Below are 57671 nucleotides of genomic sequence, written 5' to 3'. Positions count from 1 at the left end.
TAGATGAAGATGTATGAATATAGCGTGAGCATATACCGATTACAGCACTCGGAATACCTTCATTAGATGTATGCACTCGCCCTGCATCCGTTCCACCTTGAGAGATGAAGTATTGGTATGGAATATTATGTGTTTCCGCTGTATCTAATACGAATTCTCTCATGCCACGATGAGTTACCATTGTGCGATCGAAAATGCGTAATAATGTTCCTTTTCCAAGTTGACCGAATTCATTTTTATTGCCAGATGCATCATTTGCAGGGCTTGCATCTAGTGCGAAAAATAAATCAGGTTTAATCATATTTGCCGAAGCCTGTGCGCCGCGCAAGCCAACTTCTTCCATTACATTTGCACCTGAGTAGAGCATGTTTGGTAATTGTTCGTTTTGTACTTCTTTTAACAGTTCGATTGAAAGTCCACAGCCATAGCGGTTATCCCAAGCTTTTGCCATAATCTTTTTATCGTTTGCCATTGGTGTGAATGGACAAACAGGAACGATTTGATCTCCTGGTTTTATCCCCATGCGTGCGACATCTTCTTTATCATCTGCTCCGACATCGATCAGCATATTTTTAATATCCATTGGTTTATTGCGCATCTCATCACTAAGTAGATGAGGAGGAATGGAACCAATTACACCTGGAATTGTTTTTTCTTTCGTTACAACATCTACACGTTGTGCAAGTAGAACTTGATTCCACCAGCCTCCTAGAGGTTGAAAACGAATCATTCCATTGTCTGTAATACCGGATACCATGAAACCAACTTCATCCATATGACCAGCAACTAATATTTTTGGTCCATTAGCATCCCCTTTTTTCAAACCGAAAATGCCACCTAAATTATCTTGCACAATTTCATCCGAATATTTTGATAGTTCACTACGCATAAATGCACGAACTGCATGTTCATTGCCAGGTGCTCCTGGTAACTCTGTTAATGTTTTAAATAGTGAGCGCGTTTCTTCATTCATGTAAAAAAGCCTCCTAAAGCTATGTAAAAACTTATTTTTAAAAAGATCTCACTTTCATTGTAATAAAAGATGCATTACTTTACTACAATTAACTTCGTATATCGAAAAATTTAAACAAAACGAGATGTATGATACACTGAAAAAAAGAACTGAGGAGGAATACGATGAAATTAAAAGATTATATGATGGGTCTAGGAACTGGAATTGCTATTGGAATTATCGCAAGTCAAGCCGCCAACAAAGTAAACTTAAATCGATCTGCTGAGCTCGTTCTAAAAGATATTAAAACAGCTTTTAAAGAAGAAGGGCCAATTGATGGATCATGGATTTTAATGAATCCTGAGCCTTTTAACAAAGAAGCCATTCATACAAATGTATATAAAGGTGGCATTTCCCGGATGAAAGATGGGGAGCTTGAGCAATTTGAATTCGCAGCAGATGCCAAAACTGGCACGGTTGTCGATTTGGTGAGAATGTAATACTAACGAAGAGTAAATAGGATGGAAAGCCAAGTTTGAAGTAACACACCTACTTCTTTCTTGGCTTTTTAAAGATGGAATTCATATTTTTCCTTACAATACAGTCAAAACATTTTACGCGTTAAGTTAATAAATTCCTCTAAAGGTGGTGTCATCCTTTTATCCTTATGCCACGCAATTTGCGTATAGAGTGGTGATGAGGAAGCATTCCACGGTAATACCTCCATTCGCCCTTCTTCTATATCTTTTTTTACAACCATTTCAGGCAGTAATGCTACACCCAATCCTGCAATTACACATTGTTTGATAGCCTCAATACTAGCAAATTCTATTTTATCTAATGGATATACCCCCAGAGAGTTTAGAGATTCTTCCAACATATTTCTGTACGAACAACCGACTTCTGTAAGTAATAAAGTTTCCTGCTTCAAGTTATCTATGGAAAACGCCGAGGTAAGCTTGGTGGATGTAGTAACTAGTTTTAACTCTTCTTTGATGAGTTGCTCTACTATTAACGCTCCTTCTGGCTTTCTTTTATCCATAATAAAAGCAACATCTAACACTCCATCCATTAGTTGCTTACGTGCCATTTCGTCAGAATGTGCAGGTTTAAATACTAGTTTAACTTTTGGAAATGCCTCCTTGAACTCTTTCAGAATGGGTGGTAATCGATACGTGCACTGACTTTCCTGAGCCCCTATTGTAAGAGTCCCTGATAGCTCCTCTTCTCCATTTGCAGCTGTAATTGCTTCTTCACTTAAATTAATCATTTTTTCAGCATATGTTTTAAATTGATTTCCGGCATCTGTTAAAATTATTCTTTTTCCTAAACGCTCAAATAATGGCTTGCCAATTTCCTCCTCAAGCGCCTTAATTTGAGCAGTTACACTTGATTGTGCAAAATTCAAGATTTTCGCTGTTTGGGTAAAGTTAAGATTTTCTGCAGCTATTTTAAAAGTAATGAGTTGTTTGATTTCCACTTTACTCTCCTATTGATCGGAATTTCCGATTGATTCAATCAAAATAATCCGTTTTATTGTTTTTGAGTTTCATTATAAAATAACAATGATTAAATAACAAATTAATTAAAAAATGGAGGTATTATGGATGAGCATTGCAGTGATTTACGGTGGAAACCGCCCAGACGGGAATACGGAGATGTTAACAAAGTTAGCTACTCAAGGGGTAGTGGTGGAAGAAATATATCTGAAGGATTATTTAATAGAACCTATAATAGATAAACGGCATGCAGAAGAAGGATTTCCCGAAGTGAATGATGACTACAACTCCATCATCGATCAAATTCTTCCGCATGATTTGCTTATTTTCTCTACACCGATTTATTGGTATAGCATGACGGGAATAATGAAGAACTTTATTGATCGTTGGTCCCAGACTTTAAAAGACAAAAAGTATCCCGATTTTAAAAAACAAATGGCTCAAAAAAGAGCATATGTCATAGCTGTCGGCGGAGATGATCCATACATGAAAGGATTACCAATGATTCAGCAGTTTCAACATATTTTTGGCTTTATGGGAACGACTTTTGAAGGATATATTATTGGAGAAGGCAACAGACCAGGGGATATTAAGCAAGATTTACAAGCACTATCCGCAGCAGAACAGCTTAGAGAAAAGTTGAATAATGATTTAAGTTAAGGCGGATAATTTGTCTTAACAAAGTTACCGCCATATGATATTCCTAAATTATGTAATCCTAGAATAATGATATCCAAATAATGGATACCATGTAATGACATTTGAATAACTATTGAAAACAACCAAGTCCTAATAAAACAAGTTTACTTGGATTGAGACCGTGCTGATTTCGACACATTATAGGGATAAAGCGTCGTAAAGCCCTATTAGGTGGCCGCTAAGATTTTCGTTGCAATCCTACGCTTTCCGCCGGGTAAGCGATGAGCCATCCCCGCCGCTTATGGCGTACGCCTGAGATGGCTCATTTTGCTCAGGCAAAGGAACAAAGGCTAAGAACGCCACATCGTGTGGCAACGCCTTCGTAACAAACATCCTGTTGGCCTCGGCTGGAGTCGACGCTTGCTTCGAAAATCAATGAAAATCACTTGCTTATTCCATATTTGTGTATTAATAATAAAGCTTACTACATTTTATGGGCCTATTTTATCCAGTAAATGGCTTAGAGCAACCAACCATTCATGGAAAGCAACCAATTCCAGTCTGAAAGCAATCAAATCATCACGAGAGCAATCAAATAGCCGATGAAAGCAACTAAATTCTTAAATCAGCTCTTTACTTAGGGTGAGACGACTATAATTTCTATATATTATTGGAACAATACGTTATAAAGCCATCTGAGCACGCAAGCTAGTATCGGATAGACTGGGGTTGTCGTGTTCAGCTGCCATGTTTTCTCTTTCGAGGTGTACATTGTAATGTTCGGAGTTGTGATTGTCACGCACACTGTGAAAAAGGACTCGTTCAACCATTTATTGTTAATACGAGACCAAGATAAGTAAGTTTTTACCATTGATTTTCGCTGCAGGTCGGCGACTCCGAAGGGATCAAGTGAGTAAGATGAGACTTCACAACGTACGCGCGTAGGCGCGGCGGTGAAGGCTCATCACTCACCCCACGGAAAGCGTCCGTCCTGCTGCGAAAATCACAGCGGTCGCTACGACGCAGTACCTCTATGTCACGTACAATCCCCAAAATGTATAACTTATGTTATTTGAAAAGTGATATCCAAACTAAATTTAGTTATCTATGCAACAAAAAACAGCTTATGATTAGGCAATCCATAAGCTGTTTTCCATATTTCATTTATATGACATTCGTTCTCTCTACTTTATCTAATATTTCTTTTCCATCTTCTGACCATTTCACTAATCGGTAAAAGGCATCATGGTAGAAACTAAACCAATAATTCGATTGCAATGCTTCGTTTACCCACTTCTCTTTCGCAAAAATAGAAGTCATAGGATAGTCATCATAAGCCAATACCCATAGTGGATTTTGATGTGCATGTGTTGGCATTAGATCAGCCATATGAATAATCGTCTCATCGTTTTGCTTAAACAAAACAATACTATGTCCATCACTATGTCCACCAGTATGAATCATTTCAATTCCTTCAACTACTTCAATCGAATCCGCAAAGGTAACCACTTGCTCTACAATTGGCTCCCAATTTTCTTTCCAATATGTATTTTGTGAACGGATATTTGGGTTTTTCATTTCATTCCATTCGACATCTGATACATAAATTTTAGCCTTTGGAAAACTAGAGACAAGCTTGCCATCTACCCATTTCGTTAAACCACAAGCATGATCAAAATGTAAATGTGTCATGATTACGATATCAATTTCTTCCGGTAGTATACCAAGTTGTGCTAAATTGTCTTCTACTTGAGATTGGTCGGAAATTCCGTAGTTTCGTAGTTGCTTGTCCGTAAACTTTCCGTATCCGATTCCAGCCTCTAGTAAAATATTTTGCCCTTTGTGCTGGATGAACAATGGATCGGATGATAATTCGATTTGATTTTTTTCGTTGACCGGATATTTCTTTTCCCATAAGGGTTTTGGTACGACTCCAAACATGGCACCCCCGTCCATATGTGTTGTCCCACCTTTTAGCCAAGTTAATGACATATCGTGAAATCGAAACGTATCCATTCTCCTAGTCCCCTTTTATACGAATTTTGCTTCTACTCGATAAATCGGCTGTCCTTTTGCAGAAAATTTTTCTTCATACTCCGTCATAATATTATCTTCAGGCATATTTACATGCAAATCGAGCGAAACATCTTTTATTAACATACCATAAGCAGACATGCTAATTAAAGAATATTCAAATAAACCTCGGTTATCTGTTTTGAAATGGATTTCCGCATTGTCTATTAAAATAGATTCATATAGTTTCAAAAATCCTTCATGCGTTAAACGTCTTTTAGCATGTCTAATTTTTGGCCATGGATCAGAGAAATTCAAATAAACGCGGTCTACGTCGTTTTTCTCAAAGTATTTGTCCAGATCAGCACCATTTACTTTTAATAGGCGCAAATTTGGCGGAGAGCCTGCAGCAATTGCATTTTCAACTGCGGAAACAATTACGCTATCATAAAGCTCTATTCCAATATAGTTAATATCCGGGTTTTGTTTAGCCATTCCTGTTATAAATTGACCTTTCCCTGTACCTACTTCTATATGAAGGGGATAATCATTTTTAAATTCGGACTCCCAACTCCCTTTTAATGCTTCCGGATTCGGAATGACGATCTCAGGGTGGCTATTTATAAATTCCTCTGCCCACGGTTTATGTCTTAACCTCATTACGTTAAACTCCTTTTTCTATGTGTTTTGCTAAGTTCCAAGCTTTTGGTATGACTGAAAATGAATACATGCGATTTTCAGCTGTTATACAAGAAAACTCCCCATCTACATGGCCATATACTTCATCACGAAAAGTAATTGAATACCTTTTTGCTTGAAATTGTATGACCTCTTTAAACTTTGTATGCTTTCCAAAAAACACGGTACCAAATATAAATAATAATTTCCATCTCGCTAAATTGTATACTACCGTCATTTCAATAAGTTCATCGTCTGGTTTTGAGGAAGGCGAAATTTTCATTCCTCCACCAAAGTATGGTTGATTACATACAACGAAGAACCAAACATCGTCATACGTTACCACTTCTTCATCTTTATGTAAAGTGAAAGAAAATCGCTGAAAAGTAAATAATTCTTTTATGAGGTATAAAATGTATGCTAACTTTCCTAAACCAAATGCATTTAATCGTTGTTTCCATTTAGAATGATTAACAGAATAAGCTACTTTTGCATCAAATCCAAAACCCGCATTATTGACAACCTCATACCGATGTTGACCAGTATCTAACAAAGCTAAATCCATTTTTTCAGATGCATAAGCGCTATGTACATAACAATTTAATTGTTCGATCGTTTGAAAAACAGAAAATGTTCGGCCGAAATCATTTCCGCTGCCTGCAGAAATAACGCCAACACGAACATGATCATATCCTGTAATTCCAGCAATTATTTCGTGGACCGTACCATCACCACCAACAGCGATAATTAACAAGTCTTCGTTACTGGAAGTTGCATAGTTTCTTGCAATTTCAATCGCATGCCCAATTCGTTCTGTTATCATAAACGTATAAGGAAAAGAAATTGCATCTTTCCACTTCTTCCATACCTTTTTTCCTCGTCCATTACCCGCATGCTCATTGACGATAAACACTACGTTATTCATCTTTCTCCTCGCTATCTAAATCCCAAGAAGACCTCGAATAAGAAGTAGTTTGCACTAAATTTAAAATTGCTTGCGCTGCTTTAAATTGCATATGTTTCATAGGAGATGGTGAGCTTTTTAATGATGAAAACCATTCTGAATATGTCCTGCTATCGATAAATTGTACATTATAAGCAGAACCAGGATAATCGATATATCCATTCCTCGAAAGTATTACCTTTCTGATTGGCAAATCTATTTCTTCTTTTTTAAAGACTTGCAATAAGATAGATTCCATACGATTAATATTAATCATTGGACTTAATACTTTTTTCTCTTCTTTTCCACTTTTTCTTATCCAAAAACGGTCTCCACTACCGATAAATGCATCTAAATTTTGCTCTTCTAGCATGACGATACAGACGATTTCCGTTGGCAAAACAAGCATTATATCTAATTCAATCGGTGCTTTTTTTAGCTGCAATATAGGATAATAAAATAAAAAATAATTATCCGGCAAATTTTGCATAAACGTTCGGAGTAAAGTATCCCGCATAAATTTAGGATCTACATACGATTTTTCACGTAAAGTAGAACTAGCCCATTTTAATTGAAAATGGAAAAGTTGATCTAAATACATTCTTTTCAAATCTTCTTTCGTCTGCGGCTCATAGACGATTTTAGGTTCGAAGAAAAGAGGAGTGGGTTCATCCGCTATAGTATTTACTTCATCTATTTCGTTTGGTTCCCACGTTTCTTCATCTGAGTTTTCCTCTTTTTTGCGATGAAACAGTTTAGAAAAAATAGATTTTTTCTCTGGTTCTTCTATTACTTCTTCTTCCGTTTCCTCCCAAGTATTATTTAAAGTCCCTTTTTCAAACGCTTCTTTCGTACGCTCCCATTGTTGTTTTTTCAATCGAATAAATTGAGTTGGGTATCTTTTCAAATCTTTTTCATAGCGTGAAACATAATCTTGTAGCTTCACTAATTGAGCCATACTACCCCCTCCTACTCTGTATATATTCTATCTCCTCATAGTGAGGGGAACGATTGTTATTTATTTGGAAAATGGAAAAATGAGAAACTTCAAAACGCATCTTTCGTAAATGAAAATCTTTTGCATGCAATTCATTCTTTGATGACCATTTTTTAGCAATCGTAATATGAGGAATGAATGATGTTACGTTCGTTATCTCTATTACTTGTGATAGACGCTGTACAATTTCTTGTTGTAAGACAACTAAAGGATTACTATTTTCTACCCCTGTAAAGACTACTCGGGGTGTTTGTTCATTTCCAAAATGGGATAAGCCACTTGTTGTTAGTTCGAACGCTTCCCACTGAATGTCTTGTAACCGTTGCACTATCGATGCTAGAACATTTTGTTCCACATGCCCTAAGTAAAAGAGCGTGATATGCAAGTCGTCAGCAACAGGCAATATTTTATGTGTTTCATGCACATTTGTATTTTCACGCTCGTTTACAATCTCATTTGCAATAGGCTCGGGAATTTTTATACCGATAAAATAATGCTGTTTCATACACCAATAGACGTTGGGATTTTTTGTTCAAATGCTTTTTGTAATTTTTCTGTCCAGTCCCCACGTTTTCCGCTTCCAATTAGTTGACCATCAATCGAAATGATTGGCATTACTTCCGCATTAGTAGAAGACATAATTACTTCGTCCATTGCTAATGCTTGTTCTTTTGTGAACGCCTCTTCGACTACTTTTAATCCAATTTCGTCGCAGCAGTCTAAAATCACTTTTCTTGTAATCCCATTCAATATTAAATTACTTACAGGATGTGTATATAGCACGCCATCTTTAATACCATACACATTAGAGGAAGAACCTTCAGTTATGATTTCTCCGCGGTGTTGAATTGCTTCATAGCATCCTTTACTGATTGCTTCTTGTTTTGCAAGAACGTTACCAAGTAAGTTTAATGACTTAATATCACAACGAAGCCAGCGAATATCTTCTACAAAACAAGCTTTTACTCCGTTTTCCAGTTGGGTTAATGGGCGTGTCGTTTCTTTCGTGTATGCTGTGAGAACAGATTCCACTGCAGGTGCAGGGAAATTATGTTGTCTTGGGCTCATACCACGAGTAACTTGTAGATAAATTTGTCCATTTTCTACTTCATTCGTCTCGATTAAATCGTGAATCATTTTATGCATAACATCTTTTGTATAAGGTATGACTAATTGGATTTTATCTGCGCTTGCATATAAACGATCAATATGTTCTGTTGCTGTAAATACATTGCCATTATAAATTTTAATCACTTCGTAAATGCCATCACCGAATTGATAACCACGATCTTCATATCCAATTTTTACTTCTTCTTCATTTATGATTTCATCATTCCATAATATTTTAGCCATTATTTTTCTCCTACATCTGAAGTTTTACTTGCTAACTCTACAATTGCATCTGCATATATGGCAGTTGCTTTTATTAAATCTTCAATATCAACATACTCATCTACTTGGTGTGCAACATCTTTTCTACCTGGGAAGAGCATACCGAACGCAACCCCTTTGTCGAGTACGCGTGCATATGTTCCTCCACCAATAGATATAAGCTTTGCTTCTTCACCTGTGTTTCTTTCATAAACTTTTTGCAATGTTTGAATTAGTTCATCCTTTTCATCCACATAATGAGGAGCAGAATTTGAACCTAAATCTAATGTAATACTCATTTCCTTAAGCACTTCTCGACATGCAGCAAGCTTTTCTTCAAAAGGATACGTAACAGAATAGCGCATACTTACTTGCGTGCATGACCCTTGTTCTGGCGCATAATGAATAACCCCAGGATTAAGCGTAGTATCACCTGAAACATCATCCGTAAAATTTAAGGCAAGTTTATGTCCCCTACTATCTTCTCCAAACCCTTCTACTAAAAAGTCTACAAAAGCTTTCGAATGAGCAGTTAAATTAATCGTTTGCAAAAATTTCGCAAGGAAAATTGCTGCATTTACTCCGTCGTCTGGTTCCATTGCATGCGCCGATTTACCATGCACTAACACTTTGACCATTGGGCCTTGAGGAGCAACTTCTCCTGTGATCCCATGACTACTAGCAAACGCATCGAATTTTTCTTTAATCGTGATAAGCCCTCCAAAAACGAATGCAAATGCCTCATCTGGCACCATATTTGTACGCTTTCCTGATTGGAAAAACTGGATCGTTTCTGTCTCAGGTGAGCCCGTTTGTGTAAAGATTAAACTGGCGATTCCCTTTTCTGCATTAATGATTGGGAAATCTGCATCTGGTGCAAATCCAATTGTCGGCATTTGTTCTTTTTGAAAATAGCGATCCACACAACGGAATCCGCTTTCTTCGTCCGTTCCAATGATCATACGCACTTTTTTAGAAAGTTCAATGCCGGATGCTTTTACTAATTTCATCGCCATCCAAGCAGCGATTGTTGGTCCTTTATCATCAATTGCCCCACGGCCGTATACTCTATCATCTGCCACAACCCCTTCAAAAGGAGGATATGTCCAGCCCGATCCTTCTGGCACTACATCTACGTGACAAAGGATACCGAGAATTTCTTCTCCATTCCCCATCTCAATATGACCAGCCATATTATCTATATTTTTTGTTGTAAATCCTGCTTTTTCTCCTTCTTCCAGCATATATTGTAATGCTTCTAATGGCTTCGGACCGAAAGGCATTTCTTCTGTTGCCAAATCTTTTTGAAGGACGCTAGGAATTTGGATTAACTTTTGTAATTCCGAAATGATATCTTGTTTCTTTTCTTCTGCAAGTTTTAACCAGTTCATTACACAAATCTCCTCCGCTATTCATATATATAGCTATTTTACACTTATTTTGACTGAACGTCTTTTAAAATAATTTTAAGGTGGAAAATGCCTGTACTTTCAGATTTTTATGTAAAACATTTGTAAATTAATTGATTTTGATAGAAATTTGGTAGAAAATCTACTATAATTAAATTGTCAGATAATACTTTTGACTACCAATATAGTAAAGGGGCTGTAAATTGCAATTATTTAGTTGCTTTTCACCCATGTCGTCCGCTAGTCTAGCCAAGAGATATGAAGATGAAGGAGTGGTTGAATTATGAAACCTACTACTGATCGGATGCTCAATCGAATTAAAGACATGTACATGTTCATCCGAGATAACGGAACTGTTACTACACAAGACTTGGTCGATGAATTTGGCATCACTCCTCGTACAATTCAACGAGATTTGAATGTGCTTGCTTTTAATGACTTAGTTATTAGTCCAACAAGAGGCAAATGGACCACGACGAACAAACGCGTTAAAATGACATCTTAGATACGTACAATATGAAAAGAATGACCATGCTCTAAATTTAAGCGAGGTCATTCTTTTGCTGTAATTGCTCTAATTCTTCTGCAGTTAACTCCCTATATGTACCTTCTGATAGGGAATCATCTAACTTAAGTGTCCCCATGGAAAGTCTCTTTAAGTAAACTACTTTTTTTCCCACCGATTCAAACATTCTTTTCACTTGATGGAATTTCCCTTCCGTAATTGTCAATTCAATTTCAGAAATAGGTCCACTTTTTAAAATATCCAGTATTCCGGGTTTTGTATGATATCCATCATCTAATATGACCCCTTGCTTAAAAGCCTCTATGTCTGACTCATCCACAATCCCTTGCACTTTGGCAAAATATACTTTCGGAACATCCTTGTTTGGCGACAGCAAACGATGCGTTAAAGCACCGTCATTTGTGAGTAACAGTAGTCCTACCGTATCTTTATCCAGCCGCCCTACAGGATAAGGATTGAAATGCTGTACATCATTGTCCAATAAATCAATGACGGTTTTATCCCTTGTATCTTCTGTTGCAGATACCACACCTGCTGGTTTATTTAACATCAAATAGATGAACTGTTTATATGGAATAACATCACCATAAACGGATACTCTGTCTTCATATTCATTCACATGCATCGAGCTATCTTTTACAGTGACATCATTTACTTGGATTGCCTTTGACTTGATTAATACTTTTACTTCTCTTCTTGTCCCAAAGCCCGTATGAGCTAGAAATTTATCTAATCGCATTTCGTTCTCCTAAAAACCAATTTTTTTCGTATACTTCGTCAGTCTTTCACCAAAGAGCTTTTGCGCAAGACCAAGGCGCAATGTGAAATACCCGTAAAAAGCCGCCCCAATAGACGCACAAACGAAAATAACTACTAAGGCTTCTAACTTATGATCTATTGCGAACATTTTCTCGATGCCCCATTTAGACAAGTATACAAGGCTTAACATTACCACATTTACAATGACTATTAATAATGTACGTCTAATAACCATCGGCGATTTATAATGCAATGATTTTCGAATCGCCAACATATTTAATCCGATGGCTACAATATATCCAGCAGCAGTCGCCAATATAGCTCCATCTGTTTCAAATGCTTTTATCAAAGGTGTATTTAATACGAGTTTCGTTAATATACCAAGTAGCAAATTCAAGATAATAAGTTTTTGTCGATCGATTCCTTGTAAAATCGCTGTCGTTACCGGATAAAGCGCGAATAATATCGCAACTGGCGCATAATGTGCAAGCACCATCGACCCTGTTTCACTTTGCTGATAAAATACAAGGTAAAATTCATTCGCTAAAACAGAAATCCCCATTGCAGCTGGTACAGTTAGGAATAATAATATTTGAAAAGTTTGGTCTAGTGATTTTCTAACTTGGCCAAAATCTTGTTTAGCGTAATAACTAGTAATTAAAGGAATTAACGTCATGGAAAATCCTGTAGCTAGCATTACTGGAATCATTACTAATTTATGAGCAGAAAAGTTGAGCATTCCAAGTAATGTATTAGAAATTTCTCCATTAATACCTATTTTCAACATTGCTCGGTTAAATGTAATCATATCGATAAATTGGAATAATGGATTGATAACACCAACTAAAGCAAATGGAACGGTGTAAATCAGCATCTCTTTATAAATATTTGTAAGTGAAACATCAGAAGTCATTTTACCACTCGAACTGAGCAATCCATTAAACTCTGGCTTTAATTTTTTCCAATACCAATATAAAACGATTAAACTTGCAATCGCCCCTAAAAACGCAGCAAACACCGCAAAAGAAATCGCGGTTTTTTCAGAGCCTTTGAAAATATAAACGACCATAAATCCGCCTGCTAGGACAAACAGAATACGTACAATTTGCTCAAATAGCTGTGAAACTGCTGTAGGAGACATATGTTGATACCCCTGGAAAAATCCTCGGATTAAACTCATGACAGGTACAACAATAACCGCAAAACTTACATATTTAATAACGGTTGCTACATCTTCTACAGTAAACAGTGCCTCATCATCTTTAATAATGAGATGAGCAATTGGTTCCGACATTACAAATAAAACGATAAAACCTAAAACTCCAGTACCCATCATCAATAGCATACTAGATTTTACTAATTTTCGACCAGTCGCATAATCCCCTAGCGCATTGTATTTCGATACAAACTTAGAAACGGCAATAGGCACCCCAGAAACAGCTATCGCAAGCATAATGGAATATGGTACATATGCGTATTGATATAGTGCCACATAATCCTCCCCAATGATTTGGTAAAAAGGAATAACATATAACACACCTAAAATTCTTGATAATAAGAGACCAACAGTCAAAATCATTGTCCCTTTTAATAAATTCGAAGCCATAAAACCCGCCCAATCTTCTAAAATGTCTACCTTACAGTTTACATCTGTCGTAACAAAACCACAATCATGTATAATAAAGAAAAAAGTGAAAGTGTGAATTATTTATGTATGACGTTATTGTAATCGGTGGGGGTCCATCTGGATTAATGGCTGCCGCAGCTGCTGGAGCAGAAAAGAAAAAAGTATTACTTATTGAAAAAGGGTCGAAGCTTGGGAAAAAACTTGCTATTTCTGGTGGAGGACGTTGTAATGTAACAAATCGACTTCCTCAAGAAGAAATCGTCAAAAACATACCTGGAAACGGACGCTTTTTGTTCAGTCCATTCTCTGTTTTTAACAATGAGGACATTATTGCATTTTTTGAAAATCTAGGTGTCCCTTTAAAAGAGGAAGACCATGGAAGAATGTTCCCTGTCTCGAATAAGGCGATGGATGTGGTGAATGCCTTACTCGATGAGCTTCAAAGATTAAAAGTCGAGATTAAATTAAATTCCCCAGTTGCTAAACTGTTAATGAATGATGAAAAAATAATTGGCGTTCGTCTAGCTGATGGAAAAGAAATAACTGCAGGTAGCGTTGTCGTTGCAGTAGGCGGAAAAGCAGTACCCCAAACAGGTTCTACAGGAGATGGCTATCCTTGGGCCGAAAAAGCGGGTCACACAGTTACGGATCTCTATCCAACAGAAGTTCCTTTATTATCAAGCGAGCCTTTTATTAAATCTAAGGAACTTCAAGGCCTTGCTCTTCGAGATGTGGCAGTTTCTGTACTGAAGAAAAATGGAAAGCCTATTATTACCCATCAAATGGACATGCTCTTTACCCATTTTGGATTAAGTGGTCCGGCTATATTACGCTGTAGCCAATTCGTGGTGAAAGAACAAAAGAAAAATGGTGGACAGCTTGTACAAGTTCGTATCGATAGTTTACCTGATCAAAACGAAGAGCAAACATTCCAATCCCTCCTTTCTCACGTCAAAGAAGATCCGAAAAAAGCGGTGAAAAATGTTTGGAAAGGAATTGTACCGGAAAGATGGCTATTATTCTTACTTCAGCGTGCTGGTATACAGGAAAGTGAAGATGGTCAAAACTTAGCCCACGATAAAATAAGAGAACTTGCTCATCAATTAAAACAATTCACAGTAAATGTATATGGGACACAACCACTAGACAAAGCATTTGTAACAGGTGGCGGTGTATCCATTAAAGAAATTGAACCAAAAACAATGGCATCTAAGAAAAAGGACGGTCTTTATTTCTGTGGTGAGATTTTGGATATTCACGGGTATACAGGTGGTTATAATATTACGTCTGCCCTTGTAACTGGGAAAATTGCCGGAATGAATGCTGCCAATTTTACTGGATGATTATTATGAGGATTTGAAATCACTTTCTTGTCACTATAAGGTTATATTGGATATTTTATCACAACAAAAAGGACCAAATCGAAGGTCCTTTTTGTTGTATTCTTATTAAACAATTACATCTTCAGCAAAATAGATATTATAGCGGTAATTTCTTTTTTAAAAGCTCTAAATAGGATATAAAGGCATAATTTAAATTGATCTCTGACAAGGATAGCATAACAGGGTCTAACAGTGGATAATCATATAGTCTTCCTTCGTAAAGTAGTTCGAAACGCGGATGTATTAAAAAGTCATTTGGCGTGATAAGCGGAGGAGGAAGATTCCATAAATCTAGTCCACTTTGTTCAAAAACCTCTGCAATAAATTGAGAGCAAAAGTATTTATTCCTTTGGTTAATTGGACGTCGGACAGCAACACCAACGAGCCCCAGGAAATTATACGAATATATATCTTTGTTATTATTAAAGCTTTGGATAACATCTCTGATACGATTATACTCTTTTGGTGAAACCTCAATTTTTGATAACACACATCTCGTGTTATCAAAATATCGGTAAGTACCAAAATAAATATCTTCTTTTATAAAACCAGCAATCAACGGATTTCTCGGATATTTTCGCCCAAAACTATAGATTTCATCAAGTTTTTCGTCAAAAACGATAGAAGCATGATTGTAAGGTGCATTTGTAAAGTTTTTGATCGTTCTATTTAATAATGTACCTGTATCGGTCAATAAAACATAAACCGTCTTTTGTTCCTTATCCATCATTGTTACTCCTGTCCTTTTCCCCTTACTAGCAGTTAATCTAGTACCACTCTATTTTAGTTCATCTCCTGTGTCATCTTTATATTCTAGAATATCACCCGGTTGGCAATCTAATGACTTACATATCGCTTCTAATGTGGATAGCCTAATAGCTTTTGCCTTTCCATTTTTCAGTATCGAAAGATTTGCCATCGTGATTCCAACTCTCTCTGAAAGTTCTGTAACACTCATTTTTCTTCTAGCCAACATTACATCAATATTGATTATTATTGCCATCGTTTTCACCTCAGACTATTAAGTCATTTTCCGATTTTATATCAATCGCATCTTTTAAAAGTTTTTGAAGTACTGCAGCAAACACTGCTATTACCAGTGAAGCAAAAACAGGAACCATTCCTACTATAACAAGACCTGGTGCATCATCTAACTCTGCTACGAGAAACACAAATGGCAGAATTACCACATACACCCCACTAATGGTCAGCGCACAGAATTTGATTTTCTTGAGAGCTTTAACAGATAACTCAGAGAATGCTTGGTTTTTGTCTATATAACTTAAGAGTTTAAAAGTCTGATACAATGCAACAAAAAACGGTATCACTGTTACATACAAACCAATTAATATAGGATATAGTATATAAGCATAATCTGGATTTACAGGATTACTAGGTAACCAATACACCCCGTATATGCCCAATGCAAGAATGGGCATTCCAATAAGAATCACAACTACCTTTAGAAAGAGTGTTGATCCTCGTTTCATAAAAAGCACCTCACTTATTTATTGTCCATTTGAATTTAACACACAATTTATCGATTTACAATATATTTTTATTGATTTTTATTTTTTGTTTATTGCTGTACAAATACTAATTTCAGACCCATATCCTGCGTAGCCGAAATCACCAAAATAAAAATTGAATTTTGAATTTTTTTATATTACAATGGTCATTAACAAGCAATGAGGAAGAATAGTAGCTTTGTGGAATGCTTTAGAGAGCTGACGGTTGGTGCGAGTCAGTAGCGGACATAGAGTGAATGGGCTTCTGAGCTCCAAGACTGAAAGAAATAGTAGGTTTTGGCGTATGTCTACGTTATAAGACGCGCAAATGTTTGTTTGCGAATAAGTGGATTACAAAAGTAATCAATAAAGGTGGCACCACGGCTCTCCGTCCTTTTTAGATGGAGGGCCTTTTTGCGTTCAGTTGAGCAGAGAATAGGAGAGATAAGCAATGACAGTTGAGACGAGAAGTTATGAGATGAAAGAAATCCAAGGGGACATGATGACCCCTATTTCCATTTATCATTCGTTAAATGGAACAAAGAAAATGCTATTTGAATCATCCGCTAAGCATGAAGAAAGCGGACGCTATTCATTTATCGCACTAAATCCAATTGCAGAATTGACCGGTGACCAGTTGGGGTATACATTTTCGTATACAAAGGGAGACACCGAAAAAGGTTCAACGTCTGTAATTGAAAAGCTGAAAAATTTGTTGCCAATCCATCCAGAGAATTATCAATTTACATTTTTCGGTGGAGCAATTGGTTATTTTGGTTATGAAACGGCATTTTATCACGAGAAAATTGGTGAACTGTTGTCTGATGAATTAGAAATGCCCGATATCCATCTCATGTTCTATGATACATTTATTATTTTTGATCATTTAAAGCAAATCGTAACAATTGCTGCAATTGATTTATTCCAAAATGGACGTACCCAGCAAGAAATGTCGGATGCAATTGATAAAATATATACCGATTTAATGCAAAATTCCAAGCTTCAAGAAGATACGGACATAAAGCTTGCTTTTCAATCAAAGATAGAAGAATCTGCCTTTATAGAGATGGTTGAAAAAGCAAAAGAACATATTGTAAAAGGTGATATTTTTCAAGTTGTGCTATCACAACGTTTTTCTTCCCCTTTCGAAGGAAACCCTTTTGCACTATACCGCCAGCTTCGAACGTCCAATCCTTCTCCGTATATGTTTTATATGGATTTTGAAAAATATACGATTCTTGGCACTTCACCAGAAAGTTTAGTAAAAGTAAATAATGGTTTGGTAACTACAAATCCGATTGCCGGGACAAAACCACGAGGAAAAACTAAAGAAGAGGATATCCAAATCGCAAAAGATTTACTAAATGACGAAAAAGAAATTGCCGAGCATCGTATGCTTGTGGATCTTGGACGGAATGATATCGGAAGAATTTCGGAAATTGGCTCTGTGCAAATCGAAAAGTATATGACAATTGAATACTATAAATACGTCATGCATATTGTCTCGGAAGTAACTGGCCGACTAAAGGAAGACTTGCATATACTCGATGTATTAACCGCTTGTTTACCTGCGGGAACTGTTTCGGGAGCACCCAAAATTCGCGCGATGCAAATTATTAATGAGCTGGAAACTACAAAACGTGGAGTATACGCTGGGGCTGTTGGTTATATTTCTGTCACTGGTAATATGGATTTGGCACTTGCTATACGTACGATGGTAGTGAAAGATAATCAAGCATATGTGCAAGCTGGTGCCGGTATTGTTCATGATTCTGTTCCGAAAAGTGAATTTGAGGAAACGATTAATAAAGCGAAAGCACTTTTGGAGGTGCAACGATGATTTTATTGATCGATAATTATGATTCTTTTACCTATAACTTATTTCAGCAAGTAAGTAATCTTGGGAAAGATGTGCAAGTTGTGCGAAATGATGCTATCACAATTGAAGAAATTCAACAGTTAAATCCAGAAGCCATTATTATTTCTCCTGGCCCTGGTACTCCAGCCGAAGCGGGAATTTCAGTCGAAGTTATCCAGAAGCTACATCAAAAATATCCTATTCTAGGAATTTGTCTTGGACATCAATCGATCGGAGCCGCGTTTGGAGCAGATATTATACAATCGAAAACGATCATGCACGGGAAGATTTCAAAAATCCAACATACTCAGTCATTGATTTTTGAAGCTTTCACAGAGCCAATCTCTGTCATGCGCTATCACTCGCTCGTCATTGATGAACATACATTACATGAAAAACTAGTAGTACTCGCAAGGTCGCGAGATGACAATGAAATTATGGCGATTAAGCATCGAGACTACCCATTATTTGGGCTTCAATTTCATCCGGAATCGATTGGTACCGCGAAAGGTGACCAGTTGATGGAATCATTTCTAGAAATACTGCCATAAAGCTATATAATCACAAGCTCCTAGAGTCTTTCTAGGAGCTTTTATCGTGTTCAAAAGGAGAAGAATTGAGTTATTTGGAATTTTGGGGAGTTTAGTTAGAATTTTTTTAGATTTAGTTGGAATATCCAAAAAAAGTAAAAAACTACTTATCTCCCGAAAGAAATAAGCAGCTTTTTTGATTATTAGATAACGATGTTCACCATTTTACCAGGAATGGCAATGATTTTTTTCACTTCTTGCCCTTCTAGCCATTGTTGCACTTGTTCGGAAGCTAATGCTGATGCTTCCAGCTCTTCTTTTGTTGCATCTTTTGCAACAAGGAGTTTTGCACGTACTTTTCCTTTAATTTGAACAGGAATTTCCACTTCATTGTCTTCTAATTTGGATGCGTCAAACGTTGGCCACGCTGCATACGTAATTGTATCTTCATGTCCTAAAATGCTCCAAAGCTCTTCTGCGATATGTGGAACAATTGGAGAAATTAGTTTCACAAATCCTTCAACGTACTCTTTCGAAATGCTTTCTGCTTTATATCCTTCATTGATAAATACCATCATTTGTGAGATAGCTGTATTATAATGCATGGATTCGTAGTCTTCCGTTACTTTTTTAACTGTTTGGTGGTACACTTTCTCCATATTTGCAGAGGATGTTTCGGTTACTTTTTCGCTTAGTTTTCCATTTTCATTGACAAACAAACGCCAAATACGGTCTAAGAATCTTCTTGAACCATCTAGTCCATTCGTTGACCATGCTTTGGAAGAATCTAGTGGTCCCATAAACATTTCGTATAGACGAAGGGAATCGGCACCGTGTGATTTTACGATATCATCTGGGTTTACTACATTCCCTTTTGACTTAGACATTTTCTCATTATTTTCACCTAGAATCATTCCTTGGTTAAATAGTTTTTGGAATGGCTCTTTCGTTGCAACAACTCCAATGTCATAAAGGAATTTATGCCAGAAACGCGCGTACAATAAATGCAATACCGCATGCTCTGCTCCACCTACATAAATATCGACTGGTAACCAGCGTTTTGCTAGTTCTGGATCGATTAGCGCTTCATCATTGTTTGGATCGATGTAGCGTAAGTAGTACCAGCAGCTACCTGCCCATTGTGGCATTGTATTTGTTTCACGACGTCCTTTTTTCCCTGTTACAGGATCTACTACATTTACCCATTCTGTAATATTGGCAAGTGGTGATTCACCAGTTCCACTTGGCTTAATATCTGTTGTTACAGGTAGCATTAGTGGCAAATCAGACTCGTCTACAGTTGTTGAAGTGCCGTCTTCCCAATGGATAACTGGAATTGGCTCTCCCCAATAACGTTGGCGGCTAAATAACCAATCGCGCAAACGATACGTAATTTTCTTTTCGCCTTTACCATTCGCTTCAAACCATTCAATTGCTTTAGCAATTGCTTGTTGTTTGTTCAAACCATTTAAGAAATCTGAATTCACAAGTGTTCCGTCTTCTGTATAAGCTTCTTCTTCGACATTTCCACCAGCGACTACTTCTACAATCGGCAAATCAAATTGCTTAGCAAACTCATAATCGCGCTCATCATGCGCTGGAACCGCCATAATAGCACCTGTTCCGTATGTTGCTAATACATAATCGGCGATCCAAATCGGCATTTTCTCGCCACTCACAGGATTGATTGCATAAGCACCAGTGAATACCCCTGTTTTATGTTTGGCAAGATCTGTACGCTCTAAATCACTTTTTAGCTTTACTTGATCTTGATATGCTTGCACTGCTTCTGATTGCTCAGCCGTAGTTATTTTTTCAACTAATTTATGTTCTGGAGCAAGCACTGCATATGTTGCACCGAAAATCGTGTCAGGACGTGTAGTAAATGCACGGAACGATTCATTTGTGCCATCGATTTCAAATGTAAGCTCTGCACCTTCTGAACGTCCAATCCAGTTACGTTGCATTTCTTTCAAACTTTCCGGCCAATCTAGTTCATCCAAATCTTCCAAAAGTCTATCTGCATAAGCAGTAATACGAAGAACCCATTGACGCATCGGACGTCGTTCTACTGGATGTCCTCCACGCTCTGATAGTCCATCGATTACTTCTTCATTTGCAAGAACTGTACCTAATGCAGGACACCAGTTAACTGGCACTTCATCTACATAAGCCAATCCTTTTTTGTATAGTTGGATGAAAATCCATTGTGTCCATTTGTAATAAGATGGATCCGTTGTATTTACTTCTCGATCCCAATCATATGAAAAACCAAGGTCATTCATTTGGCGTTTAAATGTAGCGATATTCTTAGCAGTGAATTCTGCTGGATCGTTACCTGTATCAATGGCGTATTGCTCTGCAGGAAGTCCAAAAGCATCCCACCCCATTGGATGAAGCACGTTATAGCCTTGTTTACGTTTAAATGCACTTAATATATCCGTTGCAATATACCCAAGCGGATGACCTACATGAAGTCCAACACCTGAAGGATATGGGAACATATCTAATGCATAAAATTTAGGTTTCGAAGGATCGTCCACCATTTTATACGTCTTGTTTTCTTTCCAATACTTTTGCCATTTTTTTTCGATTGCTTCATGATTAAAGCTCATTTAGTTTCCTCCTCCAATAAAAAAACTCGTCCCTTAAAAAACTAAGGGACGAGAGTATATACTCACGCGGTACCACCCAAATTAGTGGAAATCCACTCAACTTGTTTCCTTAACGCGGATAACGGTATAAGCTACTAAATTTCACTTACACAGACTCAAAGGCGAGTTCAATAATTCGTTACGCTAACTTCCACCAACCGTTAGCTCTCTTTGGAAACGACGATTATTTACTAATCCTTCTCACAGTCACTTCTATTAGCATTTATTCTAATGGATTTCGATCTAAAATACAAGCTGTACTTATATCGCAACATTCTCTTTTACATCTTTAACAATTAGCGTTGCTTCCGTTGCATCTATAATATCTTGAATCGTATACCCTTCAAATACCTCTTTCAACTCAAGACCATCTGAAGTTACTTCTATCATTGCCCGTTCTGTTATTATTTTATTCACGACTGCTTTACCTGTTAACGGTAATTCACATTCTTTTTTAATTTTTGCAGAACCGTCTTTTGCACAATGGTCCATAATAACGATGATTTTTTTAGCACCATGTACTAAATCCATGGCACCGCCCATACCTTTAATCATTTTTCCTGGAATCATCCAGTTCGCTAAATCACCTTTTTCGGAAACTTCCATTGCTCCTAAAATCGCTACATCGACATGTCCACCGCGAATCATCGCAAATGATTCAGCGCTTGTGAAAAAGGAAGATCCCGGAATTGTCGTTACCGTTTCTTTTCCTGCATTAATAAGATCTGGGTCCACTTCCTGTTCAGTCGGGTAAGGTCCGATACCTAGCAATCCATTTTCCGATTGTAAAACGACTGTCTTATCTGGAGAGATGAAGTTCGCCACTAATGTTGGAATTCCAATCCCTAAATTGACGTAGTTACCATGTTCGATTTCTTTTTCTGCTCTTCTCGCGATTTGCTCACGTGTATTCAACTTAGTCTCCTCCTTATGAACGTGTCGTTAGACGTTCGATTCTTTTTTCTTGTGCCGCTTGGAATAATCCTTGTACATAAATACTTGGTGTATGTATTTGTGCTGGATCTAAGTCGCCTGTTTCTACAATTTCTTCTACTTCTGCTATCGTAATTTTTCCAGCTGCTGCCATCATGGGATTGAAGTTTTGAGCTGTTTTGTTATAGATTAAGTTACCAAATTTATCTGCTTTTGCTGCACGAATCAAAGCAAAATCCGCACGAAGAGATTCTTCTAATACATACTCCTTGCCATCATAAACGCGCACTTCTTTTCCTTCCGCCACAACTGTACCAACACCCGCTGGCGTAAAGAATGCTGGAATACCTGCTCCGCCTGCACGAATTTTTTCTGCTAGCGTCCCTTGAGGTGTCAGCTCTACTTCTATTTCTCCAGATAGCACTTGACGTTCAAATTCTTTATTTTCTCCTACATATGAGCCTATCATTTTCTTAATTTGTTTATTTTTTAATAGAAGTCCTAGACCCCATTCGTCTACTCCACAGTTATTCGAAATAACCGTTAAATCTTTTACCCCTTTTTCTACTAAAGCTAATATCAATTGTTCAGGAATTCCGACTAGGCCAAAACCTCCTACCATTAACGTCATTCCATCTTCAATATTTGCTACAGCTTCACTTGCTGAACTGTAAAGTGGTTTCATGATACAATTCCCCTTTCTTATGTAAAGATACTACAATCTAATATTCTCAAATATCCGATAAATTAGCAATCTATTTTCCTCAATCTATTTCGGGGATAAATTATTTAACCATAACATAAAATATCAATAATATACCCCGATTATATAAGTAATGAAATTCACCTCGAATTAACGAGAAGATAAGTGCTGGCATACGCCCTATGAAATGGATCGCAGACTGAGTACGCAACAGCGTATCGGCCTAAACTAACAATCAGCAGGGGAAAAAAATACCCCTGCTAATCGAAGTTTCACTTTATTGACTTGTGTAACCACCGTCTAAAATTACCGCTTGCCCAGTCATTCCTTTAGCAGCATCACTAGCTAGAAACAATGTCAAATCAGCAATTTCCTTTACACTTAACAATCGTTTCTGTGGAACTAAAGGATACAACACTTCTTCTAAAACTGATTCAACCGGAACATTCCGGACTTTCGCTAAATCCTCAAATTGATTTCGAACAAGTAGGGTGTCTGCATATCCTGGGCAAACAGCATTCACTGTAATTCCATCTGTGGCTGTTTCTAGAGCTGCAACCTTTGTAAGTCCTATTACGCCATGTTTAGCTGAGTTATAAGCAGCTTTACCAGCAAAACCAACCAAACCATTAATAGAAGCCATATTAATAATTCTACCGAATCCGTTCTTCCGCATATGTGGAAGAACATGTTTAGTTGCTATAAACGGAGCTGTTAGCATTATTTTTATTAATAGTTCAAAGCGTTCAGTCGGGAACTCTTCTAGCATCGCAACATGCTGCATTCCAGCATTATTGATCAATATATCAATACGGCCAAACTCTTCTACCACTCTATTAATAGAGTGTATAATTTCCGCTTCATTTGTGACATCACACCTGATGCTAAGAACATCTTCTCCAAGTGATAATGCAGCTTCTTTCACTTTTTCTTCATTTATATCTGTTAATACTACTCTTGCACCTGCTTCATAAAATTCGCGCGCTATCTCAAATCCTATTCCTTGTGCTGCTCCAGTAATGAGGAGTACTCTATCTTTCACCATCCGTATTACCCCCAAAATTCAGTAGTTATTATCGCTAGAGAAAAATTTAGATACCTAAACCAAGTGAAAATAATATAATTGCTATAGCTGTTCCTAGTACAGGTACTACTACAGTTGTTGCTCCTACTGCCCAATAGGCAGCACTATGCTTTTCTCCACAGATTGATTGAATCGTAGTAACGACATATCCATTATGCGGAAGTGAATCTAGTGCACCAGAAGAAATAGCGACTACCCTGTGCAAAGCTTCTGCATTAACACCCATATCCATATAATGTGGCGCTAATAATGGTAAAGCGATTGATTGTCCACCAGATGATGAGCCCGTCATACCAGCAATTACAGATACTGCAATAGCAGCTCCAATTAACGGCGATCCAGGAATGTTTGTCATTGCCTCCACTGCAGTTGTAAATGCAGGAACATTTTTTGCAACTCCTCCGAAACCAACAACTGCAGCTGTATTACCGATTGCAATAAGAGCACCCACAGTCCCAGCTGAAAAGGCTTCCCAGAAATTTTTTGAATACTTTCTTCCAACAATATAAGTTGCGATTACTCCACCAAGCAAGGCGATAATTAATGCGGATTGCGCTAGTTTATCATGGAAAATAAATGAGATCGCTAATACAACTACTAAAGGAAGCATTGCTAAGAAAGGATTTGGTAAACTTCTTTTCGTGTCAAATGTCGGATCCGATTCACGGTCTACAAATCTTTCTCCTTTATTTACCGCTTTCTTAATAATACGGCTCAACCACCAATATCCAAAAATCGCCATAAACGCAGCTACGATAATACTTACTTCCCATCCTGCATATGCATTGGTTCCTAAAAACTCAATTGGAATCCAGTTTTGGATTTCAGGAGATCCTGCAGATGTCATCGTAAATGTTACGGAACCTAATGCTAACGTTGCTGGAATAAAACGACGTGGTAAATCTGCTTGCTTAAACAATGATATTGCCATTGGATATACAGAGAACGCAACTACGAACAGACTTACGCCTCCATATGTAAGAATTGCACAGGCGATAACAATAGCAAGTACTGCATACTTCATTCCTAATCTATCGACAATCCATTTGGACACGGAATCTGCTGCACCGCTATCCTCCATTACCTTACCAAAGACAGCACCAAGTAAGAACATTAAATACCAGGACATAATAAACCCGGTAAACCCTGTCATATAACTAGTTACAAAATTAGCTTCCCCTTCCTCTGCCAATTGTGCAAATAATGGCATCCCGCTCGTCAATGCAACTAACAATGCCGATATTGGACCAGCCATTAAAATATTTACGCCTTTCATGGTCAAAACAATTAATAAGGCTAAGCCACCTATAAGACCGATCATACTTAATACTTCCATCTACAAATCCCCCTATTATTATAATCCTCGTAAAATAGCAAACTGTCTTTCTGTGAAAATAGTTTATTAAAGTGATAAAAATAAGTTCCAAATTCCGGTAATAGAATAATTAGGGCAATATCATCCTCTTCAATAAATTTTAGGTACTACAATAAATTTTCAAGTATAAAATCATCCTATTATCTAATTCTCTGCAGCAGAATAGATTTCTTTAATAGAGACATTTTTGTATACTCAGAGAAATGAAAGTGCTTTCATAAGTCATTAAAACATAATCAGAATTATCATTCAATAACAATTGTGGCGATATTATTAATACTATTTTTACCATTAATCCGATTTTTCGGATAATTATTTCACTAAAATAATTTAATATGTAAGATTGCTTCACAATAAAAAAGTCCGATTTTCTGGACTAGTGTCCAAAAACTCGGATTTAGGTCAAAAGTTATATTTTTTAATTTTTTCATAAAGTGTAGATCTACTTATCCCTAATTGTTTTGCGATCAACGCTTTATTAGATTGATTTTCAAGTAAATCCTGAATGACGCGTTTTTCCACTTCAATTAATATATCTTCCAGTTTTCCATTCGTTTGAAAGGACAGTGTATTTTGTTTCTTGACTTGTATTGGTAATGCAGAGGGTACTATGACGCCATCTTCAGCTAAATATATGGCTGCTTGTAATACATTTTGCAATTCACGTACATTTCCTGGCCAATGATAGGACTGAAGTATTTCTCGCGTTTTTGTTGCCAAAACAATTTTCCGCCGACCAGCCTGCACAACAAACTTTTGCAAGAAATAGTTTAACAGTTCATCTAAGTCCTCCATACGATCCCTAAGAGGGGGAATCCGTAAGGTTACAGCTTGAATTCGATAGAACAGATCCTCCCTAAACTTCTTTTCTTCCACAAGATTTGCTAAAGATATATTCGAAGATGCTAGTATTCGAACATTTACTTGTTCCTCTTTCTCCGAACTAGTTGTAAAAATCGGTCCATCTTGTAACGTACGTAGAAGCTTGGCCTGTAATGTCAGAGGAAGCGCACTAATTTCATCTATGAATAGTGTCCCTTTATCTGCTTGCTTATATCTACCTCTACTAAATTTCCCAGTTGTCAAGTCAAGCTTTCCAAATAATTCTTCCTCTAGCATTTCAGATGGAACTTCTGCACAATTCACTTTAACAAACGGCTCATTTGAACGTTCAGAAAGCCGATGTATACAATGTGCAAAAATTTCTTTTCCAGTCCCACTCTCCCCTTCTATTAAAACGGGTATATCACTCGGAGCAATTATTTCGATTGTTTCTTTTATTTTTCGCACCGCTGTTGAAGTTCCTTTAATATCGCCAAGATGGAACTTTTTATAGCTATTATCTTCCATGTTCAATTGAATACGCTCCATCGTTGTTCGAACATGAGAGCTTAGCTTTTTCCAATCAGACATATCTCTAAATATTACGCTGCCAAAAGCACCAACAATTTTCCCATCGACAACAAGAGGCACTCGATTGGCAAGCATGTATGTCCCTTTAATATAGTGAGGCGAGGCAATATGTGTTTCCCCCGACTTTATAACTTCATGCATTTTTGTATTTTCAATAACTTCAGCAACTGGCATTCCAATTGCATCATCCCTTTTTACTTCTAAGAAGCGGCAATATTCTTCATTAATGTAAAGAATATTCGAATGCTCGTCCACAATTACCAACCATTCGAATGCATTTTCTAGAATTTCTGCCAACAATGACATAGATAAGTTTTTCAAAAAAGTTTCCATCCCAATTTCCCCCTTTTGAAACAGCTTCTCTTTCATATTCTCAAAGATTGGCAGATTAATCAATTTCATTTCATAGAAAAACCGTTTGACTTTCATCAAACGGTGCGTTTTTTAAGTGGTAAATCATAAAGCAAACTCGTCACAATCGCAAAAATCATCAAACTCGTAAGGATTAAAATCATCATCGGTGTACCATAAGCTTCTACAAGTACTCCGCCTATAAAAGGTCCAATCATCCGTCCAATAGTTGCCATACTATTGACGATTCCTTGATAAAACCCTTCCCTTCCTTTCGGTGCTAGCTGACCAGCAAGCGTCGGAACGGCTGGCCATACGAACATCTCACCAATCGTCAAGATGACCATCGCCGTGATAAACATGGCGTAACTCTCTGCAAAAGCAACGACTACAAATGATCCCATAAAAATAACAATTCCAATGATAAGCTGCGCTTTGATTTTATGCTCTAATCGACTGATAATTGGTTTGATCATCGGTTGCGCCAAAATAATTAGTGCACCATTGATCGACCATAGCAAACTATACTGTTTTAATGTTATCCCTAAATCTAACACATGCGTTGAAATAGTAGATGTCCATTGCACGTATACAATCCATGTTAGCATATACCCAATTGTCACAATCATCATCGCATAGAAAGGTGCCTTTTGTTTTATTTCCTTTTTCTCGTTCAACACCGAGCTATGTCTATTCGTCGTAACAACTAATTTCCGATAAAAAATCCATACAATAGCTAAAAATAAAATATAAGTCAGCAGATTCGCCATGAATATGTGATTGATATTATTTGCCGCCACTATCCCTGCAATTGCAGGACCAATTGCAACTCCCACATTTTGGGCCAAATAAATGGCATTAAATGCTTTTCTTCCACCTTCTGGCCAAACACTGCCGACCATCGCATACATACTTGGGAAAATAATTCCCCCACTAAATCCTAAAATTGCAACAAACCATATATATTCTGGCCATCCATGCCAAATTGTCAGCAGCACTAAAGCAACCATTGACAAAATAATTCCTAGCATAATCGATTTATAACCACCAATACGGTCGAACAAATACCCTCCAAGTAAATTACCTATCACACCCGTTCCGGCATTGATCATTAGAACAAACCCAGCCATCGACAGCGACTGCCCCAAATAATCATGCATATAAATGGTATGTAACGGCCACAAGAAGGAATTCCCCATCGTATTGATAAACATTCCGATGATTAAAAGCCATACAGCTTTTGGCATACAAAACACCTCATTTCCTCGTACGCTAGACTATTGTATGCTTTTTTATATCGTACTTCAAGATAGATACAACAAACTTCCCAAAGACATGATAAAATAGGCATGTTAAGGAGTGAATTGGCATGAATGAAAACAATTTCCCTTTTCCATCAGATGGAAAAAGGTATTATACATGGAATCGATATTTGCGAGACAAATTTGATCAAAAGATTTTCAAAGTTGCGCTGGACGCTGGCTTCGACTGTCCAAATAGAGACGGTACAGTTGCTTTTGGAGGTTGTACTTTTTGTAGCGTCGCAGGAAGCGGTGATTTCGCGGGAGATAAAGTCGATCCAATCCCCGTACAATTTGAAATAATAAAAGCCAAAATGCATGAAAAGTGGAAAAAAGGAAAATACATCGCCTATTTTCAAGCATATACAAATACACATGCCCCACTTCCCGTACTAAAAGAAAAATTCGAAGCTGCTTTAGCATTAGAAGGTGTCGTTGGCATCTCCATCGCAACTCGACCCGACTGCTTACCAGATGATGTAGTCGAATATTTAGCCGAGTTAAACAAACGAACGTATTTATGGATCGAGTTAGGACTTCAAACCGTGCATGAAACAACGGCAAATTTAGTCAATCGTGCGCACGATTACCCTACTTATATAGAAGGCGTAAACAAATTACGCAAACACGGCATTCGAATTTGCACACATATTATAAATGGACTTCCTTTAGAAGACAGAGAAATGATGATGGAAACTGCACGTGAAGTGGCAAAACTTGATGTACAAGGGATTAAAATCCATTTACTGCATTTATTAAAAGGGACTCCCATGGTGAAACAATACGAAAAAGGGAAACTAGAATTTATGGAGCGAGATGCATATATTCAGCTCGTTGCCGACCAATTAGAGGTGCTTCCGCCGGAGATGGTTGTCCAACGCATTACCGGTGATGGACCGATTGACTTAATGATTGGACCTATGTGGAGTGTCAATAAATGGGATGTATTAAATGGAATAGATGCCGAACTTGCAAAACGAAATAGTTATCAAGGGAAATTATATGAAAAGATTGGTGTTTTACGATGATATTAAAAAGAGTATTACCATTTGCTAAAGATTTACTAGCAAGTGTTGTGGAAAAAGGTGATTCGGTAGTAGACGCCACTGCCGGAAATGGACATGATACATTGTATCTTGCGGATTTAGTAGGAGAAGATGGGCATGTCTATGCTTTTGATGTGCAAAAAGATGCTATTCAATCAACTGCGGAGAAATTAGAGCAAGCGAATTTGCTCGGACAAGTCTCCTTAATTCATGATGGACATGAAAATGTCGCGAATTATGTTACTGGGGAAGTGTCTGCCGCCATTTTTAACTTAGGGTATTTACCCGGTAGCAATCATGAAATCGTGACAAGAGGAACTTCTACTGTTCAAGCAATTGAATCTCTCTTAAGTTTACTTAAAGTTGGTGGGTTGATTGTTTTAGTCGTTTATCATGGGCATGAAGGTGGGAAAGAAGAAAAAGATGTATTACTTTCTTTCGTGCAGCAACTACCTCAAACTTATGCGCATGTGCTTTCGTACCAATTTGTTAATCAACAAAATGACCCGCCCTTTATACTAGCGATTGAAAAGATGAAGATGAGTTAACGTTTTAACAAAGGAACCCCCAACTATTCTGAATAGTTGGGGGTTCCTTCACCTAGCACTATACTATTTTAATAGTCAAGAATTATTTTTCGACAGTTTTTTACTATAAATTACTACTATTAAAAGAACGATGGCTATGATAAAAATCCCAGTGTATACAAATGCCAGCGTATACAAATGCCAGCGAGATATTAATTAGGCCGAACAAAGATAGAGCCAATAGTATTCCTAATATAATAAGAATTACTGACAACATATTCTTCAGCATCTCTCATCCTCCTCATTTTACAATATTAAGCTCCGGCCATTCCAATACAATATGCAATCACTCCTTCAGTCAATAAACCTGCACCTAATAAGCAAGGTACACAGCCGGCACCTGCTGTTCCAATACAAGCAAGTCCACAAATTACGGAAAGGGATGTGATTGCCCAAGCTGCAATTCCTTGACTTGCTAAACAGTCATTAAAATTACTCCACCATCCTGCTTCAACCGTTTGGGCTTTAAAAAAAGAGAACTTAGAATTAGTCTTCATAGCAGTGTTTTGCTCTTGCGGTTCCAAAACAAAATCTTTTTCAGAAAACTGTAATGTTTGTTTATTTAATAAGTTTCCGCTTGAATAGATTGCAGTATCTGAAGAATAATTTTGTTCATCCCCTACAATTTTTACTTCATAATAAAAAATTACTTCCCCATTTTTAAACCCTACTGTAAAAAATGATTTATTCAAATGTTTCTCTACATTTTCATATACTATAGGTAGATAAATTAAAGTATGATCTTCACTAGATTTCCCCACTGCATTGGTAAAATCAATTTCACCGTCAGTACTCAATTTTACTTCATTTTTTTCAAGTAAATCATTCAAGGTACTTTTCATTAAATTCAAATCTTGTAAACTAACATCAGAATATATGCTTTCTAACTTTGCTTAAACTAAGAGTAATACTAAATTCCTCAACAACATCCTATCATCCAATCTAATAATACCGTTATTAAATCCATCTCCACAACACCCCCTTCCTTATCAATAGATTAAAATTTTACTTTCTAGTATATTTTATACATAGGAAATATCTACTCTATCACTTTAGGTGTATAAGCCTAAAATAATAGGAAAGGAAAGGAAACATGAAAAGTTACGGGGAAACGTTAAAAAAGATTCGTTTATCGAAAAATTATGATCAATCTATGATCTCAGGTAATATAATTCATCAATCTAGTTATTCGAAATATGAACTAGGGAAAATAAATATGACAGTATATAAATTTGAAAAGGTATTAAGTAACTTAGGAATTGACTATGAAGAATTAAAGTTTATTCATCATTCATATAACTATGATGCTAAGGTAGCCATTGTTACACGATTTAACAATCTGAAGTTCATTGATGAACTTATTTTAAAAGAAATTATTGCTGCTTCTGAAGTTTACTTAAAAAATATAGAAGATCCCCAAATACGGGATATACTTCTTGTAAGCCACGGCTTTTTGGCTATAAAAAAAGAAAACAATTTTGAATTAGCAAGTCTTTATGCAGATGAAGTGTGGAATAGACTTCAAACATTAGATACTTGGTATTTGGCTGATATCCGATTAATAAATAGTATTCTCTTTTTGTTTAAAATTGAAACTGCTATTTCGATTTCTCAATTCGCTATTAAGCAATTGACTAAATACCAAGCATTGCATGACTATCAAAAACTTATTTATCCATTCAAGTATAATCTTGTCCAATTATTAATAAGAGAAAAGAATTGGTTAGGTGCTTATCAATTAAATGAAGAGCTTATTGTTGCATTCAAAGAAGAAAAAGCCTATGTACAAATTGCCTTAACCTATTTACGAAAAGGGCTACTCCAAAAAAAGATAGCTATGGAAGATGAAGTTGATTTTGTCGAGAAAGCCTTTGAAATTGCGACAGTATTAGATGATGAAAAGTTACATATACAACTTGAAACAGAACGAAAACAAATTTTAGATTTTATTAAGTAATTGTTCATCTACCTCTATGCATATCTGACAAAAATATGGGTATAGTACTTATAAAAAGGAGTACTCCATGCCAAAAATAGCCTCTATTAGTACATATAAACCTCCCTATGCATTGGAACAATCCAATATTGAAAAACTAACAAAAGAATTATTCAAAGATAAAATCGCACAACTGGATCGATTATTAAAAGTATTTGAAAATGGCGATATCGAAACTCGCAATTTTTGTGTACCTTTAGAATGGCATCAAGTCGATCATACATTTGAAGAACGCAATGATATTTATATAGAGTTAGCGACAAAATATAGTGTAGAAGTTATTCAAGCTTGCCTTCAAAACACAAGCTTCCTACAACAGCCAATCGATCCAAAAGAAATTGATGCCATTATATTCGTTAGTACGACTGGAATATCCACTCCTAGCATTGATGCTCGTGTAATGAACCACCTACCTTTTTCTGATCGTATGAAAAGAATACCATTATGGGGATTAGGTTGTGCTGGAGGAGCGGCGGGAGTTAGTCGAGCATTTGACTATTGTAAAGCCCATCCGACAGAAAAAGTACTCGTTGTTTGCGTGGAGCTTTGTAGCCTTACCTTCCAACCAAATGATTTTTCAAAAAGCAATTTAATCGGTGCTTCTCTTTTCGCTGACGGCGCGGCAAGTGTATTAGTATGTGGAGATGAAGCGGACATTTCAACGAAAAGACCCGTCCCTCATATTATAAATACATCTTCCAAATGGATGCCGGACTCTGAAAATGTAATGGGATGGGATATTAAAAACAGTGGATTGCATGTCGTATTCTCGAAAAGCATACCTTCTATTATCTCTAGTTGGCTAGGTCCTTTCATCGATGAATTTTTCAAGGAACAACAATTGACAAAAGAACAACTCGACCATTTTGTGGCACATCCTGGAGGCAAAAAAGTGCTAGAAGCATATGAGAATACGCTTCACTTAGCACAAGACCAGACATCGATTTCCCGGGATGTATTAAGAAAGCATGGGAATATGTCGTCCCCTACCGTTCTTTATGTATTGGAGCAATTCATGGAACAAGAAAATAAGAAAGAAGATATTGGATTACTCGTTGCATTAGGCCCTGGATTTTGTGGAGAAGCAGTTTTACTAAATTGGGGGGATTAATATGTTATTTTTTATCCTTATATTTCTAGTTATTGCACAAAGAATTACGGAAGTTTTTATCGCAAAACGAAATGAAAAAAAGATGCGCACGCGTGGTGCTTATGAAGTAGGTAGCTCCCATTATCCATATATGGTTGCTCTTCACGTAAGTTTTTTTGTTTGTTTAATTGCGGAAGTCTTGGTTATGAACCAACGTATTTCTCCATTATTTCCACTGTTCTTTGTTATCTTTTTATTTGTTCAAGCACTCCGCATTTGGTGTTTGACCTCTTTAGGGACATTTTGGAATACGAAAATTATGATTTTGCCTGGTGCCCATGTTGTAAAAGCTGGTCCCTATTTGTATATGAAACATCCAAACTATGTGGTCGTTTGTATCGAAATAGCATTATTGCCCTTAATGTTCCAAGCATACTTTACAGCCATTTGCTTTACACTTTTAAATCTAGCTATGCTTTCGGTCCGTATTCCACTGGAAGAAAAAGCTTTGATGGAAGCAACCGATTATACAGAGGAATTTAAAAAGAAGATTTCGGCGTCTTAACCGAAATCTTCTTTTATTATGGATTTATAGTTGATTTGCAGCTTCTTCTACTGCTCTTGCTACTAAATGATGCACAGTTGGATCTAGTGGATTTGGTATTAATTCACCTGGTTTCGTATGGCTAACAATCGCTTGTGCGGCCGCTATTAGCATAGGGTATGTAATAGCAGATGCTCCTGCGTCTAATGCCCCTTTGAATATGCCTGGGAACCCAATAACGTTATTGACAGAACGTCCATCTGCTGCAAAAGCCGCTCCTGCTGCGATTGCTTCAGAAGGTAGGATTTCTGGGTTCGGATTGGAAAGAGCTAAAATAATTTGTCCTTGGCGAACCATTTCCGGTTTGATCAAACCAGATACTCCAGTTGTCGCAACAATAATATCACATGTTTCCATCATTTCTTCTAGTGACCCGATTGTTTTTCCACCATAATTAATCAATCGATCTTGTGCTGCTTCTTGGCGATCTAGTCCATAAACGTCTTCTACGCCATAAGCCATTAACATACGGCAAATCGCTAGACCAGCTGCACCAAGACCAATTTGACCAATTTTGGCTTTTTTCACATCTACATTCGTAGACTTACACGCTGATAGTATTGCCGCTAAAGCCACTACTGCAGTTCCGTGCTGATCGTCATGCATAACAGGAATAGGAAGCTCTTCCTTCAGTCTTTCTTCAATTTCAAAGCAATGTGGTGAGCCAATATCTTCTAACAAGATGGCTCCGAATCCTTTATGTATATGTTTAATCGTTTCTACAATTTCATCTGGATCACTTGTATTCAATAAAATCGGAATTCCGCTCAAGCCGACAAATTGATCTAATAAAACAGCTTTTCCTTCCATAACTGGCATTCCAGCAACTGGGCCAATATTTCCTAAACCTAATATTGCCGTACCGTCTGTTACAATCGCAACGGAGTTTCCAATAGATGTGAAATAGTTTGCTTTTTCTGGATGGTGGAGAATTTCCATACATACACTTGCAACACCGGGCGTGTAGATTCGTTGTAAATCTCCTAGAGAACGTACATCTAATCTACTCTTCATCGCAATTTTTCCACCTTCATGCGCATTCAGTACATCGTCTGTTACCGCATGAATTTTCACTCCATTACCAATCGCTTCAATATTCGCGATTACTTTATCTAATTGTTCAATAGATTTACATGTAATCGTAATATCACGAATTGTCGTTAATGCACCACTTTTTAACGTTGTAATATCACCAATATCTCCATCACCTAATCCAATTGCAGTTGCAACTTTCGCAAAATTACCTGGCTTTGAAGGAGTTTCCACAATAATATTTCGGATAATATGTTGTTTTTGCATGTTATTTCTCCTTTATACTATCTATTTCAACCACTCGATTATAACATAGAAAAATCCCTCATTCATAAGGAATGAAGGATTATTACTTACTTAAGAGAATAATAATGCTTCTAATGCTAACGGTTCTATATATTGACCATCTTTATATACACGCATATTCCCACCGGAGATCTCATCGATTAAAATAATATCATTTGTTTTTGCATCTCGACCAAACTCCAGTTTAATATCGTACAATTCTAATCCTTTAGTTGCTAAGTCTTCTTTAACGAACTTGGAAATTTGTTTCGTTAAAGTTTGTAATGTTTCATACTCATCCTCTGATAAAATAGAAAGCATCGAAAGCGCTTGTTTAGAAATCGGTGGGTCTTGACGCTCATCGTCTTTAATCGTTACTTCCACAAACGCATCTAAAGGTTGTCCTTCCTCACAATATGCTCCATATCTACGTAGAAAGCTTCCAACAGCTTTAAAGCGGCAAATAACCTCAAGTCCTTTACCAAACACTTTCGCTTCTTTTACAGTCATTGTAGACTCTTCAATATTAGAATCGATAAAGTGAGTTGGGATTTCTTTTTCCATTAACTTTTGAAAAAAGTATGTAGTCATGCGTAGTCCTGCTTTTCCAGCACCTTCGATAGTTAATCCTACTGTATTGGCACCCGGATCAAAAACGCCATTTTCACCAGTTACATCATCTTTAAATTTTAATAAAACATCCCCATTATCCAGCTTGTACACGTCTTTTGTTTTTCCTTGATAGGTAAGGTTCATTTCTAACTTCCTCCTTCAATTAACTACGCCTTATTTTACACCTAAATGAACCATTCAAACAATATACCCGATGGATCTTAGTACATTATTTATAAACGCATGCGAATAGGCAAAAATTTCTTCTCGCTCTGGTTCTTGATGAAGATCATGGAAACAGTTTTTCCATTCTTTAAACTGGTATTCAGAAAGTGATTGTTTTTTTAGCCAACTAGCGGTTGCTTGCGTATCAGTAATTTTGTCTCGTTCTCCCGTCATTAATAGAATCGGAACATTTGGGATAGATTCTTCCGACTGTACGACCGATTTCATCAATGTTTGCAATTCTTTATACCAATCATTCGTAACGAGCGTGCTATAGGCTGGATCTTCGACAAACTGGCGGAATACTTCATAGTTTCTCGTTAATTCATTTAATGCAATATCGTGGTTAATCTTTTGTGGGACGGATAATTTTGCTAATGCATTTGTCCATTTAGACGGCATTTTTTTTAAATGGAGCCATGGAGATGTTAGAATAACTCCTGCATATTCCAATTCTAGTTTGCGCATTACTTTTATTAATAATGTCGCTCCTAGCCCATGTCCCATTAAAAAAATTGGTAAATCATATGTTATTGCAACTTGAAGTGCTTGCTTTATGTACCCTTTATACAAATCAAAGGACTCATCATGTAGTCCTTTTGCTTTTTTTAGTTCCCCATGGCCCGGTAAATCACCCATAACGATATGGCAATTGGAGCTTCGTAATTTTTCAATTAGCCAAGCATATCTACGATGGTGTTCATATGCACTATGCACGAGGATAATTACTGCCTTAGGTTTTTCTTCTGCTTCCCATTTCCACATGAACAGCACACCTTTCTGTTTTGTTTCATTTTTTGAATTTGTTTGTTACGATTAATTATATTCTATTTTCATAAAGGGTGTGTATTTATTGATTTATCCATATAAAGACAAAATTCCATCGATTGATGAATCTGCTTTTATAGCTGATTATGTCACAATAACAGGCGATGTGACAATCGGTCAGGAGTCTACAATTTGGTTCAATACGGTAATAAGAGGGGACGTTGCTCCTACGATTATTGGACGTAAAGTAAGTATCCAAGATTTAAGTTGCCTTCACCAAAGCCCAAATAAGCCACTCATTATCGAAGACGAAGTAACAATTGGGCATCAAGCAACCTTACATAGTTGTATCATTCGAAAAGGCGCATTAGTTGGCATGGGATCAATCATCTTAGATGGCGCAGAAATTGGCGAAGGTGCATTTATCGGAGCAGGTAGCCTCGTACCCCCCGGTAAGAAAATTCCGCCAGGTACACTCGCATTTGGTAATCCAGCAAAAGTTGTACGTGAATTAAACGATGCCGACAAAGAAGATATGCAGCGAATTATTCGAGAGTATGTCGAAAAAGGCGAGTACTATAAATCATTGCAGGAGTAAAAAAAGTTAATAAATATACCTAAATAAAAAGTAATCCCTCTAAAAAATTGAAGGGATTACTTTTTTTCGTTAAAATATTCTTCTGTTACTTGAAGTTCAAAAAATCCTATATACTCGTCTAATCATCGAAAAAATACAACATAATCGCATGCCCCAACTCGTGTTGCACACGAGAGGATCTCATGACTGCGGCTAGTGCAACTCGGCGCGCTACGGCAAATATATCCGCTCTATTTATCTGGAGAAGATTGCCCAATAAAAAAACGTGCAACGTTACAGTCGTTACTCGCAATGTTGTATGGCATTCGCGCAACATTCTCCTTTAAACACACAACACTATGACCCATTGCGCAATGTTTACAAATAATGCGTCAAAGTCCTCGTCGTCTCATCCAAGTCAACTTGTTATTTTAAGAATTGGTTGCTTTTACTTGCAATTTGGTTGCTCTCGTGCTGATTTGATTGCTTTCGGAATAGGATTGGTTGCTTTCCATGATTGGTTTGTTGCCCTATGCCATTTATTGGATTCACACAGTCGAAAAACTGTATAAGATTTTGTATTTTGCGAGTCGATACTGAATAAACAAGCAGTTTTCATTGATTTTCGCTACAGGCGAGGATGGCTCATCGCTCACCCGGCTAAAAAGCGTTCGACTGCAGCGAAAATCTTAGCGGTCACCTAATAGAACTTTCTACGACGCATTATCCCTTTACTGCGCTCAATTTTAGAATCAGCTTATCTGACTCTCATTTTTATGATTTCCTAAGCGATAAAAAAAGCGATACTTTCCTTAAGGATCAAGGAAGGTATCGCTTTTAATTATTATAATCCTGCTTTTTCTTTTAAAGCATCTGCTTTATCTGTTTTTTCCCATGGTGCGTCGATGTCTGTACGACCGAAGTGACCATAAGCTGCAGTTGGTTTGTAGATTGGGCGACGTAGGTCTAGCATTTTAATAATACCTGCTGGACGCAGGTCGAATAGTTCACGAATATGTGATACTAATTGCGCCTCTTCTACTTTTCCAGTACCAAATGTGTCAACAGCGATAGATACAGGTTGTGCTACACCAATTGCATATGCCAATTGTACTTCACAGCGGTCTGCAAGTCCTGCAGCGACAACATTTTTTGCCACATAACGAGCAGCGTATGCAGCAGAACGGTCTACTTTCGTTGGATCTTTACCAGAGAAAGCACCGCCTCCGTGACGTGCGTATCCTCCGTAAGTATCTACGATAATTTTACGACCTGTTAAACCAGCATCCCCTTGAGGTCCACCAATTACAAAACGGCCAGTTGGGTTGATAAAGTATTTTGTATTTTCATCGATTAATTGAGCAGGAACAATCGGGTTGATCACTACTTCTTTTAAATCTTTTTGAATTTGTTCTAGCGTGATTTCCGGATGATGCTGAGTAGAAATAACAATCGTATCAATACGAACTGGATTATTTTGCTCATCATATTCCACTGTTACTTGTGTTTTACCATCTGGGCGTAAGTAATCTAATGTTTCATCTTTACGCACTTCTGCTAAACGACGTGACAGCTTATGCGCTAAACTAATTGGAAGTGGCATAAGTTCTGGTGTTTCGTTACATGCGTAACCAAACATTAATCCTTGGTCCCCTGCTCCAATTGCTTCGATGTCTGAATCTGTCATAGATCCTTCACGAGCTTCTAACGCTTGGTCAACACCCATCGCGATATCAACAGATTGCTCGTCAATTGCAGTTAATACTGCAGATGTTTCCGAGTCAAAACCGTATTTAGCACGTGTGTAACCAATTTCTTTAATCGTAGAACGTACTACTTTCGGGATATCTACATAAGTAGACGTTGTAATTTCTCCTGCAACTAAAACAAGACCTGTTGTTACACTTGTTTCACAAGCAACACGTGCATTTGGATCTTCTGTTAAAATGGCATCTAAAATAGCATCTGAAATTTGATCGCAAATTTTGTCTGGATGCCCTTCTGTAACTGATTCCGATGTAAATAATCGGCGTTGTGTCATAGAATATTCCTCCTATATCCTGCGAGATTTCTCTCAAGAATTGATACGGTACTCATTCCCATGTCAAGCCATTTCAAATGGATTAAACTTGAAGCCGTTTCGGACTTGGCACACAAGGATAAAGGGCGATGTAATATAAAAAAACCTCTCACTCACGTAAATGTACATGAGGAAAGGTATTAATTTCATAAGCACCTTTCACTCTTATCAATCAAGGAATCACACCTTGTCTCAGGTTGGGCACCTTTGTAATAAATGAAATTACAGGTTGCCGGGTTTCATAGGGCCTGACCCCTCCACCAGCTCGGGATAAGAGTATCCGTTCAATTTAACATCATACGGAAACCGCATCCAAATGTCAATATTTTTTTAATGCCTATTAAGAAAGATAAAAAAATAATACATTAATTAGTATAGACTATTTAACTTAATGTGTTATACTAATTCACATATAAACGAAAAATTCCTCCACCATTGAGGAAAAAATGAAAAAAGGATGGTAAATACAATATGAATTCAATCGATACGGTGAGTGAACTGAACGAATTGCTAGCTGGAAACAATATTAGCGTACAATTATCAGTGCCGCAACTTGTGGAAAAAGCAACATCTAGAGGAGAAGCTGTTTTAACTTCTACAGGTGCTGTAAAAGCAGAAACAGGTAAATACACAGGCCGTTCCCCACAAGATAAATATATCGTAGAAGAATCTATCTCTAAAGACAAAATCGATTGGGGTTCCGTAAACCAACCTATCTCTTCTGAAATTTTTGAAGCACTATATAAAAAAGTAACGAACTATTTAAAAGAACAAGAAGAATTATTTGTCTTTAAAGGATTTGCGGGAGCAGACAAAGAATCCCGTCTTGGCATTCAAGTGATCAATGAATTTGCATGGCATAATTTATTTGCCCACCAATTATTCATCCGTCCTACGGAAGAAGAACTGACAACGCATCAAGCAGATTTCACTATTGTAAGTGCACCAAACTTCAAAGCAGATCCGGCTATCGATGGCACTAAAACGGAAACATTCATCATCGTTTCCATGGAAAAACGTATCGTATTAATCGGTGGAACGGAATATGCTGGAGAAATGAAAAAATCCATCTTCTCTATTATGAACTATTTATTACCAGAACAAAACATTTTTCCAATGCATTGTTCTGCAAACGTTGGAGAAGCAGGAGACGTTGCATTGTTCTTCGGTTTATCTGGTACAGGGAAAACAACACTATCTGCAGATGCAGGCCGTAAGTTAATCGGAGACGACGAGCACGGTTGGTCTGATAACGGCGTATTTAATATCGAAGGTGGCTGCTACGCTAAATGTATCGACTTAACTCGTGAAAACGAACCACAAATTTTTGATGCTATTTCATTCGGAACAGTTTTAGAGAATGTCGTAGTAGATCCAGAAACTGGCGTTGCGGACTATGCAGATGATTCATTAACAGAAAATACACGTGCAGCATATCCAATTCAAAATATCGACAACATTGTAGACCCTTCTATCGCTGGTCATCCGAATACAATTGTTTTCTTAACAGCTGATGCATTCGGCGTGTTGCCTCCAATCAGTAAACTAACGAAAGAACAAGCAATGTACCACTTTTTAAGTGGGTTTACATCGAAACTTGCAGGAACAGAACGTGGAATTACATCGCCACAACCAGCATTTTCTACTTGCTTCGGTTCACCGTTCTTACCATTGCATGCAACTGTTTACGCAGAAATGCTTGGGAAGAAAATTGATGAACACGGTGCACAAGTATTCCTTGTGAACACTGGATGGACTGGCGGAGAATACGGTGTTGGTAGCCGTATGAAACTTGCTTATACTCGCACGATGGTTCGAGCAGCGATCGATGGGAAGTTAAGAAATGCAGAAACTACGATAGATCCAGTATTTGGTCTTGCGATTCCTACAGAAATCGAAGGAGTACCAACAGAAGTACTTATCCCACGTAATGCTTGGGAAGACCAAGAAGCTTACGATGTAAAAGCAGCGGAACTGGCACAATCTTTCCGTGAAAACTTTAAAAAATTCGGTACCGTATCGGAAGAAATTTCACTTAAAGGCGGACCATTAGCTTAACATTATAAAAGAGGATGTCCCATCAATTGGTGACATCCTCTTTTATTTAATTTGCATTCTCATCATAAAAACTTGTGGAAGCAGATGAAACAAATATAGATTTGAATTTTTCGGCTTCTTCTTCATCCACTTTATACAATATAATTTCCGAGCCATAATGACCAATTTCTAATCGCTCATCTCCTGCCTCATTCAAAAACATTTTAAACCATTTTAACCCACCCTTCGGATCAATGGAGTTATTTCGAAAAAACATTCGATTTTCCTCATTTAGATTAATCGTGAGTACTTTTATAAGCCCTTCATTAATAGTAGAAATCGCTCGTGGTTTCAGTTCATTAATTACCTCCACTTCCTCTTTCCAACTTTGGATAATGACATCGTCGATTTCAGTTGTATACAAATCCCAAAGATTCGTCCAAAAGCTAGTATCTGTAGCAAAAGATGATTTTCCATCTATGCTCATTGACTCCGTTGTGACAATCACATTTCCCAATTTCAAACTCCTCTCTGCATCTTCATCCATCTACATGCATCTTTTACCACTTGTCGATTTACAAGGCTAGGAAAAAAATGTGTAAATTCAGGATAATACCATGTTTCCACTATTTTATTGTTCCCTAATAATTCTTTTTCTAACATTTCTGCATGCATAAAGGAAACATTTACGTCCAACTTCCCATGAATAATTAAAGTTGGAGCATGTATCTCAACAATTTTCGGTAAGACGTTCCGTTCTTCGTATGCTTCTGTTTTATTAGTCGGGGTGCCTCCTATTACGCGCTTCATCATTCTTCGCATATCCAAGCGTTCTTCATAAGTCAAATATATATCCGACACTCCTGCCCATGTCACAATAGAAGTAATATCTTTTCTTAATATTGCCGTCCATAAGGCCATAATACCACCACGTGAGAAAGCAAATAAATGAATTCTAGTAGAGATACAAAATTGCTTTAAAATATCAACTGCATAAACTGCATCTAACCGATCTTCTCCTGCAAATTCATCTCTCCCTTCCCCTCCACGATTTCCGCGATAGTATGGGGCAAATACCGTAAATCCTTCTGACGCAATTTGTGCAATACGAGCAGGTCTTACCATCCCAATACTTTGCATACCACCTCGTAAATATAATATTCCTTCATACATTCCTTCTTTTTTCGGTGTAGCGAGCATGCCTTTCACACGTAACCCACATGACCAATAGGTAATTTCGGTTAGATCGATCATTGGATTTGGAGAAGGATACACTCGCACCCTTTCAATCGTTCCATTTTCCTTCATATGTAATCACCTTTTCTAACATTGCTCGCATACCTTGGTCTAGCATATGAAAGCTTAAATTTTCGCAGCTTTGCAATTCATCCGTCGACAACCAACGAGCACCATCTGTTTCATATGTTGTACTCTTGTCATATATATACCCAATATTTGCTATAAAAACCGTCTTACAAAATGGATTTTTATCATCCACCATATATTCGGCAAACCACTCCATGTCAGTTATCTCTACATTTGTTTCCTCTAAAACTTCGCGTTTAGCTGCTTCTTCTAACGTTTCGCCCGCTTCTACTTTTCCCCCTGGAAATTCAATGCCCCGTATGGGATGCTTCGTTAATAACCACTTTTCTTTGTATTTTGCTATAACTAACACATGCATGGACTTCATCGGAAACAAACCTTTTTCAAAGGAAAGTGCCACTTGTATTCCGTTCAAGTCTTGGAATGTAATCATCTATTAACCCCTTTTATGAAAAATCTATTCTATTTGTCGTTTTAACGAATAATAAGCCAATATACAAGCATTATCCCAATATCGGCCAAACTATGGCTTATAATGGACGCTACAATCGAATTTAATTTAATTCGGAAGATTCCCCACATAAGGCCCGCTAAAAAAACGGAAATAACGGACAACACATTAAATGGAAAGCTGAAAATCTCATTTACGACAATAAAATGATACATACTATAAAATATAGCCGTAATCAAAACGGCAATAACATTTCCTAGTTTTGTGGATAGCCCTCCAAACATGAATTCTCTCCAATAAAGTTCTTCTAAAATAGGATTAATCAACGCAAGCACTAATACGAGTAGTATCACTTTCGCTCCACTAAAGTCCCATTTCTCTAATAAGCGCTGTAATTGAGGGATATCTAATACAGAAGATTGAAAGATTGCAACAAAGCCATAAATAGACACCAAACAAATTAATCCGCTTATTATACCTACCCATAGATTTGTTTTCGTTAAAGGAAGCTGCAATGAAGGTCTATTTGCTTTTTTCCAAAATGTAAATAAGAGCGGTATAAATAATAACCATCCGTAAAACAAAATAAAAGTGATAAGAATATCTTCAAATACAGAAAGACCAATATATATAAAAAATGTAGGCATTATGAGTAATAATAGTTGTTTTAACATACTTTCTCCTCGCACATATCCATTTACATACTATCGTAGCATATATGTATAAAAAAAGACTTAGCAATGACGCTAAGTCTTCCAGCTAACTACTCCTTTTGTTTATCTTTTTTGTAATGCTCATTACCTTCTGCTCTATTTTCGGCAATATTCTGTTTTGCTTTTAGTTGAGGGTCTTGGTTTAACAATGAACTTACATTACGATAATTGGTCGGAGTTTCATTTCCTTTTCGATTAATATTTTTGCTCAACTGTCTCTCTCCTTCTTGGGTTAAAATAGGGAAGCTGTTCGACAAACTCTTTAGATTCTTCATCTCCAAATTCATGAATAAGCGCATATAGCTTTTTCATTCTTCTGTCGTATTGATCATTTTCCTTATCAAAATGATATCGTTTTATCGGTATATGTGCGCGCCAGAAGTTGCTGATTTCTACATCTTCTAATTGATCGAATAGCTTTTGAAATACAGGAATAATCTCACGGTTGACCGTAATTTCAAATTCCCACGGTGATTCGTCGGGATACAAATATAATTTTTGACTTTTGACCGATACATATACTTTGTTTAAAGTCATCTACACACATCCTTTTCAAATAGTATGTGTGTAAAGCAAAAAAACATGCACCAAAACTAATTGGCACATGTTTTTTCTTAGGCTTGTATGTCCACTACTGACCCTTTGTAAGGATGGGGAGCAGCAGTTTGAGGCATATCTTCAAGCAACTGTACTGCAGCTACTGTATCCATATTCATGGCATTTTGTAATACGCTCATTTGGACTGTTTGCTGGAGTTGCATAAGTTGTGAAGACATAATGGAGTTAATATCCATAAAAATCCCTCCTTCATATACTTATTATCGGATCATAGTGACGGATCTTGTATAGGTTTTATTTCTTAGTTTCGTTCGTGTCTCCTAAAAACGCATTGAGCATCCATTGATGTTTTTCCGTTTTTTGATAAATAGCATTCAGCATATCTTCGGTCATATCATCTTCTTCTTTCGCTGCTTCTTCCATTCCCTTTTTAAGGGATTTCATGATTTTATCAAAATCATCTACAACGGCTTGTACCATTTCATCTGCACTTTCTTTATTTTTCGCTTCTTTAATATCGGAAAGCTCTAAATGCTCTTTTAAGGTGGCAACAGGTGACTCCCCTAAAGTTAGCAGACGTTCAGCGATTTCGTCCATATTCAACGTTGCTTCGTTATATAATTCCTCAAATTTAGCATGCAATGTGAAAAAAGACGGTCCCTTCACATACCAATGAAAATTATGTAGTTTTGTATACAATACTGACCAATTCGCAACTTGCTTGTTTAATTCTTTCTTTAATGATTCTGACATAAATTTGCCACTCTCCTTAGAATAATAGTTGCTTTCTCTTTTAATATACCTCTCTATTCCTTACAATAAACATACATACAATTTTTATGGAGTGAAAAGCATGGTATTTTGGATTTTAGGTGCAGCAATTCTACTGAGTATATTTGGTTTTATATTTTTGTATAAATTAGCGTTGAATGAAAAGCCTTCAGCCATTGATCCTAAACCTAAGGATGTCGAATAACTATATGAAACATATCGTAATAGCTATTTTCCGCTTTTATCAAAAATTTATTTCTCCTTTATCACCTCCCAGTTGTAGGTTCTATCCAACATGTTCACATTACGGTGTAGAAGCCGTGCAAAAGCATGGAGCGATGAAAGGTGGATACTTGACAGTTAGAAGAATATTGAAATGTCATCCTTTTCACGAAGGTGGCATTGATCCTGTTCCAGAAGAATGGCCTTTGAAAAAAAAATAATTCAAAGGCTATTTTTTCTTGCTTTTTTTTATTTAGTCTTGTATGATGTAAAAGTTACTACTTTACAAAACGTAATGATTACTATTTAGGAGTGAGAATTTTGAAAAAAGGGCTTTTATTATTTTTAGCATTTATCCTTGTTTTATTTACCGCCGCATGTGGAAATGAAGCAAGTCCAACAGAAACAACACAAGAAAAAGGTGAAACGGTTCAAATATATACAACCGTCTACCCTCTTCAATATTTTGCCGAAAGAATTGGTGGAGAAGCTGTAAATGTACAGTCTATTTATCCAGCTGGAGCAAATGAGCATACATTTGAGCCTACGCAAAAAGAAATGATGCAACTCGCTGATGCTGATTTATTTTTCTACATAGGATTAGGATTAGAAGGTTTTGTTGAAAATGCGAAAAAAACGTTAGCAAACGAACATGTCAAAATGATAGCAACTATTGACTCAGTTCCTGAAGAACAATTAGAAGCTAGTACACATGATCATGAGCATGAAGAAGCTACGGAAGAAGAACATGATCACGAGCATGAAGCGGCGACGGAAGAAGAACACGATCACGAGCATGAAGAGGCTTCAGAAGAAGAAGAACACGATAACGAGAATGAAGAGGCTTTAGAAGAAGGTCACGAAGGGCATGATCATGGAGGCACAGATCCACATGTATGGATTTCTCCAAAAATCAGTCAAAATCTGGCTTTGTCCATTAAAAATACACTTGTAGAAACTGCTCCAGATCATAAAGAAACTTTCGAAAAAAACTATGAACAATTAATCGCAGAACTACAAACACTAGATGCTGATTTTGAAGAAATGGCGCATGATGCACCTAACAAAACATTTTTCGTTTCACATGCTGCCTTTGGATACATTGCAAACACTTATGATTTAGAGCAGATTGCCATAGCGGGACTAAATTCACAAGATGAGCCATCTCAAAAAGAACTAACAAAGATTATCGATTTAGCGAAAGAAAAAGATGTGAAATATATATTATTCGAACAAAATGTTTCGTCTAAACTTACTGAAGTCATCCAAAAAGAAGTCGGCGCAGAAAGCTTAGTATTGCATAATTTAGGTGTTCTATCCAAAGAAGATGTTGCAAATAACGAAACTTATTTCACACTGATGAAAAGAAATCTAGACACATTAAAAACCGTATTACAATAATGAAAAAACACTTAGAAATTATTTTCTAAGTGTTTTTTATACAATTGAAAAGTTCTCTCCGCATCAACTTATTCGAACCATTACGAGGTAATTGATCCACAAAATAATAATCCACTGGCTGTTTGTAATTGGCTAGTTGCTCTTTCATAAATGTTCGCAATGCTTCCTCGGAGGCTTCCCCTTTTAACACAACAAATGCGACGGGAACTTGACCCCATTTTTCATCTTGTCTTCCAGCAACACCTGCTTCTTTTACTGCAGGATGTTTCACTAAAGCTTGTTCTACTTCTGCAGGGTATATATTTTCTCCACCAGAGATGATTAAATCTGAACGACGATCAACGACAAATAAATAACCTTCTTCATCCAAATATCCAATATCACCGGTATGTAACCATCCATCTACTAATGGATTTATCGTTTCCGCTGCTCCTACATATCCTTTTGTCACATGTGGACCTTTAATGCAAATTTCTCCAACTTTCTCATCCCCATCAATACGCACATCCGCAAAGAATAATGGTTTACCGGCAGATCCTAGTTTACGTATAGCATCTTCACTTGCTAATGTCGTCGTTTGAGATGCTGTTTCCGTCATACCGTATGTTTGTAAAACTGGAATATTCCGCTCGAGTGCCCTCTCCAAATAATTTAAAGGCACTGGTCCTCCACCAACTAACACCGATTGAAAGGTATTAGGAAATGACAAATTTTTCGACTCTAATACTGTCAACATTCTTTCTAACGTAACTGCAACGGCTGACATACGTGTAACAGTACCCGATATAATTTCTTGGATAGCTGCTTCCGCATCAAATTTAGTATGGAGATTTATCGCCATCCCATAATAAACAGAGCGCATTAAAATGGAAAAGCCACTAATATGAAACAATGGCATCGTACATAACCAACAGTCATTTGGGTGAATCCCTAAATTGAGCGCAGATCCAGTTGCATTCATGACATGATTCTCAAGTGATTGTCTGACACCTTTTGGACGTCCCGTTGTACCGGAAGTATACATAATCGTAATTGTACGTTCTTTTGGCCACTCTTTCTCTAGATCCAAAAAGGAACGCTCCGCATTTTCAATTTCATCAAACGAATATTTATCGCTAAAAGCCAAGTTTCTTTTCGTATGATCATCTACTAATAAATAATTCGGTGCACTGTCTGCTAACTGATAGTTCAACTCTTCTTCTGATAAGCGTTCATTTAACATAACAAGTTCACAGCCTAGCTGCATACATCCATGTAAAACGACTACTAACTTTGGATTCGAAGAGGCCAAAATAGCAAGTCGCATACCTTTTTTAATGCCTTTTGTATGTAGTTTCTCTGCAAAATCTATTGCTTCCTCTGCTAAATTGGCAAATGACCATTCTTGCTCATTAAATCGTAACGCTACCCGATCAGGTGTTAAACTTGCTCTTTTCATCAATAAATTGGGATACATAACTACTCTTCCTTTCAAAAAGAAGCTGCCCTATAGGAATAGGACAGCTCAGACTCATTTAGACAATCACGGGAAACGTGGGAATTGACCAAAATCAGGTTTACGTTTTTCTTTAAAGGAGTCACGACCTTCTTTAGCCTCATCTGTTGTGTAGTAAAGAAGTGTTGCATCTCCTGCCAATTGTTGAAGCCCCGCTAAGCCGTCTGTATCTGCATTCATCGCTGCTTTTAAGAAACGAAGTGCAGTTGGGCTCATCTCAAGCATCTCTTCACACCATTGTACAGTTTCGTCTTCTAATTGCTCATAAGGAACAACTGTATTAACTAGCCCCATATCAAGCGCTTGCTGTGCATCGTATTGACGGCATAGATACCAAATTTCACGTGCCTTTTTATGTCCGATAATACGAGCTAGATAACCAGAACCGTAACCAGCATCGAATGACCCTACTTTAGGACCAGTTTGTCCAAAACGAGCATTGTCAGCAGCAATTGTTAAATCACACACGACATGAAGTACATGACCTCCACCAATTGCATAACCAGCTACCATTGCTACAACTGGTTTTGGAATAACACGGATTAAACGTTGTAAGTCTAGTACGTTTAAACGAGGAATTTCGTCTTCTCCAACGTATCCACCATGCCCACGTACTTTTTGGTCTCCACCTGAACAGAAAGCATGCTCGCCTTCACCTGTTAAGATAATAACCCCAACATTTTTATCATCACGCGCGCGTGAAAATGCATCGATCATTTCCATTACCGTTTTCGGACGAAATGCATTTCGCACTTCCGGACGGTTAATCGTTACTTTCGCAATACCGTTGTAAAACTCATACTTAATGTCTTCATATGTATGTAGCGTTGTCCATTCACGAGTCATCTTTATTCCTCCTCTAAAATAACTTTCTTTATTATTGTAGCAAAGATTTTAGGTTTTTCCACATGAATTGCATGTCCGGCATCTTTTACTTCTACTAATTTTACGTTAGGAAACTTTTTTTCCATCTGACTGGAAATGGCGCAAAACTTCAAATCTAATTCCCCGACTACTAATAACACAGGCATCGACATTTCGCTCAAGACGTCCCAATAAGAAGGTTGAACCCCTGTACTAAAACCTTTCAAACTATTGCTAAGCCCTACTGCTGATTGAGCAAGCCTCTCCTCACGAATCATTGCCTGCTTTTCCACAGGCAATCTTTTTTGCGTTTGAAATAAAGGAATGTCCTCCCAAAAATCGACGAAAGAAGTAACTCCTTCTTTGCTAATACGTTCTGCAAGCAATTCATCGGACAGCTTTCTTTTTTGCCTTTCTTCATCATCTGCAAGACCTGGAGAGCTACTCTCTAATATTAATGCATCTACAGAATATTTAGCAGCATATGCTAAAGCCAAGCGTCCCCCCATGGAATAACCGACTAGTGTAAAATGACTCCATTCCAACTGCCTAAACAACATATGCAAGTCTTCTATTTGCTCTTCTACAAAATAGCATGCAGTATCACTTGGTTTATCAGTCTGTCCATGCCCTATTAAATCTACCGTTAGCAGTTCCACTGTGGAAGGAAGAAAGCTTATTACTTCTTCCCAAGTACTACTAGAACCTGTAAAACCATGTAACAAAACAACTTTTTTAGCAGCTCCGATATTATATCGCTTGATATGCATATTTACAGAACGAACCATCCTATTCATACTTTCCAAATGGCATCTAACTCCTCTGAAATAGCCGCCCATAATTTCCGATGCGTTTCTGTGTTCACTTGTCGATTTGTAAACACTTCAATAATACGGATATTTTTTGTTTTAGGTTGTTTTAAAGCTTGCTCGAATGCCTCTTTCGTATGCACTGCATCATATTGCGCATCATACATTGCTGCAATATGCGAAAACTCTAGACCAGTGGGTGTTCCAAACAAATGCTCAAAGTAGTTTGTTTCTGTTGATTGTGGTAAATAAGAGAAAATCCCGCCGCCGTCATTATTCATAATCACAATCGTATTATTTGTTTCATGAAACCTACTAACTATTAATCCATTTACGTCATGTAAAAAAGCAAGATCGCCGATAAGTAAATATCCAGGTCGATTGGTTGCAGCTTGTACGCCTAATGCAGAAGATACTACCCCATCAATTCCATTCGTACCTCTATTTGCATAGATTTGTACATCTTTCCTTGTTTTATTGAAAAACGTATCTACGTCGCGAATCGGCATACTACTGCTTGCAAACAAGTCTACCCCTTCAGGTAGTGCCTCGAATAACATGCCAGCCAGTGCCCCTTCATCTTCCTCGTTTTCGATATATGTTTGTATAAGTTTGGTTGCAATATCATTCGCTTTGGACCAATTTTCCAAATAATTGGATGCTTGTTTTTCTTCAATTGGAATCCATAAGGAATTTGCTTCTACTTGCACATGATGTGTCACGATATGAATAGAATCCCGGAAAATAGGACTTTCATCTGCCACTATATACACATTCGGTCTACATGCTTTCAAAAATAAAGTAAGTGGCTTCGCAACAGGTTGCGCTCCGAAACGAACCACAACATTTGGCAAAGCTGCTTGTTTAAATGCATCGTTTTTCAAAATAGCATCATATTGGTCTATACATAAATCCATGCAATCTTCCGGTACAGAAGTCCTTAAATTAGAAAGTGGATCTACTAATACAGGCCATTTAAGCATTCTTGCAAAATCCCAAAATCCTTCTGTCGAATGAAGCGAATCTCCAGCAATGAGTAATCCCTTTTCTTCTCGCATTAACATATCCGTATACCACTCGGTAAATTCTCGACTTGGCACAAGCTTCCCGATTTCTGACACTTGAACTTCAGCGATTGGCAATGCCTGCTCCATATTTAGTAACAGTGGTTCTCGGAAAGGCATATTAATATGCACTGGTCCCATCGGTAACGTTTTCGAAGTGGATACTGCCCGATGAATATGGCGCTCCATAAAGTTTAAAGTTTCTGCATGATCTTCGGGAAGCGGAAAATCAACCGACCATTTTACATGCTTTCCAAAAAGATGGATTTGATCAATGGCTTGTGGCGCTCCTACTTCTCGTAATTCATGCGGACGATCCGCAGTCACAACAAGTAAGGGAACTCGTGCATAAAACGCTTCTACAATGGCAGGGAAAAAATTCGCTGCTGCCGTCCCCGATGTACAAAGAAGCACAACGGGTTCTTTTGCCGCTTTCGCAATACCTAACGCAAAATACGCTGCTGAACGTTCATCCGTCTGACGATAAAATGCAAAGTCCTCACTTTTCGCAAAGCCATAAGCAAGCGGGGTTGATCTAGAACCGGGACACATAACAATATGTTTAACGCCTGCTTGCTTAATCGTTTCTACAAATTGGTTTACATAAGAAGTCAAATACTCGATGTTAGTCATTCATATTTCCTCCAAGCGTACGTAGCATTGGTCGAAATTTTACACGTGTTTCTTCAAATTCCTCGATGGAAGATGACTCCGCTACTATCCCGCCACCTGCATATAAATAAGCATGTTCGTTTTCGATTAATGCGGAACGAATCCCAACCGCAAATTCGCCGTCTCCTTCTGTATTGATCCAACCAATTGGCGCTGCATAATAGCCACGATTCATTTGTTCGGATTCTCGAATGATGTTAATCGCATCTTGTCGTGGTTCTCCTCCTAAAGCTGGAGTTGGATGTAAGGCTTGTACTAATGCAAATAACGAAGAATCTTTTTTCAAATGACCTTCAATCGGCGTATATAGATGTTGGATATCTCTAACTTTCATAAGCTTTGGTCGCGCAGGTACCTTTAGGTCTTTACAATATTGCGTAAACACTTTACGAATCATTTCCACAACGTATTTATGTTCCCCTAAATTTTTCGGATCAGCTAGAAGTCCATCTCCTAAAGACTTATCTTCCACAGAATTTTTCCCACGTCGAACGGAACCGGCAAGTCCAGCAGATTGCGCTTTTTCGTTTTCTACTTTCACTAACCGTTCTGGTGTTGCACCGAAAAACATTTGCTCCCCATTTTCTAGACCAAATAAATAACTTTCTGGCTGTTCCATCGCAGCATGGTAAATCGCTGTCGCTTTTGAAAAATCATCATCAAATGTTAACTTAAGTGACCGCGCAATGACTACTTTATCCACTTCTTCTGCACGAATCCGCTTTGTTACATCTTCTACCGCATGTAAATACTGCTCTTTCACTCGATCTTCTCGTTGCACTAACACTGGCTTCGCATGAACTTGAAGCTCTTTTACTTGTGCCGTGTGGATAAGCGCATCCCTTTCTATACGTAAGCGTTCAAATACATCCGCACTCTCTTCCTCATTTGTAATATAATGAATGCTTACAAATGCTTGATCGTGTTGAATCACTAGTTGGAAGGTAGCCACTACAAAGAAAGCAGAAGGAAAGTTGTCCCATTCGGATACAATGGTATTTTTGGGATCAAATGAAAATCCTCCAAATAAAACGGGAGAAACATCCACCTCTTCTTTCACCGATGCATTGCACAGTTCTCTCCATTTTGCATAGATATCTGCATATCGATCCTCTTCTAAACGATTAGAGATTATATGTGCATGACCTAAGCCGACTAATGTCAGCGTTTTTTCTTTGTTTTGCCAAAAGAATCGTTTCCCTTTATATTTTTCATCCCCTGCTTCAAAAAAAGCATGAGCTGATAATCTAGATACTTCTATTGTTTCTGTATAAAAACGTAATGTTGTTTGCTTTTGACCGGTGGTTTTCGGCATTAAAATTACCTCCGTATTAATATCTTGGTGTTTGTCATGATGTTTATATTTTTATTACTCTACCCTTAATCATACAACTTTCTACGCTTTTCGGCACACATTTAGCAACGAATATATGCTAATATTGATAATGGATTGTTTTAAAGGAGAGAAAATTTTATGTCAAATGAATTACAAGCCGACAAAGGCTGGCGCGTCTGGTGGAAATTAACAAGACCACATACATTAACCGCTTCATTTGCTCCGGTATTCTTGGGGACAATGATTGCACTTTATTACACAAATATTAACTGGCTTTTATTTTTAGCTATGTTAGTTGCTTGTTTGTTAATACAAGCAGCAACCAATATGTTCAATGAGTACTATGATTTTGCCCGGGGGCTTGATAGTGAAGAGTCCGTTGGTATCGGCGGAGCGATTGTACGAAATGGTGTCAAACCGAAAACGGTTATGCAATTAGCCTTGCTACTATATGGAATTGCCGCATTACTAGGTATCTACATTTGCTATGAGTCTTCTTGGATGTTATTAGTTGTAGGAGCTGCATGTATGCTAATAGGTTATCTATATACAGGAGGACCTTACCCAATCGCCTACACCCCATTCGGAGAGTTTTTTAGTGGTGTAGTAATGGGTATGCTCATTGTTTTAATTGCGACCTTCATACAAGTTGGTTCTGTACCTAATTTTGCTATCTTACTTTCTATTCCGAGCGCGTTACTTGTAGCGGCGATTATGCTTTCTAATAATATCAGAGATTTAGAGGAAGATACAAAAGGCGGCAGAAAAACGATGGCAATCCTTGTTGGCCGGAAAAATGCTGTTACGATTTTAGCTTCCTACTTTATCATATCCTATCTATGGATTGTGGGATTAGTCTTACTACAAATTATTACACCTTGGGCTTTACTCGTCATATTAAGTATCAAAAAACCATTACATGCGATCAAACTGTTTAGAGAAAAAGATAATCCACTTGAAGTAGCTCCTGCTATGAAAGATACAGCCCTTACGAATACCATTTTCGTTTTCCTATTAGGAATAGGCTTATTAATCGGATACTTCTTATAAAACAAAAAGCAAGAAGAAAAATGAATAATTTTTCTTCTTGCTTTTTTTTGTGGAATTTTTTCCAATTTTTTTAGAAATCCTCCTCATTTAATTTCATGTAATAAAAACTAACATAATTTTCAGAATATCATTTACATTTTTTATTTTTTATAATATCATGTTATATATTCTTACATTAGGAGGTTGAAAATGAAAAAGATTGAAGCAATTATTCGCCCAGATGTATTTTCGGAAGTTCGACAAGCACTTGCATTAGAAGGGATTGATGGACTAAGCGTGACAGAAATCGCTGGTTGTGGTCGCCAAGAAGGTCGCACTGGATTATTTCGTGGTAATACTTATGAAATGGAATTCCATGCAAAATTAAAGCTTGAAATGGTTGTAGAAGATTCTTTAGTTGAAAGATTGGTAGAAGCAATTCTGGATCACGCCTCTACCAATGAAGTCGGAGATGGGAAGATATTTGTTTTACCAGTAGATGAAGCAATCCGTATTAGAACAAAAGAACGCGGTGCAGTGGCCGTAAACTAAAGGAGAGTGTTTTTATGACAATAGAAATAGTTCAAAGTTCAATCGACATGTTGTGGGTGATGCTAGGTGCCATTTTAGTATTTTTTATGCATGCCGGATTTGCAATGCTTGAAACTGGTTTTACCCGCTCTAAAAATACATTGAATATTTTAATGAAAAACTTCCTTACTGTATCACTTGGATCCATTTTATATTTTTTAGTAGGATTTGGTTTTATGTTTGGTGAGTCTGTCTTTGGGGCAATTGGAACCAATGGATTTGCACTTTTGGGAAGAGAAGATATTGGCTTCTTCGTTTTCCAATCCGTTTTTGCTGCTACTTGTGCAACTATTATTTCAGGCGCAGTTGCTGAGCGAATGAAATTGTCATCCTATTTACTTTTAGTTGTAGCAATGACTGGTATTATTTACCCTGTTGTTGGTCACTGGATTTGGGGTGGTGGATGGTTAGCCGAGCTTGGCTTCATTGATTTTGCGGGTTCTACAGTCGTCCACTTAACTGGAGCAATCGGCGCTTTCGTAGCGGCAACACTTTTAGGTCCCCGTATCGGTAAATATAGTAACGGTAAAGTGAATGTTATACCAGGCCATAGTATTCCCCTAGGTGCCTTAGGAGTTTTCATCTTATGGGTTGGTTGGTTTGGCTTTAACGGAGCAAGTACACTGGCTGCCGATCCTACCTTAGTTCCTCCTATTATTGCAAATACTTTATTTGCTGCTTCTGCTGGAGTTCTATCTACAGCTTTTTATACAAAACTTAGATTTAAAAAGCTAGATGCCACGCTTACTTTAAACGGTGCCTTAGCAGGTTTAGTAAGTATTACAGCTGGTGCTGCAAATGTTTCGCTCGTAAGCTCTATCATTATTGGTTTTCTCGCAGGAATTATCATGACCGAAGGAATTCGTTTACTAGATGTTAAATTAAAAGTAGATGATCCGGTTGGAGCAATAGCAGTTCACGGGATAACTGGGATTTGGGGAACGATAGCAGTCGGCCTTTTCGAAACCTCAAGTGGCCTATTTGTAGGTGGAGGAGCAAGCTTGATTGGTATTCAGATATTAGGAGTTTTAGCTGTTATTGCCTGGGTTTCCCTTATCGTTTTCGGATTTTTATCTATCCTTAAAGCATTTAACTCTATCCGAGTTTCAAATGAAGAAGAAATTACCGGGCTCGATTTTGCAGAACACGGTTCTCAAGCATATGAACTGAACGATGTTTTTCCTGGCATAAGCACGAAAACTGACGACTTTGCTCAACGTTTAACAGAACTAGGAAGGGCTCCTAATTAAAAATCTATACTACTTCTTATCGAAGAACAAAAGCGCTAAAGCGTCTGTCTTTGATGCGATATAGTAAATGGGAACGATGAATGAAATGACACACATATTAGGGATACTGCGCGGTAAATTGCTCTGTTAGTGTCCGCTATGATTTTCGCTGCAGGACGGACGCTTTCCGTGGGGTGAGCGATGAGCCTTCAACGCTTGCGCGTACGTTGTGAAGTCTCATTTAACTCACTTGATCCCACTGGAGTCGCCATCTGCAACGAAAATCAACGGAAAAAACTTACTTATTAGTGTCTGAAATTAACACTGAATGGTCGAACGAGACAATCTTGCCTTTGAACACGATAAACTAGTCGAGCAGATGCCGACCAGCCAGGTTCGACAGGCTTTTAGGCATATTATTCCTATAATACGCCTAAATCATGGGCGTCTCAATCCAAGTAAACTTGCTATTGTGAGAAATTAGTTGCTTTCAACGGCAATTTAGTTGCTCTCATACTGATTTTAGTTGCTTTCATACTAAAATTAGTTGCTTATAATAGCTTTTTGATTGCCCTTATCCATTCTTTGGGATTTTGAACGCCGGTGTGAAACCCTTCAAGAGCGTTAGCGATGTTGCGTCTCATCACTCTCCCGGCGGAAATATAGCGGTAACTACATCGCAGTATCCCCAAACAGTGATACACTTATATCGTTAAGATAATGTTATCTGCAGACCATACATTTTATTATTTCCTAAAGAATGAGAAAAGCATGCTTCCTAATTGGAAACATGCTTTTTAATATGACCCCTACGGGATTCGAACCCGTGTTACCGCCGTGAAAGGGCGGTGTCTTAACCGCTTGACCAAGGGGCCAAACATATATGGCGGAGAAGGAGGGATTTGAACCCTCGCGCCGGTTGCCCGACCTACACCCTTAGCAGGGGCGCCTCTTCAGCCACTTGAGTACTTCCCCATATAATGGCTCCGAAGGTAGGACTCGAACCTACGACCGATCGGTTAACAGCCGATTGCTCTACCACTGAGCTACTTCGGAATAATGATGAACCTAATATTAACTAGAACTACGACTTCACCCTTGTCAGGCCTATGCTCTAACCAGCTGAGCTGGAGGCTGGACCAGATAAAGAAATGGAACTCTCAATGCATTTAACAAAATTGAGAGCGCTACTAACTAAAACGCTATTAAGTACTACTTCAAGAAAGAAAAAAGCATGCTTCCTAATAGGATACATGCTTTTAAAATGACCCCTACGGGATTCGAACCCGTGTTACCGCCGTGAAAGGGCGGTGTCTTAACCGCTTGACCAAGGGGCCAAACATATATGGCGGAGAAGGAGGGATTTGAACCCTCGCGCCGGTTGCCCGACCTACACCCTTAGCAGGGGCGCCTCTTCAGCCACTTGAGTACTTCCCCATATGATGGCTCCGAAGGTAGGACTCGAACCTACGACCAATCGGTTAACAGCCGATTGCTCTACCACTGAGCTACTTCGGAATAATGGTGGGCCTAAATGGACTCGAACCATCGACCTCACGCTTATCAGGCGTGCGCTCTAACCAGCTGAGCTATAGGCCCATTATTGGAGCGGGTGAAGAGAATCGAACTCTCATCATCAGCTTGGAAGGCTGAGGTTTTACCACTAAACTACACCCGCATTACATGGTGGCTCAGG

The 57671-nt window shown here is 37.6% G+C and carries 58 protein-coding genes, 8 tRNA genes, 1 riboswitch and 2 other annotated features (1 of these 69 running past the window's edge); of the genes, 19 read left to right on the top strand and 47 right to left on the bottom strand.

What is annotated here, in order from left to right:
• Positions 1–973, bottom strand: partial view of a M42 family metallopeptidase gene (locus tag ACIQ38_RS06570; protein ID WP_402819838.1) — the 5' portion only. It extends 101 nt beyond the left edge of the window; 973 of the gene's 1074 nt are visible here — the first part of the coding sequence; its start codon is at positions 971–973; the stop codon falls past the left edge of the window.
• Between the two features lie 164 nt (positions 974–1137).
• Between ACIQ38_RS06570 and ACIQ38_RS06565 the strand changes: the two genes are divergently transcribed.
• Complete coding sequence (locus ACIQ38_RS06565) at positions 1138–1452, top strand: hypothetical protein (RefSeq protein WP_402819835.1); 315 nt, start codon at positions 1138–1140, stop codon at positions 1450–1452.
• A 104-nt stretch (positions 1453–1556) separates the two neighbouring features.
• Here ACIQ38_RS06565 and ACIQ38_RS06560 read toward each other — a convergent pair whose 3' ends face one another.
• Complete coding sequence (locus tag ACIQ38_RS06560) at positions 1557–2432, bottom strand: LysR family transcriptional regulator (protein WP_402819832.1); 876 nt, start codon at positions 2430–2432, stop codon at positions 1557–1559.
• A gap of 127 nt (positions 2433–2559) precedes the next feature.
• Here ACIQ38_RS06560 and ACIQ38_RS06555 point away from each other — a divergent pair, with 127 nt between their 5' ends.
• On the top strand, positions 2560–3111 hold the full coding sequence (locus ACIQ38_RS06555) for a flavodoxin family protein (RefSeq protein WP_402819829.1): 552 nt from the start codon (positions 2560–2562) through the stop codon (positions 3109–3111).
• Between the two features lie 1143 nt (positions 3112–4254).
• On the opposite strand, the gene ACIQ38_RS06550 is transcribed toward ACIQ38_RS06555, so the two are convergent.
• Genes ACIQ38_RS06550 through pepV form a run of 7 tightly spaced genes read right to left on the bottom strand, consistent with a single transcriptional unit; the run spans position 4255 to position 10483 of the window.
• On the bottom strand, positions 4255–5106 hold the full coding sequence (locus ACIQ38_RS06550) for a YtnP family quorum-quenching lactonase (RefSeq protein ID WP_402819826.1): 852 nt from the start codon (positions 5104–5106) through the stop codon (positions 4255–4257).
• 15 nt (positions 5107–5121) lie between these two features.
• Positions 5122–5763, bottom strand: a complete 642-nt coding sequence (trmB, locus tag ACIQ38_RS06545) for a tRNA (guanosine(46)-N7)-methyltransferase TrmB (RefSeq protein ID WP_402819823.1) — start codon at positions 5761–5763, stop codon at positions 5122–5124.
• 4 nt (positions 5764–5767) lie between these two features.
• On the bottom strand, positions 5768–6706 hold the full coding sequence (locus ACIQ38_RS06540; RefSeq protein WP_402819820.1) for a diacylglycerol/lipid kinase family protein: 939 nt from the start codon (positions 6704–6706) through the stop codon (positions 5768–5770).
• Positions 6699–7682, bottom strand: coding sequence for a nuclease-related domain-containing protein (locus tag ACIQ38_RS06535; RefSeq protein WP_402819817.1), 984 nt, complete (start codon positions 7680–7682; stop codon positions 6699–6701). Before ACIQ38_RS06535 ends, ACIQ38_RS06540 begins: the two co-directional genes overlap by 8 nt.
• A gap of 1 nt (position 7683) precedes the next feature.
• Entirely contained in the window at positions 7684–8226 is a 543-nt protein-coding gene (gene thpR / locus ACIQ38_RS06530) for an RNA 2',3'-cyclic phosphodiesterase (RefSeq protein WP_402819814.1), read from the bottom strand.
• Entirely contained in the window at positions 8223–9074 is an 852-nt protein-coding gene (dat, locus tag ACIQ38_RS06525) for a D-amino-acid transaminase (protein WP_402819811.1), read from the bottom strand. The genes thpR and dat overlap by 4 nt, the downstream gene beginning before the upstream one ends.
• Positions 9074–10483: a dipeptidase PepV gene (gene pepV / locus ACIQ38_RS06520; RefSeq protein WP_402819808.1), complete on the bottom strand. Its 1410-nt coding sequence runs from the start codon at positions 10481–10483 to the stop codon at positions 9074–9076. The genes dat and pepV overlap by 1 nt, the downstream gene beginning before the upstream one ends.
• Before the next feature lie 301 nt (positions 10484–10784).
• Here pepV and ACIQ38_RS06515 point away from each other — a divergent pair, with 301 nt between their 5' ends.
• On the top strand, positions 10785–11006 hold the full coding sequence (locus ACIQ38_RS06515; protein ID WP_313891525.1) for a DeoR family transcriptional regulator: 222 nt from the start codon (positions 10785–10787) through the stop codon (positions 11004–11006).
• 37 nt (positions 11007–11043) lie between these two features.
• Here the strand turns inward: ACIQ38_RS06515 and ACIQ38_RS06510 are convergent, their stop codons facing one another.
• Complete coding sequence (locus tag ACIQ38_RS06510; RefSeq protein WP_402819804.1) at positions 11044–11766, bottom strand: pseudouridine synthase; 723 nt, start codon at positions 11764–11766, stop codon at positions 11044–11046.
• Positions 11767–11775: 9 nt separating this feature from the next.
• Positions 11776–13392 carry a putative polysaccharide biosynthesis protein gene (locus ACIQ38_RS06505; protein ID WP_402819801.1) on the bottom strand — a complete coding sequence of 539 codons (1617 nt, stop codon included), beginning with the start codon at positions 13390–13392 and terminating at the stop codon, positions 11776–11778.
• A gap of 104 nt (positions 13393–13496) precedes the next feature.
• On the opposite strand from ACIQ38_RS06505, the gene ACIQ38_RS06500 reads away from it, so the two are divergent.
• The gene (locus tag ACIQ38_RS06500) at positions 13497–14756 is read left to right on the top strand and encodes a BaiN/RdsA family NAD(P)/FAD-dependent oxidoreductase (protein WP_402819798.1); all 1260 of its coding nucleotides are present in this window, start codon (positions 13497–13499) and stop codon (positions 14754–14756) included.
• A 136-nt stretch (positions 14757–14892) separates the two neighbouring features.
• Here the strand turns inward: ACIQ38_RS06500 and ACIQ38_RS06495 are convergent, their stop codons facing one another.
• The 3 genes from ACIQ38_RS06495 to ACIQ38_RS06485 are packed head-to-tail and all read right to left on the bottom strand — an operon-like array spanning position 14893 to position 16285.
• Complete coding sequence (locus ACIQ38_RS06495) at positions 14893–15522, bottom strand: hypothetical protein (RefSeq protein WP_402819795.1); 630 nt, start codon at positions 15520–15522, stop codon at positions 14893–14895.
• Between the two features lie 51 nt (positions 15523–15573).
• A complete protein-coding gene (locus tag ACIQ38_RS06490; protein WP_402819792.1) occupies positions 15574–15798 on the bottom strand; it encodes a helix-turn-helix domain-containing protein in 225 nt (74 codons plus the stop codon).
• A gap of 10 nt (positions 15799–15808) precedes the next feature.
• Positions 15809–16285 carry a DUF2975 domain-containing protein gene (locus ACIQ38_RS06485; RefSeq protein ID WP_402819789.1) on the bottom strand — a complete coding sequence of 159 codons (477 nt, stop codon included), beginning with the start codon at positions 16283–16285 and terminating at the stop codon, positions 15809–15811.
• A gap of 189 nt (positions 16286–16474) precedes the next feature.
• Positions 16475–16702: a binding site (T-box leader), on the top strand.
• A 52-nt stretch (positions 16703–16754) separates the two neighbouring features.
• On the opposite strand from ACIQ38_RS06485, the gene trpE reads away from it, so the two are divergent.
• Positions 16755–18143 (top strand): anthranilate synthase component I, encoded by a 1389-nt coding sequence (gene trpE, locus ACIQ38_RS06480; protein ID WP_402819786.1) that lies wholly within the window; start codon positions 16755–16757, stop codon positions 18141–18143.
• Positions 18140–18712: an anthranilate synthase component II gene (locus ACIQ38_RS06475; RefSeq protein WP_402819784.1), complete on the top strand. Its 573-nt coding sequence runs from the start codon at positions 18140–18142 to the stop codon at positions 18710–18712. The genes trpE and ACIQ38_RS06475 overlap by 4 nt, the downstream gene beginning before the upstream one ends.
• A 182-nt stretch (positions 18713–18894) precedes the next feature.
• On the opposite strand, the gene leuS is transcribed toward ACIQ38_RS06475, so the two are convergent.
• From leuS to ACIQ38_RS06440, 7 genes are all read right to left on the bottom strand, one after another.
• Positions 18895–21306, bottom strand: coding sequence for a leucine--tRNA ligase (leuS, locus tag ACIQ38_RS06470; RefSeq protein WP_402819780.1), 2412 nt, complete (start codon positions 21304–21306; stop codon positions 18895–18897).
• A gap of 41 nt (positions 21307–21347) precedes the next feature.
• Positions 21348–21559: a binding site (T-box leader), on the bottom strand.
• Between the two features lie 47 nt (positions 21560–21606).
• A complete protein-coding gene (locus ACIQ38_RS06465; protein WP_402819777.1) occupies positions 21607–22260 on the bottom strand; it encodes a 3-oxoacid CoA-transferase subunit B in 654 nt (217 codons plus the stop codon).
• Between the two features lie 13 nt (positions 22261–22273).
• Entirely contained in the window at positions 22274–22963 is a 690-nt protein-coding gene (locus tag ACIQ38_RS06460) for a CoA transferase subunit A (RefSeq protein WP_402819774.1), read from the bottom strand.
• Between the two features lie 295 nt (positions 22964–23258).
• Positions 23259–24026, bottom strand: a complete 768-nt coding sequence (locus tag ACIQ38_RS06455) for a 3-hydroxybutyrate dehydrogenase (RefSeq protein WP_402819771.1) — start codon at positions 24024–24026, stop codon at positions 23259–23261.
• Positions 24027–24072: 46 nt separating this feature from the next.
• On the bottom strand, positions 24073–25401 hold the full coding sequence (locus ACIQ38_RS06450) for a GntP family permease (protein ID WP_402819768.1): 1329 nt from the start codon (positions 25399–25401) through the stop codon (positions 24073–24075).
• A 441-nt stretch (positions 25402–25842) separates the two neighbouring features.
• Complete coding sequence (locus ACIQ38_RS06445; protein WP_402819765.1) at positions 25843–27186, bottom strand: sigma-54 interaction domain-containing protein; 1344 nt, start codon at positions 27184–27186, stop codon at positions 25843–25845.
• 95 nt (positions 27187–27281) lie between these two features.
• Positions 27282–28451, bottom strand: a complete 1170-nt coding sequence (locus tag ACIQ38_RS06440; protein ID WP_402819762.1) for an MDR family MFS transporter — start codon at positions 28449–28451, stop codon at positions 27282–27284.
• A 122-nt stretch (positions 28452–28573) separates the two neighbouring features.
• Here ACIQ38_RS06440 and mnmL point away from each other — a divergent pair, with 122 nt between their 5' ends.
• Both mnmL and mnmM read left to right on the top strand, forming a co-directional pair.
• A complete protein-coding gene (gene mnmL / locus ACIQ38_RS06435) occupies positions 28574–29533 on the top strand; it encodes a tRNA modification radical SAM protein MnmL/YtqA (protein WP_402819759.1) in 960 nt (319 codons plus the stop codon).
• Positions 29530–30099 carry a tRNA 5-(aminomethyl)-2-thiouridylate-methyltransferase MnmM gene (gene mnmM, locus ACIQ38_RS06430; protein ID WP_402819756.1) on the top strand — a complete coding sequence of 190 codons (570 nt, stop codon included), beginning with the start codon at positions 29530–29532 and terminating at the stop codon, positions 30097–30099. The genes mnmL and mnmM overlap by 4 nt, the downstream gene beginning before the upstream one ends.
• A 293-nt stretch (positions 30100–30392) precedes the next feature.
• On the opposite strand, the gene ACIQ38_RS06425 is transcribed toward mnmM, so the two are convergent.
• Complete coding sequence (locus ACIQ38_RS06425; protein WP_402819753.1) at positions 30393–30980, bottom strand: hypothetical protein; 588 nt, start codon at positions 30978–30980, stop codon at positions 30393–30395.
• Positions 30981–31231: 251 nt separating this feature from the next.
• Here ACIQ38_RS06425 and ACIQ38_RS06420 point away from each other — a divergent pair, with 251 nt between their 5' ends.
• The 3 genes from ACIQ38_RS06420 to ACIQ38_RS06410 all read left to right on the top strand — a co-directional run bounded on the left by ACIQ38_RS06420 (position 31232) and on the right by ACIQ38_RS06410 (position 33789).
• Positions 31232–32095, top strand: coding sequence for a helix-turn-helix domain-containing protein (locus tag ACIQ38_RS06420; RefSeq protein ID WP_402819750.1), 864 nt, complete (start codon positions 31232–31234; stop codon positions 32093–32095).
• Positions 32096–32162: 67 nt separating this feature from the next.
• Positions 32163–33245, top strand: a complete 1083-nt coding sequence (locus ACIQ38_RS06415; protein ID WP_402819747.1) for a type III polyketide synthase — start codon at positions 32163–32165, stop codon at positions 33243–33245.
• Position 33246: 1 nt separating this feature from the next.
• Positions 33247–33789 (top strand): isoprenylcysteine carboxyl methyltransferase family protein, encoded by a 543-nt coding sequence (locus ACIQ38_RS06410; protein WP_402819744.1) that lies wholly within the window; start codon positions 33247–33249, stop codon positions 33787–33789.
• Between the two features lie 24 nt (positions 33790–33813).
• Here the strand turns inward: ACIQ38_RS06410 and ACIQ38_RS06405 are convergent, their stop codons facing one another.
• From ACIQ38_RS06405 to ACIQ38_RS06395, 3 genes are all read right to left on the bottom strand, one after another.
• A complete protein-coding gene (locus ACIQ38_RS06405) occupies positions 33814–35127 on the bottom strand; it encodes an NAD-dependent malic enzyme (RefSeq protein WP_402819741.1) in 1314 nt (437 codons plus the stop codon).
• Between the two features lie 90 nt (positions 35128–35217).
• Positions 35218–35901 (bottom strand): phosphoribosylaminoimidazolesuccinocarboxamide synthase, encoded by a 684-nt coding sequence (locus tag ACIQ38_RS06400; RefSeq protein ID WP_402819738.1) that lies wholly within the window; start codon positions 35899–35901, stop codon positions 35218–35220.
• A gap of 54 nt (positions 35902–35955) precedes the next feature.
• Positions 35956–36747, bottom strand: a complete 792-nt coding sequence (locus tag ACIQ38_RS06395) for an alpha/beta hydrolase (RefSeq protein ID WP_402819735.1) — start codon at positions 36745–36747, stop codon at positions 35956–35958.
• An 88-nt stretch (positions 36748–36835) separates the two neighbouring features.
• On the opposite strand from ACIQ38_RS06395, the gene ACIQ38_RS06390 reads away from it, so the two are divergent.
• Positions 36836–37348, top strand: a complete 513-nt coding sequence (locus tag ACIQ38_RS06390) for a gamma carbonic anhydrase (RefSeq protein WP_402819731.1) — start codon at positions 36836–36838, stop codon at positions 37346–37348.
• An 823-nt stretch (positions 37349–38171) separates the two neighbouring features.
• Here ACIQ38_RS06390 and metK read toward each other — a convergent pair.
• The gene (gene metK, locus ACIQ38_RS06385) at positions 38172–39368 is read right to left on the bottom strand and encodes a methionine adenosyltransferase (protein ID WP_402819728.1); all 1197 of its coding nucleotides are present in this window, start codon (positions 39366–39368) and stop codon (positions 38172–38174) included.
• Between the two features lie 201 nt (positions 39369–39569).
• Positions 39570–39684: riboswitch (SAM riboswitch) on the bottom strand.
• A 194-nt stretch (positions 39685–39878) separates the two neighbouring features.
• Between metK and pckA the strand changes: the two genes are divergently transcribed.
• Positions 39879–41465, top strand: a complete 1587-nt coding sequence (gene pckA / locus ACIQ38_RS06380) for a phosphoenolpyruvate carboxykinase (ATP) (RefSeq protein WP_402819725.1) — start codon at positions 39879–39881, stop codon at positions 41463–41465.
• 46 nt (positions 41466–41511) lie between these two features.
• Here the strand turns inward: pckA and ACIQ38_RS06375 are convergent, their stop codons facing one another.
• From ACIQ38_RS06375 to ACIQ38_RS06340, 8 genes are all read right to left on the bottom strand, one after another.
• Complete coding sequence (locus ACIQ38_RS06375) at positions 41512–41961, bottom strand: hypothetical protein (RefSeq protein WP_402819722.1); 450 nt, start codon at positions 41959–41961, stop codon at positions 41512–41514.
• A gap of 2 nt (positions 41962–41963) precedes the next feature.
• A complete protein-coding gene (locus ACIQ38_RS06370) occupies positions 41964–42752 on the bottom strand; it encodes an alpha/beta hydrolase family protein (protein WP_402819719.1) in 789 nt (262 codons plus the stop codon).
• Positions 42730–43203 (bottom strand): NUDIX domain-containing protein, encoded by a 474-nt coding sequence (locus ACIQ38_RS06365; RefSeq protein WP_402819717.1) that lies wholly within the window; start codon positions 43201–43203, stop codon positions 42730–42732. Before ACIQ38_RS06365 ends, ACIQ38_RS06370 begins: the two co-directional genes overlap by 23 nt.
• Before the next feature lie 41 nt (positions 43204–43244).
• Positions 43245–43895 carry a CPBP family intramembrane glutamic endopeptidase gene (locus ACIQ38_RS06360; RefSeq protein WP_402819714.1) on the bottom strand — a complete coding sequence of 217 codons (651 nt, stop codon included), beginning with the start codon at positions 43893–43895 and terminating at the stop codon, positions 43245–43247.
• An 89-nt stretch (positions 43896–43984) separates the two neighbouring features.
• Entirely contained in the window at positions 43985–44146 is a 162-nt protein-coding gene (locus ACIQ38_RS06355) for a hypothetical protein (protein WP_402819711.1), read from the bottom strand.
• Positions 44130–44471: a transposase gene (locus tag ACIQ38_RS06350; RefSeq protein ID WP_402819708.1), complete on the bottom strand. Its 342-nt coding sequence runs from the start codon at positions 44469–44471 to the stop codon at positions 44130–44132. Before ACIQ38_RS06350 ends, ACIQ38_RS06355 begins: the two co-directional genes overlap by 17 nt.
• 77 nt (positions 44472–44548) lie before the next feature.
• Positions 44549–44728, bottom strand: a complete 180-nt coding sequence (locus tag ACIQ38_RS06345; RefSeq protein ID WP_402819705.1) for a putative motility protein — start codon at positions 44726–44728, stop codon at positions 44549–44551.
• A gap of 58 nt (positions 44729–44786) precedes the next feature.
• The gene (locus tag ACIQ38_RS06340) at positions 44787–45245 is read right to left on the bottom strand and encodes a Dps family protein (protein WP_402819702.1); all 459 of its coding nucleotides are present in this window, start codon (positions 45243–45245) and stop codon (positions 44787–44789) included.
• A gap of 100 nt (positions 45246–45345) precedes the next feature.
• On the opposite strand from ACIQ38_RS06340, the gene ACIQ38_RS06335 reads away from it, so the two are divergent.
• From ACIQ38_RS06335 to ACIQ38_RS06325, 3 genes are all read left to right on the top strand, one after another.
• On the top strand, positions 45346–45468 hold the full coding sequence (locus ACIQ38_RS06335; protein ID WP_402819699.1) for a hypothetical protein: 123 nt from the start codon (positions 45346–45348) through the stop codon (positions 45466–45468).
• Between the two features lie 4 nt (positions 45469–45472).
• A complete protein-coding gene (gene yidD, locus ACIQ38_RS06330) occupies positions 45473–45706 on the top strand; it encodes a membrane protein insertion efficiency factor YidD (RefSeq protein ID WP_402819696.1) in 234 nt (77 codons plus the stop codon).
• A gap of 100 nt (positions 45707–45806) precedes the next feature.
• Entirely contained in the window at positions 45807–46886 is a 1080-nt protein-coding gene (locus ACIQ38_RS06325) for a metal ABC transporter solute-binding protein, Zn/Mn family (protein ID WP_402819693.1), read from the top strand.
• Positions 46887–46911: 25 nt separating this feature from the next.
• Here ACIQ38_RS06325 and ACIQ38_RS06320 read toward each other — a convergent pair whose 3' ends face one another.
• From ACIQ38_RS06320 to ACIQ38_RS06300, 5 genes are all read right to left on the bottom strand, one after another.
• On the bottom strand, positions 46912–48342 hold the full coding sequence (locus tag ACIQ38_RS06320; protein ID WP_402819690.1) for an o-succinylbenzoate--CoA ligase: 1431 nt from the start codon (positions 48340–48342) through the stop codon (positions 46912–46914).
• Between the two features lie 66 nt (positions 48343–48408).
• Positions 48409–49227 carry a 1,4-dihydroxy-2-naphthoyl-CoA synthase gene (gene menB, locus ACIQ38_RS06315; protein ID WP_402819687.1) on the bottom strand — a complete coding sequence of 273 codons (819 nt, stop codon included), beginning with the start codon at positions 49225–49227 and terminating at the stop codon, positions 48409–48411.
• Positions 49228–49229: 2 nt separating this feature from the next.
• Positions 49230–50042 carry a 2-succinyl-6-hydroxy-2,4-cyclohexadiene-1-carboxylate synthase gene (gene menH / locus ACIQ38_RS06310; protein ID WP_402821345.1) on the bottom strand — a complete coding sequence of 271 codons (813 nt, stop codon included), beginning with the start codon at positions 50040–50042 and terminating at the stop codon, positions 49230–49232.
• Positions 50039–51751 carry a 2-succinyl-5-enolpyruvyl-6-hydroxy-3-cyclohexene-1-carboxylic-acid synthase gene (gene menD / locus ACIQ38_RS06305; RefSeq protein ID WP_402819684.1) on the bottom strand — a complete coding sequence of 571 codons (1713 nt, stop codon included), beginning with the start codon at positions 51749–51751 and terminating at the stop codon, positions 50039–50041. Before menD ends, menH begins: the two co-directional genes overlap by 4 nt.
• Complete coding sequence (locus tag ACIQ38_RS06300) at positions 51744–53105, bottom strand: isochorismate synthase (RefSeq protein WP_402819681.1); 1362 nt, start codon at positions 53103–53105, stop codon at positions 51744–51746. The genes menD and ACIQ38_RS06300 overlap by 8 nt, the downstream gene beginning before the upstream one ends.
• Before the next feature lie 159 nt (positions 53106–53264).
• On the opposite strand from ACIQ38_RS06300, the gene ACIQ38_RS06295 reads away from it, so the two are divergent.
• From ACIQ38_RS06295 to ACIQ38_RS06285, 3 genes are all read left to right on the top strand, one after another.
• Positions 53265–54176 (top strand): 1,4-dihydroxy-2-naphthoate polyprenyltransferase, encoded by a 912-nt coding sequence (locus ACIQ38_RS06295; RefSeq protein WP_402819678.1) that lies wholly within the window; start codon positions 53265–53267, stop codon positions 54174–54176.
• 189 nt (positions 54177–54365) lie between these two features.
• Complete coding sequence (locus tag ACIQ38_RS06290) at positions 54366–54707, top strand: P-II family nitrogen regulator (protein ID WP_402819675.1); 342 nt, start codon at positions 54366–54368, stop codon at positions 54705–54707.
• A 20-nt stretch (positions 54708–54727) separates the two neighbouring features.
• On the top strand, positions 54728–55996 hold the full coding sequence (locus tag ACIQ38_RS06285) for an ammonium transporter (RefSeq protein WP_402821343.1): 1269 nt from the start codon (positions 54728–54730) through the stop codon (positions 55994–55996).
• A gap of 782 nt (positions 55997–56778) precedes the next feature.
• On the opposite strand, the gene ACIQ38_RS06280 is transcribed toward ACIQ38_RS06285, so the two are convergent.
• The 8 genes from ACIQ38_RS06280 to ACIQ38_RS06245 form a co-directional block, all read right to left on the bottom strand.
• Positions 56779–56850 (bottom strand) — tRNA-Glu (locus tag ACIQ38_RS06280).
• 9 nt (positions 56851–56859) lie between these two features.
• Positions 56860–56950, bottom strand: a tRNA-Ser gene (locus ACIQ38_RS06275).
• Between the two features lie 6 nt (positions 56951–56956).
• A tRNA-Asn gene (locus tag ACIQ38_RS06270) sits at positions 56957–57031 on the bottom strand.
• A 209-nt stretch (positions 57032–57240) separates the two neighbouring features.
• A tRNA-Glu gene (locus ACIQ38_RS06265) sits at positions 57241–57312 on the bottom strand.
• A gap of 9 nt (positions 57313–57321) precedes the next feature.
• Positions 57322–57412: transfer RNA gene (locus tag ACIQ38_RS06260), tRNA-Ser, on the bottom strand.
• 6 nt (positions 57413–57418) lie between these two features.
• A tRNA-Asn gene (locus ACIQ38_RS06255) sits at positions 57419–57493 on the bottom strand.
• A gap of 4 nt (positions 57494–57497) precedes the next feature.
• Positions 57498–57574: transfer RNA gene (locus ACIQ38_RS06250), tRNA-Ile, on the bottom strand.
• 5 nt (positions 57575–57579) lie between these two features.
• Positions 57580–57653 (bottom strand) — tRNA-Gly (locus ACIQ38_RS06245).
• Positions 57654–57671: the final 18 nt, after the last annotated feature.

The organism is Psychrobacillus sp. NPDC096389 (assembly GCF_044762855.1).
In the GTDB taxonomy this organism is placed as follows: Bacteria; Bacillota; Bacilli; order Bacillales_A; family Planococcaceae; genus Psychrobacillus.
This window is presented reverse-complemented; position numbering and strand designations above follow the sequence as displayed.

Bases quoted from the DNA above. Each gene is read 5' to 3' on its own strand.
- ACIQ38_RS06395 (WP_402819735.1), bottom strand. From the start codon at position 36,747: ATGTGGAAATGGGAAGCAGAAGAAAAACCTAAGGCAGTAATTATCCTC.
- ACIQ38_RS06445 (WP_402819765.1), bottom strand. From the start codon at position 27,186: ATGGAAACTTTTTTGAAAAACTTATCTATGTCATTGTTGGCAGAAATT.
- ACIQ38_RS06485 (WP_402819789.1), bottom strand. From the start codon at position 16,285: ATGAAACGAGGATCAACACTCTTTCTAAAGGTAGTTGTGATTCTTATT.
- ACIQ38_RS06340 (WP_402819702.1), bottom strand. From the start codon at position 45,245: ATGTCAGAATCATTAAAGAAAGAATTAAACAAGCAAGTTGCGAATTGG.
- ACIQ38_RS06510 (WP_402819804.1), bottom strand. From the start codon at position 11,766: ATGCGATTAGATAAATTTCTAGCTCATACGGGCTTTGGGACAAGAAGA.
- pckA (WP_402819725.1), top strand. From the start codon at position 39,879: ATGAATTCAATCGATACGGTGAGTGAACTGAACGAATTGCTAGCTGGA.
- ACIQ38_RS06460 (WP_402819774.1), bottom strand. From the start codon at position 22,963: ATGAAACCACTTTACAGTTCAGCAAGTGAAGCTGTAGCAAATATTGAA.
- ACIQ38_RS06450 (WP_402819768.1), bottom strand. From the start codon at position 25,401: ATGGAAGTATTAAGTATGATCGGTCTTATAGGTGGCTTAGCCTTATTA.
- ACIQ38_RS06360 (WP_402819714.1), bottom strand. From the start codon at position 43,895: ATGTTAAAACAACTATTATTACTCATAATGCCTACATTTTTTATATAT.
- ACIQ38_RS06425 (WP_402819753.1), bottom strand. From the start codon at position 30,980: ATGAAAAGTACCTTGAATGATTTACTTGAAAAAAATGAAGTAAAATTG.
- leuS (WP_402819780.1), bottom strand. From the start codon at position 21,306: ATGAGCTTTAATCATGAAGCAATCGAAAAAAAATGGCAAAAGTATTGG.
- ACIQ38_RS06565 (WP_402819835.1), top strand. From the start codon at position 1,138: ATGAAATTAAAAGATTATATGATGGGTCTAGGAACTGGAATTGCTATT.
- mnmL (WP_402819759.1), top strand. From the start codon at position 28,574: ATGAATGAAAACAATTTCCCTTTTCCATCAGATGGAAAAAGGTATTAT.
- ACIQ38_RS06505 (WP_402819801.1), bottom strand. From the start codon at position 13,392: ATGGCTTCGAATTTATTAAAAGGGACAATGATTTTGACTGTTGGTCTC.
- ACIQ38_RS06500 (WP_402819798.1), top strand. From the start codon at position 13,497: ATGTATGACGTTATTGTAATCGGTGGGGGTCCATCTGGATTAATGGCT.
- ACIQ38_RS06350 (WP_402819708.1), bottom strand. From the start codon at position 44,471: ATGACTTTAAACAAAGTATATGTATCGGTCAAAAGTCAAAAATTATAT.
- menB (WP_402819687.1), bottom strand. From the start codon at position 49,227: ATGACTCGTGAATGGACAACGCTACATACATATGAAGACATTAAGTAT.
- metK (WP_402819728.1), bottom strand. From the start codon at position 39,368: ATGACACAACGCCGATTATTTACATCGGAATCAGTTACAGAAGGGCAT.
- ACIQ38_RS06345 (WP_402819705.1), bottom strand. From the start codon at position 44,728: ATGGATATTAACTCCATTATGTCTTCACAACTTATGCAACTCCAGCAA.
- trpE (WP_402819786.1), top strand. From the start codon at position 16,755: ATGACAGTTGAGACGAGAAGTTATGAGATGAAAGAAATCCAAGGGGAC.
- ACIQ38_RS06300 (WP_402819681.1), bottom strand. From the start codon at position 53,105: ATGCCGAAAACCACCGGTCAAAAGCAAACAACATTACGTTTTTATACA.
- dat (WP_402819811.1), bottom strand. From the start codon at position 9,074: ATGGCTAAAATATTATGGAATGATGAAATCATAAATGAAGAAGAAGTA.
- ACIQ38_RS06420 (WP_402819750.1), top strand. From the start codon at position 31,232: ATGAAAAGTTACGGGGAAACGTTAAAAAAGATTCGTTTATCGAAAAAT.
- ACIQ38_RS06335 (WP_402819699.1), top strand. From the start codon at position 45,346: ATGGTATTTTGGATTTTAGGTGCAGCAATTCTACTGAGTATATTTGGT.
- ACIQ38_RS06290 (WP_402819675.1), top strand. From the start codon at position 54,366: ATGAAAAAGATTGAAGCAATTATTCGCCCAGATGTATTTTCGGAAGTT.
- thpR (WP_402819814.1), bottom strand. From the start codon at position 8,226: ATGAAACAGCATTATTTTATCGGTATAAAAATTCCCGAGCCTATTGCA.
- yidD (WP_402819696.1), top strand. From the start codon at position 45,473: ATGAAACATATCGTAATAGCTATTTTCCGCTTTTATCAAAAATTTATT.
- ACIQ38_RS06405 (WP_402819741.1), bottom strand. From the start codon at position 35,127: ATGCAAAAACAACATATTATCCGAAATATTATTGTGGAAACTCCTTCA.
- menD (WP_402819684.1), bottom strand. From the start codon at position 51,751: ATGACTAACATCGAGTATTTGACTTCTTATGTAAACCAATTTGTAGAA.
- ACIQ38_RS06535 (WP_402819817.1), bottom strand. From the start codon at position 7,682: ATGGCTCAATTAGTGAAGCTACAAGATTATGTTTCACGCTATGAAAAA.
- ACIQ38_RS06410 (WP_402819744.1), top strand. From the start codon at position 33,247: ATGTTATTTTTTATCCTTATATTTCTAGTTATTGCACAAAGAATTACG.
- ACIQ38_RS06295 (WP_402819678.1), top strand. From the start codon at position 53,265: ATGTCAAATGAATTACAAGCCGACAAAGGCTGGCGCGTCTGGTGGAAA.
- ACIQ38_RS06400 (WP_402819738.1), bottom strand. From the start codon at position 35,901: ATGAACCTTACCTATCAAGGAAAAACAAAAGACGTGTACAAGCTGGAT.
- ACIQ38_RS06455 (WP_402819771.1), bottom strand. From the start codon at position 24,026: ATGGTGAAAGATAGAGTACTCCTCATTACTGGAGCAGCACAAGGAATA.
- ACIQ38_RS06370 (WP_402819719.1), bottom strand. From the start codon at position 42,752: ATGAAGGAAAATGGAACGATTGAAAGGGTGCGAGTGTATCCTTCTCCA.
- menH (WP_402821345.1), bottom strand. From the start codon at position 50,042: ATGAATAGGATGGTTCGTTCTGTAAATATGCATATCAAGCGATATAAT.
- ACIQ38_RS06540 (WP_402819820.1), bottom strand. From the start codon at position 6,706: ATGAATAACGTAGTGTTTATCGTCAATGAGCATGCGGGTAATGGACGA.
- ACIQ38_RS06320 (WP_402819690.1), bottom strand. From the start codon at position 48,342: ATGTATCCCAATTTATTGATGAAAAGAGCAAGTTTAACACCTGATCGG.
- ACIQ38_RS06495 (WP_402819795.1), bottom strand. From the start codon at position 15,522: ATGGATAAGGAACAAAAGACGGTTTATGTTTTATTGACCGATACAGGT.
- ACIQ38_RS06415 (WP_402819747.1), top strand. From the start codon at position 32,163: ATGCCAAAAATAGCCTCTATTAGTACATATAAACCTCCCTATGCATTG.
- ACIQ38_RS06365 (WP_402819717.1), bottom strand. From the start codon at position 43,203: ATGATTACATTCCAAGACTTGAACGGAATACAAGTGGCACTTTCCTTT.
- mnmM (WP_402819756.1), top strand. From the start codon at position 29,530: ATGATATTAAAAAGAGTATTACCATTTGCTAAAGATTTACTAGCAAGT.
- ACIQ38_RS06490 (WP_402819792.1), bottom strand. From the start codon at position 15,798: ATGGCAATAATAATCAATATTGATGTAATGTTGGCTAGAAGAAAAATG.
- pepV (WP_402819808.1), bottom strand. From the start codon at position 10,483: ATGAACTGGTTAAAACTTGCAGAAGAAAAGAAACAAGATATCATTTCG.
- ACIQ38_RS06440 (WP_402819762.1), bottom strand. From the start codon at position 28,451: ATGCCAAAAGCTGTATGGCTTTTAATCATCGGAATGTTTATCAATACG.
- ACIQ38_RS06515 (WP_313891525.1), top strand. From the start codon at position 10,785: ATGAAACCTACTACTGATCGGATGCTCAATCGAATTAAAGACATGTAC.
- ACIQ38_RS06555 (WP_402819829.1), top strand. From the start codon at position 2,560: ATGAGCATTGCAGTGATTTACGGTGGAAACCGCCCAGACGGGAATACG.
- ACIQ38_RS06475 (WP_402819784.1), top strand. From the start codon at position 18,140: ATGATTTTATTGATCGATAATTATGATTCTTTTACCTATAACTTATTT.
- trmB (WP_402819823.1), bottom strand. From the start codon at position 5,763: ATGAGGTTAAGACATAAACCGTGGGCAGAGGAATTTATAAATAGCCAC.
- ACIQ38_RS06550 (WP_402819826.1), bottom strand. From the start codon at position 5,106: ATGGATACGTTTCGATTTCACGATATGTCATTAACTTGGCTAAAAGGT.